The sequence below is a fragment of the Streptomyces kanamyceticus genome (assembly GCF_008704495.1).
GTDB classification, from domain to species: Bacteria; Actinomycetota; Actinomycetes; order Streptomycetales; family Streptomycetaceae; genus Streptomyces; species Streptomyces kanamyceticus.
This window is the reverse complement of the sequence record NZ_CP023699.1, coordinates 1266681-1323406: the sequence shown is the minus strand read 5'-3', so window position 1 is coordinate 1323406 and position 56726 is coordinate 1266681. Positions and strand designations below refer to the sequence as shown.

The following is a 56726-nucleotide window of genomic DNA, read 5'->3' as shown; positions in this document are numbered from 1 at the left end:
CGCGACGGCGAGGACAAGGCGCGTCGCCAGGCCGTGCCCGCGGTACGCCGGGTCGGTGCAGACCGCGCTGATCTCGGTCCAGCCCGGTGGGTGCAGGCGTTCCCCGGCCATCGCGACGAGCGCGCCCCCACGTCGTATGCCCAGGTAGGTGCCGAGCTCGACGGTGCGGGGCAGGAAGGGGCCCGGCTGGGTGCGTTCGACCAGGTCGAGCATCTCGGGCACGTCGGCGGGCCCGAGCCGCACGGCCTCCGGGTCCGGCGCCGCGGCGATCCCGTCGTCCACGAGCTGCACGCCGTCAAGGACGAAGGTCAGCTCCCACCCGTCGGGCGGATCCATCGTCGTCCCCGGCAGCGGCACCTCGGTGCCGGGCCCCGCGAGCGCGGCCAGGTCCGCCCAGTCCGCGTCCCCCGCGTCATCGGGGAACCCGAGCCACGGCGACACGTCGAGCGGATAGCGCACGATCCGTCCGCGCCGCTCGGCCAGGTGCGCGTGCGGCCCGGTGAGGGAGGCGTAGGCGGGGTTGTCGAGGGGGTGCGGGGCGCGGTCCCGCAGCTGAGCCGCGGCCCCCGGCTCACCGAGGACCCGGCTCACGCGGCCACCTCGATCACGATCTTGCCCTGCGCGTGGCCGTCCTCGACGGCGCGCAGTGCCTCGTCCGCGCGGTCGAGGGGGTACGTCGCCGTGACGTGCGGGCGCAGCACGCCCGCCACGGCGAGGAGCGCGACCTGGTCGAGGACCTCGGCGGTGCGGGCCCGGGCGACCGGGGCGCCGCCGAGCTCGGCGACGGTCTCCTTGGCGGCCGCGGTGATCAGCTTCCCGCGGTCGGCGAGCAGCCCCGCGACCTGTGCCAGGTCCGGTCCGCCGACCAGGTCGAGGATCGCGTCTACGCGGTGGTGGGGCGCCGACTCCCGTATGCGTTCGGCCAGTTGGGGCCCACGCGCCACATGGACCGCGCCGAGCGACTCGACGAACTCCTTCTTGCCCGCGCTCGCCGTGCCCACCACGCGCAGCCCGAAGTGCACGGCGATCTGTGTCGCGGCCACCCCGACACCGCCCCCGGCGCCGGTGATCAGGAGCGTCGACCCCGCGGGCAGGTCGAGCTGGCGAAGACCGTCGTACGCGGTGGCCGCCGCGACCGGCAGCGTGGCCGCGTCCGTGAACGAGAGGGTGTCGGGCTTGTGGGCGGCGATGGCGGCGGGGACCAGCGTGTACTGGGCGTAGCCGCCGGTGACCGGGTTGCCGAACACCGGATCGCCGACCGCGAACCCCTCGACGCCGGGACCGACCCGCTCCACGACGCCCGCGACCTCGCTGCCCAGGACCTCGGGGCCGGTCAGCGGGCCCTGGCCGGGCCGCCGCTTGCCCGCGCGCAGCTTCCAGTCGACCGGGTTGACGCCCGCCGCGCGCACCGCGACGAGCAGCTGGCCGGGTCCCGGCTCCGGCTGCGGCAGGTCGAGGAAGGTCTCCACCTCGGGGCCGCCGTGCTCGGTGAATACGTACGCCTTGGGCATCTGGACTCCCCTTACTTCGCTCTCATGTCGATCGTCGAGCGTCGATCGCGCCTCGATCGCGCCTCGATCGGCTTCCGTAGGGGACGACCGCCAAGATCGCCCGACTATTCCCGGGGCGGGGGAGCGTTCACGAGGCCGTAACGAGCAAAAACTGAACGGGTCCAAAAGTTTTCCCGAACCGACTCTTGACCTTGAGCGTTCAACCAATCAACACTCAGGCCCCGTAGACCCGCACTGGCGCGGAGGACGCATTCAGATCTTGGCGTCGCCGACCAGTCCGGCATGCCCAAGAGCCGCGTTCCGGAGGTCGATTCGTCATGCCCGCCACCACTCGCCGTGAACTTCTGAAGCAACTGGGCGGCACCGCGGCCGCCTTCGCCTTCGTCGCCGCCGCGGGCCCGCTCGCCACGGCCGCACCCGCCGCCGCGGCCCCCGCGCAGGCCACCCCCCGCGTCCGCAAGCTGCTCGCCCGCCTCACCCTCGACGAGAAGATCAGCCTGGTGCACGGCGCCGTCGACCCGCGCAGACTGGGCCAGGCCGGTTACCTCCCCGGCGTCTCCCGCCTCGGCATCCCCGAGCTGCGCCTGACCGACGGCCCCGCGGGCGTCAACGTCGCGAAGTCCGCGACCGGGCTCCCGCCCGTCTCCACGCTCGGCGCCGCCTTCAACCCCGAACTCGCCCGCGCGTACGGCGCGGTGATGGGCCGCGAGGGCCGCACCCTCGGCCAGGACGTGCTGCTCGCCCCGCAGATCGAGCTCTCCCGCACCCCGTTCTTCAGCCGCAACAAGGACCAGTCGGGCGAGGACCCGTACCTGAACGCGCTCATCGGCGCCGCGCAGGTCGAGGGCATCCAGGCGCAGGGCATGCTCGCCCAGGCCAAGCACTTCCTCGCCAACAACCAGCGCCTGCACGAGTTCGACCGCGAACAGCCGGAGAATTCCTACGACTTCGTGGTCGACGAGCGCACCCTGCACGAGCTGTACCTGCCCGCCTTCGAAGCCGTCGTCCGCGCGGGCTGCGCCTCGGTGATGTCCGCCTACAACCACCTCAACGGCCCCTGGAACAGCGAGAACCACACCGTTCTCACCGACATCCTGCGCGGCGAGCTCGGCTTCGAGGGGTTCGTCACCTCCGACTGGGGCGCCACCCACTCCACGGCCGCCCTCCAGGCCGGGCTCGACATGCAGATGTGGGACGGCTCCCACTTCGGCGCGCCCCTGAGGAAGGCCGTCGAGGACGGCTCCGTCCCCGAGGCGGCCCTGGACACGGCGGTCTCCCGCATCCTCGGCCAGTACGACGCGTTCGGCATGCTCGACGGCAGCCGCGTGCCCGCCCGCAGGACGATCGACGTCGAGGCGGGCGCCCGCGTCGCCCGCGAGGTCGCCGTCCAGGGCGCCGTGCTGCTCGCCAACGACGGCGGACTCCCGCTCTCCCGCGCGGCCCTGCGCGACCTCGCCCTCATCGGCCCCACCGCGGGCCAGGTCGCCGTCTCGGTCTCCGGCGAGCGCGCGTACGGCTTCGAGGACCGCATGGTCAGCCCCCTGGACGCGCTGCGCCGCACGACGGGCCGGAAGATCGCGTACGAGGTGGGCGTCGACCTCACGGGGACGGCCGTGCCCGCGTCCGCCTTCCCCGAGGGCCTGGTCCGCGAGGGCGGCGGCACCGACAGGACCATCGACTTCACCGGCGACAAGGCCCTGCCCATCGGCGCGGCCGTCGAATGGACCGGCACCTTCGTGCCGCCCACCACGGGGGAGTACGCGCTGAACATCCAGGGCTGGGGCGCCGCCGTCTCGCTGAGCCTGGACGGCGCGGAGCTCGCGACCGCGTCCGGCGTGCGGGACGCCTTCACACGCAAGTGGTCCTCGATCGTGCCCACGACGGACGGCCTCGACAACGGCAGGGCGGCTCCGATGAAGCTCACCGCGGGCCGCTCCTACGCCCTCGTCGTCAAGGCCACCGGATGGGACGAGACCGTCGTCGAACGTGTCCCCGTCCAGGTCCGGTTCGCCTGGGTCACACCGGAGCGGCGGGCCGCGCGCATCGCGGCCGCGGCCGGGATCGCCCGGCGCGTGCACACGCCCGTCGTCTTCGCGTACAACGGCGAGGGCGGCGCGCTCGGCGGCAGCGGCGACCTCACCACGCTCGCCCTGCCCGCCCACCAGGACGAGCTGATCGCGGCCGTCGCGGCAGCCAACCGGCGCACCGTCGTCGTGCTCAACACCGGCGGGCCCGTCACGATGCCGTGGCGCAGGGCCGTCCGCGCGGTCCTGCACGCCGGGTACGTCGGCCAGGAGGGCGGCTGGTCCACCGCCGACCTGCTGCTCGGCCGCGCCAACCCCGGCGGCAAGTCCGTCGTCACCTGGCCGAAGAAGGAGAGCGACCACCCGACGCTCGACCCGGCCCACCCCGAGCGCTACTACGGCGTCGAGGGGACCGTCACGTACAGCGAAGGCGTCTTCACCGGCTACCGGGGCTTCGACAAGGCGGGCACCGCACCGCTCTACCCGTTCGGACACGGCCTGTCCTACACGGAGTTCGGCTACTCGGGGCTCTCCGTGCGGCGCGCGGGCACGGGGTACGAGGTGTCCTTCACGGTGACCAACCGCGGGCACCGCGGCGGTGCGGAAGTGCCGCAGGTGTACGTCGGGCCGCCCCGGCACGCGGACGTGGAGCTGCCCTTGAGGACCCTCGCCGCCTTCGAGCGCGTCGAGCTGGGGCCCGGCCGCTCCCGGCGGGTCACGCTGCGCGTGGGCGAGCGGCAGCTGTCGTACTGGGACACCGGGCGTGGTGGCTGGGTGCGGCCCGAGGGCAGGCGCGCGGTGTACGTCGGGGCTTCGTCGCGGGACATTCGGCTGACCGGCGGCGCGCACTAGCCTCGGGGCGACTCCGCGAGACCCGTACCGTCCACCGTGATGGCGCGGGCAAGGCGGTCCAGATGTGCCCGGTACAGCTCCATGAAGTCCAGGCGGCCCTCGGTGAACGACCACTGGATCTGGAGGCCGTCCGAGACCGCGAGGATCTCGCGGGCCACCAGGACGGGATCGGTGTCCGCCCGCAACTGGCCCGCGGCCAGGGAGCGGCGCAGCGCGTCGGCGATGACACCGGCCACCCGTTCGTACCGCTCGGTGAAGTAGCCGTGCGCCGGATGGCCGGGGTCACCTGCCTCCGCGGAGAGGCGGGTGTAGAGCTGGATCAGGCCCGGCTGGGTGAGGTTGTACGCCGCGAGGGCGAGGATCGCGCGGAACAGCTCCCGCACGTCCTCGCCCCGCACGGCGTCCTGGAGCGGCCCGAACGTGCGGACCGTGCGCTCCTCGCGGGCTTCGAGGACCGCCATCAGCAGGCGGTCCTTGGAGCCGAAGTGGTGCGCGATCACCGGCGCGGACGTGCCCGCGTCGGCGGCGATCCTGGCGAGCGAGGCGTTCAGATAGCCCGCCTGCGCGAAGCGGCCGAGGGCCGCCTCCACGATGGCGGCCCTGCGCGGCTCCGCGGCGGCGTACCGCCGCCCCACCGCTGGGGTCACAGGCCCACCGCCCCGTCGATCCGCTCACGGAGCAGATCGGCGTGGCCGTTGTGGCGGGCGTACTCCTGGATCACGTGGATCAGCACCCAGCGCAGCGACACCGTCCCGCGCCAGGGGTTGTGGCCCTCGACGTCGAAGTGGGGCGCCTCGGCCACGAAGCGTTCGGCGAACTCGACCTCGGCGCGCCAGGCCTCCCAGGCCGCCGCGACGGTCTCGGGGGCGGGGTCGGCCGCCGCCCCGTCGATGTCGTTGTCGGCGTTGTCCGGCGTCGCATAGAGCGGCTGCTCGTCGAGCCCGGCCAGACAGAGCCGGAACCAGCGGCGTTCCATGTCGGTCACGTGCCGCACCAGGCCGAGCAGCGAGAGGGTGGACGGCGCGGCGGACCGCTCGCCCAGCTCCTTGGTGAGGCCCGCGCACTTCAGCTCGAGCGTGGCCCGCTGGATGGCCAACTGGTCGGTGAGCAGAGTGCGTTCGTCCCCGGTGCTCGGTCCCTTGTAGCGGGTGTCCGACGCGTTGTCGGTGAAGAAGGTGATACGTCTCTGGGAAGCGCTCATGCCACCATCTTCGCCCGGGACCTCAGCCGCGTGCGTGCAGGCCCCGGTAGAGCGCGCCGACCAGATGGATGCTGCGCAGGTCCTCGCCGGAGGTGCCGCCGCCCATCCGGTTCATGACGTACGCGTACGCCACCCCGTTCTCCGGGTCGGCGAAGGTGTACGAACCGCCCATGCCGCCGTGCCCGAACGCCCGTGGGTTGGAGCCCGCCTGGCCGTACTGGTTGAGCATGTAGCCGAGCGCCCAGGGCCAGTTCTCGCCGAACGGGGTGAGGCCCCGCAGTACCAGGTCCGGCTCGTCGGGCTCGCTCTGCAGGGTGCGCAGCCGCTCCAGCGTGTCGGCGCGGAGCAGCCGTCCGGCGGCCAACTCGGCGTAGACCGTGGCCAGTCCGCGCGCGGTGGCGTGGGCGTTGACCGAGGGGATCTCCGCCGCGCGGTAGGCCGGGCCGTTCACGTCGCTGATCGGCAGGTAGCGCATGGCCATCGTGACGGCCGCCATCGGGTGGTCGTCGATCCCGCGCACCGGCGGCTCGGGGGCGCCGAACGGCTGGTCCGCCAGGGCCTGTTCCTTCGCGGGCGCGGGAGGGCTCAGCGCGGGTGCCAGGTCCGCGCACCGCCCGTGCTCGCTCTCCGGCGTACCGATGTGGACGTCGGCGCCGAGCGGCCCCGTCACTTCGGCGCGCAGGAACGTGCCGACCGAGACGCCCGTGATCCGCCGCACCACCTCGCCGACCAGGAACCCGAACGTCACCGCGTGGTAGCCCTGCCTGCTGCCCGGCTTCCACCACGGCGCCGTCGCCGCGAGCGCGTCGGTCACCCGCTCCCAGTCGTACAGGGCGCCGGGCGGCAGCGGCTCGCCCGGCGCGATGATCCCGGCGCGGTGGCTGAGCAGCCAGCGCACCGGGATGTCGCTCTTGCCCTCGCGCGCGAACTCGGGCCAGTACCGCGCGACCGGCGCGTCCAGGTCCAACTCGCCCCGGTCCACGAGGAGGTGGGCGCAGAGCGCCGTCATCCCCTTGGTGACGGAGTAGACGTTGACGAGCGTGTCGCGCTGCCACGGGCGGGTGCCCGTCAGGTCCGCGTCACCGGCCCACAGATCGACGGCGAACTCGCCGTCGACGACGGCGGCGACCGACGCCCCGAGGTCGTCCCGCTCGGCGAAGTTCCGCTCGAATTCCTCCCGCACCTCGGCGAACTCGGGGGCGCAGGTGCCATGGACGCGCAGGGTCATGGTTCTCCTCAGGGCGGTCTCGGGGGCGCTGGGAGGTGCCAGGGGCAGCCATTGTCCCGCGTGGTTGCCCCCAGCACCTAGTCCCGTGTCAGCCGCGTCACCCCGTCACAGCCAGCTGTGATAGCGCCGGATGTACCACGTCTTCACGCCCTGCGTCAGCGCGCAGTACGCCAGGAGCGTCCCGATCAGCCACGGGAAGTAGCTCATCGGCAGCGGCTGGAGCGAGAGTGCGGACGCCAGCGGGGAGAACGGCAGCCACAGGCCGAGCAGCATGATCGAGCCCGTCATCACCAGGACCGGCAGGGAGGCCCGCGACTGGACGAACGGGATCTTCTGCGTACGGATCATGTGCACGATCAGCGTCTGTGAGAGGAGGCCCTCGACGAACCAGCCGGAGTGGAACAGGGTCTGCTCGCCGACCGTGTTGGCCGAGAAGACGTACCACATCAGCAGGAACGTCGTGATGTCGAAGATCGAGCTGATCGGACCGATCCGGATCATGAACCGGCCGATGTCCTTCGCGTCCCACTTCCGCGGCTTGCGCAGGTACTCCTTGTCCATCCGGTCCCAGGGGATGGAGAGTTGGCTGATGTCGTAGCAGAGGTTCTGTACGAGCAGCTGGATGGCGAGCATCGGCTGGAAGGGCAGGAAGGCCGAGGCGACCAGGACCGAGAAGACGTTGCCGAAGTTCGACGACGCGGTCATCTTGATGTACTTGATGGTGTTGCCGAACGTCTGACGACCCATCAACATGCCCTGCTCCAGGACCATCAGGTCCTTCTCCAGGAGGATGATGTCCGCGGACTCCTTGGCGATGTCCACGGCCGTGTCCACCGAGACGCCCACATCGGCCTCGCGCAGCGCCGCCGCGTCGTTGATGCCGTCCCCGAGGAACCCGACGGTGTGTCCGTCGGCCTTCAGGGCGCGGACGATCCGCGCCTTCTGGACCGGGTTGACCTTGGCGAACACCGTGGTCGTACGGGCGAGCCGGATCAGCTCGACGTCGTCGACCAGGTCGACGGTGGCACCGGTGATCAGCTCCCCGGCCTCCAGACCGACGTCCGCGCAGACCCGCGCGGCCACCAGTTCGTTGTCGCCGGTGACGACCTTGACGGCGACGCCGTTCTCGGCGAGCGCGCGCAGGGCGTCCGCCGCGTCCTTCTTCGGCGGGTCGAGGAAGGCGAGGAAGCCGACGAGCGTCAGCTCCGACTCGTCCGCCACCGAGTAGGTGTCGCGAGGAGTGGACATGGTGCGGGTCGCCACGGCGAGCACCCGCAGCCCCTCGCGGTTGTGCCGCTCGCTCACGAAGGTCACGTGGGCCCGCAGCTGGTCGGTCAGCTCGACCCGCTCGCCGCGCTCCATCATGTGGCCGCACAGGCCGAGGACTTCCTCGACCGCGCCCTTGGTGACCATGACGTGCTCGGGGCGGCCCACGTCACCGAGGAGGCCGTTGCGGTTCAGGACGACGGACATCCGCCGCCGCGCGAAGTCGAAGGGGATCTCGTCGACCATCGTGTAGCGCGTGTCGACGACAACCTCCTCGGCCTCGTCGACGCGGTCGATGACCGCCTGGTCCATGAGGTTGCGAAGGCCGGTCTGGAAGTGCGAGTTGAGGTAGGCGTACTCCAGGACCTCGGCGTCCTCGTGGCCGTGCACGTCGAGGTAGCGGTCGAGGACGATGCGGTCCTCGGTGAGCGTGCCGGTCTTGTCCGTGCACAGGACGTCCATCGCGCCCAGGTTCTGGATGGCGTTGAGCTGCTTGACGACCACCTTGTGCCGGGACATCGCGACGGCGCCGCGCGCCAGGTTGGCGGAGACCACCATGGGCAGCATCTCGGGGGTCAGGCCGACCGCCACGGAGATCGCGAAGAGCAGCGCCTCGTTCCAGTCGCCCTTGGTGAAGCCGTTGATGGCGAGCACGACCGGGACCATCACCAGCATGAAGCGGATGAGCAGGAAGCTGACGCGCTTCACGCCCAGGTCGAAGCTGGTCTGCGGACGGTCGCCGACCAGGGCGCCCGCCATCGAGCCGAAGTAGGTGTCGGTGCCGGTGGCGACGACCACGCCGGTGGCCGTGCCCGAGGTGACCGAGGTGCCCATCAGGCAGAGGTTGTCGGCCTCGACGGGGTCGGCGGTCGCCCGCTGGCCGTAGTCGTGGCCCCGCGTGTCGGCCTTCGCGGCGGGCAGCGACTCGCCGGACAGCGCGGCCTGGCTGACCATCAGGTCCTTGGCGGTGATCAGCCGCAGATCGGCGGGGACCAGGTCACCGGCCGCGAGCAGGACGATGTCGCCGGGGACGACGTCCTCCATGGGCACCTCTTCGGTGCCCCCCTGCTCGCTCCAGCGGCGCCGCACCGCGCACGTCGTGGTGACCAGTTCCTTGAGCGCCTGGGCCGACCTGGTGGAGCGGAACTCCTGCGAGAACCGCAGCAGGGCGCTGATCAGCACCATCGCGGAGAGGATGAGGACGCCGGGGTCCGCGGGGTCCTGCCAGAACATGACGGCGGCCAGGACGGCGAGGACGCCGATGAAGGGGTTCCAGAAGGACTTGGCGAGCTGCCACGTCCAGTGCGGCGCCTTCTCGTGGGCGACGGCGTTGGCGCCGTGCCGCTCCAGGCGCGCCAGGACCTGGTCCTGGCGCAGTCCGCGGGTGCTCGCGCCGAGCTCGCGCAGCACGTCGCGGGCGGGCCTTGCGCTGAAGTCGGCGAGCCGCGCGCCGACTTCGCGGGTGCGGGTCTCCAGCTCGGCGGCCTTGCGCTCCCGGCGGCCGCCGGGGGTGCGGGGGTTGGGGTTCTCGCCCGGCGGTGCCAGGCGTACCTGGGGAATCAGCTTGTTCATGGCAGACCTCCCTCCGTGCGGGGGCATGACGAAGCAGGCCCGTGCACGAGGACGTGGATGTGTGAATGGGACGTGAAGAAATCCCTGGTCGTACCGGCGGCGAAAGGCGACGGCAGGGCAGGGGGCATCGCCGCGACGACAGCGCGACGGCGGCGCGACAGAAAAGGGAAACAGCGGCGTAATTCGGCCTCGGAAGCGGCGCGGGGCGGCTTCAGGAGAGACGAAAAGCGGCTTCAGGAGAGGCGGAAAGCCGTCTCAGAGAAGGTCACCGCTGACGCAAGGACTTCCTTCGGGACTCATCCCGAACACCTCCTTGCGATCGCGGGACGGATGAAGAACACGCCTCGGAGTGGCGCACGGCCAAGTGAGACATGTGTATTCCCATATGTCAAATGTGGGCCTTAGGTCCCAAATGGCCGGGACTTGTGTCCCGCCCGTCAGAGGTTGGACTTCTCTTCACACGCCCGTCACAGACCCTTCCTTATTGCTTGCTCCCCTTGGCACACTTCACCCCGCTCGCGTCCCCCACACAACGAGGTCCACATACTCATGCCTGAACTCAATCGGCGCCGCTTCATGCAGCTGGCCGGCGGTACCGCGACGTTCGCCATGCTCAACCAGAGGATCGCCCGCGCCGCGTCCCTGCCCGCCCGGCGCGCCACCGGCACCATCAAGGACGTCGAGCACGTCGTGGTGCTCATGCAGGAGAACAGGTCCTTCGACCACTACTTCGGCACGATGAAGGGCGTACGCGGCTTCGGCGACCCGCGCCCGGTGACCCTGCCCAGCGGCAAGCCGGTCTGGAACCAGAGCGGCGGCGGCAAGGAGGTGCTGCCCTTCCACCCGGACGCCGAGGACCTGGGCATGCAGTTCATCGCGGGCCTCGACCACGACTGGGCGGGCGGCCACAGCGCCTTCGCCGGCGGCGCGTACGACAACTGGATCAATGCCAAGTCCGAGCGGACCATGGCGTACCTGAAGCGGGACGACATCCCCTTCCACTACGCGCTCGCCGACGCGTTCACCGTCTGCGACGACTACCACTGCTCGTTCATGGGGGCCACCGACCCCAACCGCTACTACATGCTCAGCGGCCACGTCGGCAACGACGGCAAGGGCGGCGGTCCCGTCCTCGGCAACCAGGAGGCGGGCTACGACTGGACGACGTACGCCGAGCGCCTGGAGCAGGCGGGCGTCTCCTGGAAGGTCTACCAGGACATCGGCGACGGCCTGGACGCGGCGGGCAAGTGGGGCTGGATCGACGACGCCTACCGCGGCAACTACGGCGACAACTCCCTGCTCTACTTCAACAAGTACCGCAACGCCAAGCCCGGCGACCCGCTCTTCGAGAAGGCCCGCACCGGCACCAACGCCAAGGCGGGCGACGGCTACTTCGACCTCCTCAAGGCCGACGTCAAGGCCGACAAGCTCCCGCAGGTCTCCTACATCGCCGCCCCCGAGGCGTTCTGCGAGCACCCCAACTGGCCGGTGAACTACGGCGCCTGGTACATCTCCCAGGTCCTCGACGCGCTCACCTCCAACCCCGAGGTGTGGGCCAAGACAGCGCTGTTCATCACCTACGACGAGAACGACGGCTACTTCGACCACGTCGTCCCGCCGTACGTCCCGAAGGACGCCAACCAGGGCAAGTCCACGGTCGACACCACCCTGGACTACTTCCCGGGCAACATCTCCTACGGCGCCGGGCACTACGGCCTCGGCCAGCGCGTCCCGATGGTCGTCGTCTCGCCGTGGAGCACCGGCGGCTACGTGAACTCCGAGGTCTTCGACCACACGTCGATCATCCGGTTCATGGAGAACCGCTTCGGCGTCAAGGAGCCCAACATCTCGCCGTGGCGCCGCGCGATCTGCGGCGACCTCACCTCCGCCTTCGACTTCAGCGGCAAGGACACCGACCCGGCGGACCTCCCGGACACCGCGGCCTACGAGCCGCCGGACCACGCGCGCCACCCCGACTACTTCCCCAAGCCGCCCGCCAACCCGGCGCTGCCCAAGCAGGAGCGCGGCTCCCGGCCCGCCCGCCCGCTGCCCTACGCCCCGCTCGTGGACGGCGCCGCGGACGCGGCAGCGGGCAAGTTCACGCTCACCTTCAGCGGTGGCGACAAGGCGGGCGTCTGCTTCCACGTCCGCTCGGCCAACCGGACCGACGGGCCCTGGACGTACACCACGGAGGCGGGCAAGACCATCGCCGACACCTGGAACTCGGCGTACTCCAAGGACGCGTACGACCTCTCCGTCTTCGGCCCGAACGGCTTCCTGCGCACCTTCAAGGGACCCGGCAAGAAGGCGGGCCCCGAGGTCATCGCCCGGCACGACAAGAAGTCCGGCAACCTCAAGCTCACCCTGAAGAACGCGGGCACCGCCGACGTGAACCTCACCGTGACCAACGCCTACGGCGGCACGGGCCAGACGTTCAAGGTCAAGGCGGGGGCCTCCGTGGACCACACCGTCGACCTGCGGGCGAGCAAGCGCTGGTACGACGTCACCGTGAAGTCCGACGCGGACGCGGGCTTCCTGCGGCGGCTCGCGGGCCACGTGGAGACCGGCAGCGCGGGCGTCAGCGACCCGGCGATCGCCACGGGCTGACGCTCCGCCGGGGGCTCCGGCGAGGAAGAGAACCCGCGAGGAAATGGAGCGGCGGTCGCGCACCGCCCCGGATAGCATCCGGACGCATGACGAATGCCGCTCCCCGTCCTTCCGGGGCCCCCGACAAGCCCGTCCTCGACGGGCTCGAAGCGAAATGGTCGAGGCGCTGGGACGAGTCGGGCGTATTCGCCTTCGACCGGTCGAGGCACCGGGACGAGATCTTCTCCATCGACACCCCGCCGCCCACCGTCAGCGGTTCGCTGCACGTCGGCCACGTCTTCTCGTACACGCACACCGACACCATCGCCCGCTACCAGCGCATGCGCGGCAGGGAAGTCTTCTATCCCATGGGGTGGGACGACAACGGACTGCCGACCGAGCGCCGTGTCCAGAACCACTTCGGCGTCCGCTGCGACCCCGCCCTGCCGTACGACCCGGACTTCGCCCCGCCCGAGCGGCCGGGCAAGCGGCAGCTGCCCGTCTCCCGGCGGAACTTCATCGAGCTGTGCGAGCGGCTCACCGTCCAGGACGAGCAGGTCTTCGAGGAGCTGTGGCGTGCGCTCGGCCTGTCCGTCGACTGGTCGCACAGCTACCAGACAATCGACGCGGACGCCCGTGCCACCTCGCAGCTCGCGTTCCTGGAGAACCTCGCGCGCGGTGAGGCCTACGTCGCCGAGGCCCCGACGCTGTGGGACGTCACGTTCCGCACGGCGGTCGCCCAGGCGGAGCTGGAGGACAGGGAGCGGCCCGGCGCGTTCCACAGGATCGCCTTCCGCAGCACGGAAGGCCGTACGGTCCTGATCGACACCACCCGCCCCGAGCTCCTGCCCGCCTGCGTCGCGCTGGTCGCGCACCCGGACGACGAGCGCTACCAGGACCTGTTCGGCACGACGGTCCGCACCCCGCTCTTCGACGTCGAGGTCCCCGTGGTCGCCCACCCCCTCGCCGCGCGGGACAAGGGCACCGGCGCCGCGATGATCTGCACGTTCGGCGACACCACCGATGTCACGTGGTGGCGCGAACTGCGGCTCGCCACGCGCCCGGTGATCGGCTGGGACGGCCGCTTCCGCGCCGAGCCGCCGAGCGGCGTCGAGGCACCGGAGGCCGTCGCGGCGTACGCGAAGCTGGCGGGCGCCACCGCGCACACCGCCCGGGAGCGCGTCGTCGAGATGCTCCGCGCGAGCGGCGACCTCCGGGGCGAGCCGCGCGCCGTCACCCACGCGGTGAAGTTCTTCGAGAAGGGCGACAAGCCCCTGGAGATCGTCACCACCCGCCAGTGGTACGTCCGCAACGGCGGCAGGGACAGCGCCCTGCGCGATCAACTCCTCGACCGGGGAGCAGAGTTGACCTGGCATCCGCCGCACATGCGGGTCCGCTACGAGAACTGGGTCGGCGGGCTCAACGGCGACTGGCTGATCAGCCGTCAGCGCTTCTTCGGCGTCCCCATCCCCGTCTGGTACCCGCTGGACGGCGACGCGGAGCCCGACCACGACCACCCGATCGTCCCCGACCTCTCGGCGCTCCCCGTCGACCCGAGCGCGGAGACGCCGCCCGGGTACGAGGCGGCCCAGCGCGGCGAGCCGCACGGCTTCAGCGGCGACCCGGACGTCATGGACACCTGGGCGACGTCGTCGCTCACGCCGCAGATCGCCGGGAAGTGGCTCACCGACCCCGACCTGTTCGCCCGGGTCTTCCCGATGGACCTGCGCCCCCAGTCCCACGAGATCATCCGCACCTGGCTGTTCGCCACGGTCCTGCGCGCCCACACCGGGCACGAGGCGCTGCCCTGGCGGCACGCGTCGATCTCCGGCTGGATCCTGGACCCCGACCGCAAGAAGATGTCGAAGTCCCGGGGCAATGTGGTCACCCCGGGCCACCTCCTCCAGGAGCACGGCTCGGACGCGGTCCGCTACTGGGCGGCGAGCGGCCGCCCCGGCACGGACACGGCCTTCGACACCGGCCAGATGAAGATCGGCCGCCGCCTCGCCATGAAGCTGCTCAACGTCGGCAGGTTCGTCCTGAGCATCGGCGACGTCCCCGAGGGCGCGGCCGCCACCGAGCCGCTCGACCGCGCGCTGCTCGCCGCGCTCGCCTCGACCGTCGAGGAGGCCACCGCGGCCTTCGACGCCTTCGACTACGCCCGCGCGCTGGAACGTACGGAACAGCTCTTCTGGCGCTTCTGCGACGACTACGTCGAACTGGTCAAGGCCCGCGCGTACGGCGACCACGGCGACGCGGCCGCCACCGGCTCGGCACGGGCGGCCCTGCGCACGGCGCTCGACGTCCTGCTGCGCCTGTTCGCGCCCGTCCTGCCGTTCGTCACGGAGGAGGTCTGGTCGTGGTGGCGCGAGGGCTCGGTGCACCGAGCCGCCTGGCCTGACGCGTCCGCGCTGCGGGACCACGCGGGCGACGCGGCGGTCCTGACCACGGCGTCCGAGGTCATCGCGGCGGTCCGCAGGGCCAAGTCGCAGGCGCGGGTGTCGATGCGCGCGGAGGTCGCCAAGGCGACGATCACGGCACCGAGCGCGACGCTCGACCGCTTCGCGGCGGCGCGGGAGGACGTCCGGGCGGCTGGCCGGATCGGATCGGTGGAACTGCGGGAGGCGGAGGGCGGCCTACGGGTCGAGGTGGCGTTCTAGGGGACCTGGGGGTGCCCCGTAAGGGGCGCGGGGAACTGCGCGAACGGCCACGGAGCACCCGCAGGCTGTGCGAAACAGCGAGTGAGTCAGACATCACAACCCCGCAAGGGACTGGCGGATGGCCGATATTCGACGGGTAGGGTGCCCCGAGTGACGACGCATTCGAACACTCCTGCTGGCTGGCACCCGGACCCGCACGGCGTAGCCCAACTCCTGCGCTGGTGGGACGGCGCCCAATGGACGGACCACACGACCCCGGTCCAGCAGCAGGCCCAGCAGGTCCCGCAGGCCCAGCAGGTCCCGCAGCAGGCCCAGTTCCAGGGCCAGTTCGGCCAGCCACAGGCACAGGTCCCCCCGATGGCCGATCCGGCCAAGGTGCAGCGCCAGGTGCAGCACCAGGCCGGTGTCGCACCGGCCGCGCAGGGCGGCGGCACGCTGTTCACGGAGCCGGTCCTAGTGGTGAACCAGAAGGCCAAGCTCATCGAGCTCACCAACGAGTACAGCGTCATGGACCAGTCGGGCAACGTGCTCGGCTCGGTCGTCCAGGTCGGCCAGAGCGTGCTGAAGAAGGTCGCGCGCTTCGTCTCCAGCCTCGACCAGTTCATGACGCACAGGCTCGAGATCCGTGACGCGTACGGCCAGCCGCAGATGATGCTGACCCGGCCCCGCAAGTTCATGAAGTCGCGGGTGATCGTCGAGCGCGCGGACGGTCAGCCGATCGGCGAGATCGTCCAGCAGAACATGATCGGCAAGATCAACTTCGCGATGATGGTGAACGGCCAGCAGGTCGGCGCGATCAAGGCGGAGAACTGGCGCGCCTGGAACTTCTCGATCGTCGACCACGCCGACAACGAGGTCGCCCGGATCACGAAGACCTGGGAAGGTCTCGCCAAGACCATGTTCACCACCGCGGACAACTACGTCCTGCAGATCCACTACCAGCTGCCCGAGCCGCTCCTGAGCCTGGTCGTGGCGACCGCGCTCACCGTGGACACGGCGCTGAAGCAGGACGCTCGCGGCTTCGGGTGACCTTGCCCTTCTTGTACGGCGCCGGTCGCTCCCTTCCGCAGGGGGCGACCGGCGCCGTTTCGTCTCTCCCTCTCACGCGCTCTGCGGGTCGGATGTGGCTGGCCGCGCAGTTCCCCGCGCCCCTTCGGGCGCCACCGCCTCAGGGGCGCGAAAGCCGCAGCGCCGCCGTTTCTGTCGGCTGCCCTGGGATCGACGGCAGATAGTCCGGCACTGGCCCGCCCGCCGCGGTCCGGGGCGAGCGCGTGAGGACGACCACCCCGTACGCCGCGACTCCCGCCCCCGCCACCGCCAGCGCGATGCCGACGAACCCGCCCTGGAGCCGCTCGCCGAGCAGTGTCACGCCGATCATCGAGGCCGCGAGGGGGTTGGCGAGCGTCACCACGGCGAGCGGTGCGCCGAGGCCGCCGCGGTAGGCGGTCTGCGAGAGCAGCAGACCACCGGCGGCGAACGCCGCCACAAGCAGGGCCACGACGATCACCTGCGGGCTGAGCAGCGGTCCCGACCGGTCCGTCACGGCGACCGTCACGGTCTGCGTGAGCGCGGAGGCGACGCCCGAGGCGAAGCCGGACGCGGTCGCGTGCCGCAGTCCGGGGCGGGTGCCGGGGCGGGAGAGGACCCCGATGACCGCCATGGTCGCGGCGGCGACGGTCAGGGCCTCCGGCACGGTCAGGCTGTCGTCGGGCGCGGGGCCCGAAGCGGTCAGGAGCAGCGCGCCGAGGCCGATGAGGGTGAGCCCGGTGCCGCGCCACTCCAGGCGGGTCACCCGACGTCCCGCGAGCCGCGCGCCGAGCGGCACGGCGGCGACGAGGGTGAGCGCGCCCAGCGGCTGGACGAGCGTGAGCGGCCCGTACTTGAGGGCCGCCACGTGCAGCAGCGCCGCGGACGCGTTGAGCCCGACCGAGGACCACCACGCGCCGCTGCCGAGCATCCGCAGCACTCCGCTCTCGCCCTCGGAGACGCGCGAGGCGAGCCGCTCCTGGGCCACCGCGGCCGCGGCGTACGCGGCGGCAGAGACGAGGGAGAGCGCGACGGCGAGCAGGGTGGCGTTCACCGGCCCGCCCCCGAGGCGGCCAGCTCGCGCGCGGCCGCGGAGCGGCGCACGATCAGCGAGCGTCCTGGCTGCGGCAGCCGGATCACCGCGAGCGCGATGCCGAGCAGCGCGCTCACCACGATCGCGTCGAGCCAGTAGTGGTTGGCGGTCCCGACGATCACGAGCAGCGTGAGCAGGGGGTGCAGCAGCCAGAGCCAGCGCCACCGCGACGAGGTCGCCACGATCATGCCGACGGCGAGCATCAGGGCCCAGCCGAAGTGCAGCGACGGCATGGCCGCGAACTGGTTGGCCATGGTGTCGGTCGCGGGTTCGGAGGCGTAGACCGAGGGCCCGTACACCTGCGCGGTGTCGACGAGGTGCGCGGCGTCCAGGAGTCGCGGCGGCGCGAGCGGGAAGCCGAGGTGCAGCACCAGTGCGACGGCGGTGAGCGCGGCGAGCACCCGCCGCGTCCAGACGTAGTGCCGGGGGCGGCGCAGGTACAGCCAGACCAGGAACAGCAGGGTCGCGGGGAAGTGCACCGTCGCGTAGTAGGTGTTCGCGACGTGGATCAGGGTGTCGCTGCTCATGAGCGCGTTCTGCACGGCGCCCTCGCCGGGCAGGTGGAGCGCCCGCTCGGCGTCCCACACGCGGTGCGCGTTGTGGAAGGCCTCGCCCGTATGTCCGTTGGCGAGCTGCCGCCCGAACTTGTAGACGAGGAAGAGTCCTATGACGAGAAGGAGCTCGCGGACGAGGGGCGGTCGGGCAGCTGTGTCCGGCTTCCGGACGGTGGTCGCGTCCGGCTCCCGGACGGATATGTCCGGCTCCCGTTCGGCAGGCTCGGTTCGGGAATCCATCCCCCGGCCCCTTTACGTGATGACAGGTGGTGCGGTGCCGAGTGAGGGATCTCCCCACTCATCGATACGCCAGTGTACCGATACGGAAGCGTACCGGTACACTGGCGTATCGATGAGGCCGATCGGGCCAGTCGCACCGAGGGGAAGAGTCATGACGTCGACGTCGAGCCGCTCGAAGATCACGCCGGAGCGTGAGCAGGAGTTCTACGCGGCCGTCCTCGACCAGCTCCGCGAGTGCGGGTACGAGGCGCTGACGATGGAGGGCGTGGCCGCCCGCACGCGCTGCAGCAAGTCCACGCTCTACCGGCAGTGGAAGACGAAGCCCCAGTTCGTGGCCGCGGCGCTGCGCGCCAGCCGCTGTGTGCGGTTCGCGGAGATCGACACCGGTGATCTCGCGGGGGACCTGCGCGAGGCGGCGCGTGCCGCGGGCGAGCGGTCCGGGCGCGACACCATGCTGGTCCAGGCGCTCAGCCACGCGGTCCTCCAGGACGCGGAGCTCCAGCGGGCGCTGCGCGAGACGCTGATCGAGCCGGAGCTCCAGGCGATGGAGGTGATCATCCGGCGCGGCGTGGAACGCGGGGAGATCGCCGAGGGACACCCGGCAGTGGAATTCGTCACGCTGCAGCTGTTCGGGGTGTTGAGGGCGCGGCCCATCATCGAAGGTGTGTACGCGGACGAGGACTATCTGATCCGCTTCGTCGAGGCCTGTGTGCTGCCCGGCCTCGGACTGACCTGACGCCGACCAGGGGCGTCACATGATCGTGGGCCCGGTTCCGCCGGATGACGGGATCCGGGTCTGCCCGCGCCGCACCGTGGGGACGGGGGCGGCGCGCACCACCAGGCCGGACGGGGTTCCTCCAGAGCGGTGAGGAACCCCGCCCGGCCGATCGGGAGCCGGTCCCGCACCGGCGTCCCGACCGCCGACGGGCGAGTCGGCTACACGTCCTGGCCGGCACCCCCGCCGCCGACGCTGCCCTTCTTGATCCCCTTGGTGATCGTGTCCATCGCCGAGAGCGACGGGGCGTCCTTGTTCACGTCGATGCCCATGCGGACGACGACGAGCTTCGACTTGTCGGCGGGGGAGGGGAAGGCGAGCGACTGGACGTAGCCGTCGTCGCTCTTCTGCGTCACGGCCTTCCAGCGCACGAGGTAGCCCTCCTGGCCCGCCACGGTGACCTTCTTGGAGGCGAGCACCTGGTGCGAGGTGATCTTGCCGTAGGTCTTGCCGCCGTACCCCTGCTTGGCGTTCTTCGCGATGTCCGCCTTCGCGGCCGCCTCGGGCGAGGAGTCGTCGAGCTTGAGGTCCTCGGCCGACTGGGAGTACGCGCTGCCGCGCGTGCACTGCTCCGAGGTGTTCCCGGGGCAGGGGATCGGTTCGGTCTGCACGCCGGCACCCAGCTTCGTGGTCCCGCCCGCCCAGCCGTCGGGTATGGGGATCTTGATGCCGTTGACCGGGTCGGTCGCGAACCCCTTCTCGCCCTCGGGCGAAGGCGCCTGCGGTCCCGGGGATTCGGGCGCCCCCGGATTCCGCGGGGCCTGCGGCGACGGCTTGTCCGCCACGGCGTCGCCGCCGCCGTCCCCGTCGTCGTCGGAGGTCAGGACGTACACGCCGCCGCCGATGCCCGCGAGCACGACGGCCGCCACGCCCGCCGCGATCACGACGCGCAGTCGGCGCCGCGGGGCGGGCGCCTGTCCGGGATGGGCCGGATACACCGGCTGGGTCGGGTACGCGCCACCGTCCGCGGCGCGCACCTGATCCGTCCACACGCTCCCGTCCCACCAGCGCTCGGTGGGAGGTCCGCCGGCCGTCTGGCCGGGATCGGGATACCAGCCTGGGGGAGTCATCTGGGTCATGGGCGCCAGCGTATGAGCCCCGCGTGAAAGCAGGATGAGAGGGGGCCCGAATCGGCCGCGTCAGCCCGGTTCCTGGCCCTGGCCACGCGCTTTCCCGGGGCCCCTGGGGTCAGTGTCCCTGGCCGTTGATGACGAGGCGGGAGGGGGCCGCGTCCAGGGCCACCGCGGGCGGCCAGGCGGCGCGCCGCCCCGGCGTGATCGAACCGAGCACGCTCGGATGCCGGGCCCCCGTGCTCGCCGGGTCGGTGCCGGGCAGCCCGTGCAGGGTCAGGAACCCGAGCACCGCGAAGGCGTACGCCTCCTTGGCCGCCGACGGCAGCCCGAGCTCGTCGGAGGTCCGCACCGGCACCGTGCCCAACTCCGCCCGCAGCGCGGCCATCAGCGCCGGGTTGCGGGTGCCGCCGCCGGAGGCGACGACCTCGGAGGCGGCCACCGAGCGGACCGCGTCGGCGACCGTGCGGGCGGTGAGCCGGGTGAGGGTGGCGACCACGTCCTCGGTGGGCAGTGCCTCGTACTCCTTCAACGCCGTACGCAGATACGGCAGGTGGAAGAGTTCCTTGCCGGTCGTCTTCGGCGCGGGCAGTCCGTAGTACGGCTCGGCGAGGAGCTGACCGAGCAAGCCGTCGTCGACCGTGCCCCGTGCGGCCAGCTCGCCGTCCAGGTCGTACTCCAGACGCCCGCCCGTCGCCTCGTGCACCGCGGCGTCGATGAGGGCGTTGGCGGGGCCCGTGTCGAACGCGGTGCCGTCGGGGGCGGTGATGTTGGCGATGCCGCCGAGGTTCAGGGCGGCGGGGGCGCCGGGGCGGCCGCGCAGCCACATCCGGTCCACCATGCTGACCAGGGGCGCGCCCTGACCGCCCGCCGCGATGTCACGGGGCCGGAAGTCGGCGACCACGGGCAGCCCCGTCGCCTCGGCGATCCACGCGGGCTGCCCGATCTGCAGGGTGCCGTGCACCTGCCCGTCCGCCACCCAGTGGTAGACGGTCTGGCCGTGCGAGGCGACCAGCTCGGCCTGCCCGTCGCACAGTTCACGGTCGGCCTCGACCGCCGCGGCGGCGAAGGCCCGCCCGATGAGGGTGTCCAGGCGGCAGACCTCGGCGAGCGTGGTGTCCGCGGGCGGCAGCGCGGCGGCGAGCCCCGCGCGCAGACCCGCGTCGTACCCCCGGCTGATCAGCCCGAGCGGAGTGAGCGTCAGCCTGTCCCCGTCGAGCGTCAGATCGGCCGCTGCCGCGTCGATCGCGTCGTACGAGGTCCCTGACATGAGCCCGATCACGCGCACGTGGGGCCTCCTTCCGGGTCGGCTCAGCGGAGTCTTTGATCATCGCACCTGACGGGCGGGGGTCAACGCGTCTTGCCCGAAACAGGCACGGGGTGCAGCTGCCCACGAGCCACGGAAACATCCCTCGCGCCGCCGCACGGCGAGGGTCCCGCGGGCCGCGTCACTCCTCCCCGCGCGCGGCGAGCACCCGGCCGCGCCACACCCCGGGATCTCCCCAAGCCCCGCGCAGCGCACGGGCTTTGGTGAGCCACAAGGAGAGGTCGAACTCCGCCGTGTACCCGATCGCGCCGTGCAGCTGGAGCGCGGCGCGCGCCGCCCCGTACGCCGCCTCCGCCGCCGTCACCTTCGCGGCGGCGACATCACCCGGCGCCCTCGTCAACGCGGCGCCGAACACCAGCGGCCTGGCGAACTCCAGGCGCACCAGGACATCGGCGAGCCGGTGCTTGACGGCCTGGAACGTGCCGATCGGCGTGCCGAACTGGGTGCGCTGCTTGACGTACGCGACGGTCCTGTCGAGCAGCGCGAGGCCCACGCCGAGGGACTGGGCGGCGGTGGCGAGCGCGGCCCAGTCCCTCGCGTGCCGCGCGGCGGCGGCCACGGCGGGTCCCGACGCGAGCAGCTCCCCACCGGGCAGCGGCGCGGCGAGTCGCCTGGCCGGGTCCAGGGAACGGCGCACGCGCGCGTGCCCGGGGGCGAGCCGCAGCCCGTCGTCCGCCACGGCGAACAGCAGGTCCGCCGCGTCCGCGTCGAGGGCGTAGGGCCCGCCGTCGGGCAGCGTCAGCGTCGCGCCGCGCCCGCCCGCCGCGAGCGAGGGCAGGAACCGCTTGGCGGGCGCGGTGTCACCCAGCTCGGCGAGGCGGGTCAGGAGCGCGCAGGACGCCACGGTCTCGACGGCGGGACCCGGCACCGCGTGCCGCCCCAACTCCACGAAGGAGACGGCCGTTTCGACGGACAGCGGCCCCACGCCCTCGTACTCCTCGGGCACCGGAAGCGCGAAGACCCCCGCGTCCGCGAGCCGCGCCCACACGGCCCGCCCCGGCGCGTGGTCCCCCGCGCCCCAGGCGCGCGCGGCCGCGACGGTGTCCGCGCCGGTCAGCATCGCGTCGAGCGAGCGCGCGAACTCGCCCTGCTCGTCGTCGAGGAGGAACCTCATCAGCGGCGTCCCTTCGGCAGTCCGAGCAGCCGCTCGGCGATGATGTCGCGCTGGATCTCGTTGGTGCCCGCGTAGATGGGGCCCGCGAGCGCGAAGACGTACCCCTCGGACCAGCAGTGGTCCTGCGCCGCCTCGCCGTCGGTTAGGCCCTCTTCGGTCAACTCGCCTTCGGGGCCGAGCAGATCGAGCGCCGTCTCGTGCAGCGCGATGTCGTACTCCGACCAGAAGACCTTGTTCAGGCTGGACTCGGCGCCGATCGTCTCCCCCGCGGCGAAGCGCGACGCGCTGGCCCAGGTGAACAACTCGTAGGCGCGCGCCCCGATGACGGCGTCGGCGACGCGGTCGCGCAGCGCCGTGTCCGCCGGGTCGCCGACCGCCCGCCAGTTCCGTACGAGACGGTCCGCGGAGGCGAGGAAGCGGCCGGGGGAGCGCAGCATCAGTCCGCGTTCGTTGCCCGTGGTGGACATGGCGATCCGCCAGCCCTGGCCGGGCTCGCCGAGCACGTCGTCGTCCGGTACGAAGACGTCGTCCAGGAAGAGTTCGGCGAAGGCGGGCTTGCCGTCCAGGCGCCCCACGGGACGCACCGTCACCCCTTCCGCGTCCAGCGGGAACATCAGATACGTCAGCCCCCGGTGCGGCTTGTCCCGGTGCTTCTCGTACGGCTCGCTGCGGAACAGGCCGAACGCGCGGTCGGCGAACGCGGCCCGCGACGACCAGGTCTTCTGCCCGCTGAGCAGCCAACCGCCGTCCGTGCGCCGTGCGGTGGAGCGCAGGGACGCCAGGTCGGAACCCGACTCGGGCTCGGACCAGGCCTGCGCCCAGATCACCTCGCCGCTCGCCATGGACGGGAGCACCCGCGCGCGCTGCTCCGCGGTGCCGTAGTCGAAGAGGGTGGGCGCGAGGAGGTTGATGCCGTTCTGCGAGACGCGGCCCGGCGCTCCCGCCGCGTAGTACTCCTCCTCGAACACCAGCCACTTGACGATGTCGACGCCCTGTCCGCCGTACTCCTCGGGCCAGGACACCACCGACCAGCGGTCGGCCGCGAGCTCCCGCTCCCACGCGCGGTGGGCCGCGAAGCCCTCGGCCGTCTCCAGCGACGGCAGCGGCCCGGGCGGCACGTGCGCGGCGAGCCAGTCGCGTGCCCGCCGCCTGAACTCGGCTTCCCCTGCGGTGAATTCGAGGTCCATCCGTGGCCCACCAACCCTTCCCTAACAAGTGTTTGGTAGATTAGCCTGAAGGGTGTACCGCAGTCGAGAGTCCGAGACCGAATCGGGGGGCCGCCCATGGAAGCACCCGGCTACGTGCCCGCGCACGACCTGCTCGCGGGCCGCACCGCCGTGATCACGGCGGCCGCGGGGGCGGGCATCGGCGGTGCCACCGCGCGCCGCTTCCTGGAGGAGGGCGCGCGCGTCGTCATCGGCGACGCCCACGCCCGGCGCACCAAGGAGTCGGTGGCCGCGCTCGCCGACGAGTTCGGCGCCGACCGGATCGACGGGGCGCCCTGCGACGTCACCGACGCGGCGCAGATCGAGACGCTGTTCGACCTGGCGGAGCACCGACACGGGCACCTGGACATCGTGGTGAACAACGCGGGCCTCGGGGGCACCGCGGAGCTCACCGAGATGACCGACGAGCAGTGGGACAAGGTCATCGACGTCACGCTGAACGGCACGTTCCGCTCCACCCGCGCCGCACTGCGCCGCATGCGGGCGGCCGACCGGGGCGGCGTGCTCGTGAACAACGCATCGGTGCTCGGCTGGCGCGCCCAGGCGGGCCAGGCGCACTACGCGGCGGCCAAGGCCGGGGTCATGGCCCTCACCCGCTGCGCCGCCGTCGAGGCGGCCCCGCACGGCATCCGGGTCAACGCGGTGTCGCCGAGCCTCGCCATGCACCCCCATCTCGCCAAGGTCACCTCGCCCGAGCTCCTCGAAGAGCTCACCGCACGCGAGGCGTTCGGGCGGTACGCGGAGCCGTGGGAGATAGCCAACGTCATCGTCTTCCTGGCCAGCGGCTACTCCTCGTACATGACGGGGGAGACGGTCTCGGTCAGCAGCCAGCACGCCTAAGGGTCGGGCCCCGAAGGGGCGCGGGGAACTGCGCGACCAGCCACAAGCGGCCCGCAGCGTCCGACGGCGAATCCAGCGAAGCGCTTGGGCGGAGAATGACCGTGTGTCGAATCCGAAACAGAGCACCAGTGACAAGCAAGGCACCAGCAAGAAGAAGCCCCCGGTGACCCCGTCGCCCGAGCGCCGCCGCGAACTCCTCGGCATCGCAGCCGACGTCTTCGCCGAGCAGGGGTACAACGCGACGACGGTCCGCAAGATCGCCGACGCCGCGGGCATGCTCGCGGGCAGCCTCTACTACCACTTCGACTCCAAGGAGTCGATGCTCGAAGAGATCCTCCGCACCTTCCTCACCGAGCTGTGGGACGGGTACGACAACGTGCTCCGGGCCCACCTCGACCCGCGCGAAACGCTCGAAGCCCTCGTCACCGAGTCCTTCCGGGAGATCGACCGGCACCGCGCCGCCGTCGCGATCTACCAGAAGGAGTCCAAGCACCTGGTCGCGCAGCAGCGCTTCCAGTACCTGTCCGACTCGCAGCAGCGCTTCGAGAAGGCCTGGCTCACCACGCTGGAACGGGGCGTCGCGGAAGGAGTCTTCCGCGGCGACCTGGACATCCGGCTCGCCTACCGCTTCGTGCGCGACACCGTCTGGGTCGCCGCGTCCTGGTACCGCCCCGGCGGAGGCCACAGCCCCGAGGAGATCGCCCGGCAGTACCTGTCGATGGTCCTGGACGGCATCTCCGTACGCACGTAAGCGGCGCGCCGTCGCACGGCGCGCCACGACCGAGGAGTACGCAGTCATGGCCGAGGCCTACATCGTCGAAGCGGTCCGCACGCCCGTCGGCAGGCGCAAGGGGGGACTCAGCCAGGTCCACCCCGCCGACCTGGGCGCGCACGTCCTGACGGCGCTCGTCGAGCGCTCCGGCGTCGACCCCGCCGCCGTCGAGGACGTCGTCTTCGGCTGCCTGGACACCGTCGGGCCGCAGGCCGGGGACATCGCCCGCACCAGCTGGCTGGCGGCCGGGCTCCCCGAGGAGGTGCCCGGCGTGACCATCGACCGGCAGTGCGGATCCTCCCAGCAGGCCGTGCACTTCGCGGCGCAGGGCGTCCTGTCCGGCACCCAGGACCTGGTCGTCGCGGGCGGCACACAGAACATGTCGATGATCCCCATCGCCTTCGCGTCCCGGCAGGCCGCCGAGCCCCTCGGCCTCACCGAAGGCCCCTACGCGGGCAGCGAGGGCTGGCGCGCACGCTATGGGGACCGGCCCGTGAACCAGTTCCACGGCGCCCAGCTCATCGCCGAGAAGTGGGGCATATCCCGTACGGACATGGAGGAGTTCGCACTCCGCTCGCACCGGCGGGCGATCCGCGCCATCGACGAGGGCCGCTTCGAGCGCGAACTCGTCGCCCACGGCGAGGTCACCGTCGACGAGGGCCCGCGCCGCGACACCACCCTGGAGAAGATGGCGGGCCTGGGGCCCGTCCTGGAGGGCGGCACGATCACCGCGGCCTGCTCCTCACAGGTCTCCGACGGCGCCGCCGCGCTGCTCATCGCGAGCGAACGGGCCGTGCGGGAACACGGGTTGACGCCCCGCGCCCGCATCCACCACCTCTCCGTGCGGGGCGAGGACCCCATCCGGATGCTCTCCGCGCCGATCCCCGCCACCGCGTACGCCCTCAAGAAGAGCGGCATGACCCTCGACGACATCGACCTCGTCGAGATCAACGAGGCGTTCGCCCCCGTGGTCCTCGCCTGGCTGAAGGAGACCGGCGCCGACCCGGAGAAGGTCAACGTCAACGGCGGTGCGATCGCCCTCGGCCATCCGCTCGGGGCGACCGGCGTGAAGCTGATGACGACGCTCCTGCACGAACTGGAGCGCACCGGCGGCCGGTTCGGGCTCCAGACGATGTGCGAGGGCGGCGGCCAGGCGAACGTGACGATCATCGAGCGTCTCTGATCTCCGCTCCGCCGGCACGCGGAACCGACGACTCTCACTCCTTGCGGGAGTACCTGCCCGGACCGTGCTCCGCGGCGGCCCCGACCCGGCTAGTCTCGACTTCTGTACGTCGATTGAGCGACCCCGGGATGTAGCGCGATGACGCAGGGACGGCCCGGAGGAGCCGCCTGGGCCCCGCTGTGGGAGCGCGAAGACGAACTCGCCGCGGCGGCGCGGGCCGTCGAGGAGCTCTGCGCGGATGTCACGACGGCCGGCGGTCTGCTCACCTTCAGCGGGGAGGCGGGCATCGGCAAGACCGCCCTGCTCTCCGAAGTGCGCCGCATCGCGGAGGGCAGGGCCACGGTGTGGTCCGCGCGCGGCGGGGAGACGGTCACCTCCGTACCCTTCAATGTCGTACGGCAGTTGCTGCAGCCCGCGCTCGTCTCCCTCACACCGGAGGAGGCCCGCGAATATCTCGGCGACTGGTACGAGATCGCGGGCCCTGCCCTGGGCATAGCCGAGCCCGGCGGGCGCCAGGCCGACCCGCAAGGCGTCTGCGACGGCCTCGTCGAAGCGGTCTCGCGCTTCGCCAGGCTGCACTGGCCGCTGATCCTCGTCATCGACGACGCGCACTGGGCCGACCAGGAGACCCTGCACTGGCTCGCCGCGTTCGCCCAGCGCCTCGACGAACTGCCCGTGCTCGTCGTGGTCGCCCACCGGCCGGGCGAGGCCACCGGCGAGAGCGCCCGCCACCTCGCGTCCGTCGCCGCCGTGGCCCGCTCCTTCACCACGCTGCGCGCCCTCACCCCGGACGCGGCGGCGGGACTCACCCGCGCCACACTCGGCGAGCACGCCGACGCCCCGTTCTGCCGCGAGGTCTGGGCGGTCACCGGCGGCAACCCCTACGAATCCGTCGAACTGCTCGCCAAGGTGCAGGACAGCGAGCTGGAACCGGTGGAGAGCTCCGCCGACGGGCTGCGCGCCCTCAACCGCAGCGCCCGCGGCCGCGGTCTCGTCAACCGCCTCGAAGGACTGGGCACCGACGTCACCCGGTTCGCCTGGGCCGCCGCCATCCTCGGCACCGAGATCTCCCTCGACCTGGCGGCCAGACTCGCCGGACTGTCCCGCGACGCCGCCGAGCGCTGCGCCGAACGCCTGTGCGCCGCGCGCATCCTGCTCCCCGGCGCCGAGGGCCTGGAGTTCGTCCACCCGCTGATCGCCAGTACGGTCTACCGCTCCATCCCCGCCGCCACCCGCACCGCGATGCACGGCCAGGCCGCCTCCGTCGTCACCCACTCGGGACGCGGTGCCGCTGCCGCCTCCCGGCACCTCCTGGAAGTCCACCCGGACGACGACCCCGAACTGGTCGAGCAGCTGCGCCAGGCCGCCTCCGAACACCTCGCGGTCGGCGCGCCCGACGCGGCCCGCCGCTGTCTGGAGAGGGCCCTGCGCGAGCCGCCGCTGCCGGAGATCCACGCGCGCGTGCTCTACGAACTGGGCTGCGCCACCCTGCTCACCTCGCCCGCCACGACCATCTCCCACCTGCGCGAGGCGCTCTCCGTGCGCGGCCTCGACCAGGCGCTGCGCGTCGACGCGGTCTGCCGCCTCTCCCAGGCCCTCGTCCACAACGACCAGCTGGAAGAGGGTCTGCGGGCCATCGCCGAGGAGGCCGCCCGGCTCGAACCGGGGCCCGCGCGGCTGCGTCTGCAAGCCGTCCACTACATGTGGGAGGGCATCCACGCGGGCGAGGAGGACTCCCCTGGACGTTCCCGGCGGCTCGCCGCGCTCGCCGGACCGCTCTCGGGCCGCGACAACCCCGAGCGCGCCCTGCTGATCCTGCGCGCCTTCGACGCGATGACCCGCGGCGAGAACGCCGAACTGGTCGTCGAGCTCTGCGACCGCGCCCTCGTCAACGGGCGGCTCGCACCGGGACTCGGCTGGACCGACACCGAGTGGGGCTTCGAACTCCGCCTGATGCTCGGCGGTTCGTACGCCTTCTCGGACCGGCTCGACCGCGCGGAGAGCCTGTTCACCGAGGCAGTACGGGCGTACGAGACGGCGGGCTGGAGCGGCGGACACCTCGCCCTGTCGCACGCCTTCCTCGGCTATGTGTACCGCAGGCGCGGACGGCTGCACGACGCCGAGAAATCGCTGCGCGAGAGCCTGCGCCTGGCCGACCGGGTCGGTCAGGGCCTGCCCATGCACTGGGAGGCGGCCAGCATGCTCATCGACACGCTGCTCGCCCGTGGCCACGTGGACGAGGCGGGCGCCGTCGCCGACCGGTACGGCTTCGCGCCGCCGTCGGCCTCCACGATCTACGTGCCCGACGCGCCGTCCGTCCGCGGCAGACTGCTGCTCGCGCTCGGGCGCACCAAGGAGGGGCTCAACGAACTGGAGGCGACGGCGAAGGCGTTGACCGCGCGCGGCCAGTACAACACCGTCCTCGCGCCGTGGGCCTACGACCTCGCCCGCGCGCTGGCCCACGAGGACCCCAAGCGCGCGGCGCACCTCGTCGCGGACGCCCGCATGCAGGCCGAGCGCTTCGGCACGGACACGGCGATCGGCGAGGCGCTGAGGTGTGCGGCGTCGCTGGAGACGGGGGCGCGGTCGGTCGCGCTCTACCGGCAGGCGGTGACGTATCTGGAGGCGTCTCCCTGTGCGTACGAGCACGCGGTGGCGCGTGTGGAGTACGGGATCGCCGCGGAGTCGGCGGTGGAGCTCGAGCGGGGGCTCACGTTGGCGCGGACCTGCGGAGCGGATGGTCTTGCCGACCGGGCGCTGGATCGTTTGGGGCTTGTTCGGCGGTGAGTCGCTGTGGTCCGGGGGCCTGCCTCGGGGCTCTGCCCCGGACCCCGGTCCTCAATCGCCGGACGGGCTGATCCTGGTCACCGTCTCCGCTGCCTCCGTCATGATCCTCTCCACCAGCTCCGCGCACGTCGGGAGGTCGTCTATCAGGCCCGCTACCTGGCCGGAGGCCATCACTCCCGCGTCGGGGTGGCCGTCCACCATCGCCGACTTGAGCATCATCGGGGTGTTCGCCGCCAGGAGGATCTGGCTCCAGGTCAGGTCCTTGCCGTGTCTCATCGCCAGGCCGTCGCGGGCCATGCGGGGCCAGCTGAGGCCGGAGAGCTTCCGGAACGCCGCCGCGTGGCGTATCGCGCGGGTGAGGGAGGCGAGGCGGCCGGACTTCTCCAGGGATGCCACCAGGTCCGTGCGGAGCATGCGGTGGGGCAGGCCGTCCACGCGCGTGGTGACCGTGATGTCCTTGACGGAGGCCGCGAGGTAACGGGCCTTGACCGGGTCGGGGACCGTCGAGTCCGAGGTGAGCAGGAAGCGGGTGCCCATGGCGATGCCCGCCGCTCCGTAGGCGAGCGCGGCGACCAGGCCCCGGCCGTCGTAGAAACCGCCCGCGGCGATCACCGGGATGTCCACGGCGTCGACGACCTGGGGGAGCAGGACGGACGTGGCGACCTCGCCGGTGTGGCCGCCGCCCTCGCCGCCCTGGACGACGACCGCGTCGGCGCCCCACGCGGCGACCTTCTCGGCGTGGCGCCGCGCGCCGATCGACGGGATGACGATCACGCCCGCGTCCTTGAGCTCGGCGATCAGCTCCTTGGAGGGGGCGAGCGCGAAGGAGGCGACCCGTACTCCTTCGTCGATGATGACGCGGACGCGGTCGCGCGCGTCGCCCGCGTCGGCCCGCAGGTTGACGCCGAAGGGCGCGTCCGTACGGGACGTGACCTCGCGGACGGCCGAGCGGAGCTGCTCGACCGTCATGGTCGCCGAGGCCAGGATGCCGAGGGCCCCGGCGTCGGCCGTCGCGGAGACCAGGCGCGGGCCCGCCACCCAGCCCATGCCCGTCTGCACGATCGGATGCCGGACGCCGACCAGCCTGGTCAGTGCGGTGTCCAGGGAGGGTGGTCGTGGGGGAGTGGCGGGCTCCCGCGTCATGCGCGCACCTCGCGGTCGCGCAGGCCGCTCGGGTCCACCACGTCGCGGATCAGGCGCAGTTCCTCGCGGGTGGGCTCGCGGGTGGCGGGGACGTCGTCCGGCAGCACCAGCTCGAATCCGGTGGCCTCGCGCACCTGGTCGACGGTGACGCCCGGGTGCAGGGAGACCAGGCGCATCGCGCGGTCGGGTGTCGCGAAGTCGAAGACGCCGAGGTCGGAGACGACGCGGCGCAGGTCGTGGAAGCGGGTCGCGGCGGGTCCCGCCGCGGCCGCGCTGTCGTGGCCGACGCCGCTGATCATGTCGACCTTCGCCACGAACACCCGGGTCGAATGGCGCGGGATCCAGTAACTCACCGGATTGTTGAGCGTGTTGACCGGGGCGCCGCGCACCCCGAGCAGCTGCCTCTTGGGGCGCTCCCAGTCGCCGATGCAGGAGATGTTCTGGTTGCCGAAGCGGTCGATCTGGCTCGCGCCCATCATCACGTGCCGCCTGCCGCCCATCACCATCGTGAGATGCCTGCGGTAGGGCAGCCAGCCCTCCGTGACCGCCGACGCGGCGCCCACGGCGGGCACGTCACCGATCAGCAGCGCCTCGCCGTCGGTGAGCAACAGGTCGGGGGAGAAGGTCAGCTTGGCGAGGCGGGCCGCGACCGCCGGGACCGTGCCCATGGGGGAGGCGAGGATCTCGCCCGCGTCGCGCCAGGCCTCGGCGCAGGCGATCACGCAGTACTCGGCGCGGGTGGCGGTCCGTTCGGTGGTCGACGTCATCGCTGCTCCTTGTGCCAGGTCTGGACGGCCAGGTGGTACGCGCGCTCGTCCCCGGCGAGGAACCGGGTGCGGAAGGCGTCCCAGGCGTCCGGGTCCGCCGCCGCGGTGGCGTACGCCTTCTGGAAGGGCTCGTCGCGGCCGTAGTCGGGCACGCAGGAGGTGAAGTGCGCACCCTTGGGCGTCTCGGCGACGCCCGTCACGGAGTGCCGGGAGATCAGCATGGTCTGCGGCGCCGCGTGCTCGGTGAGGGCCGCGGACTCCACGACGCGCTCGCACGAGACGTACGCCGTGTCGGCCGCCTCGCAGAAGAGGTCGTCGAAGTACGGGTCGGGGCCCAGGTACTGGCCGTTGCCCGAGCGGTCGGCGCGGTTCATGTGGACCAGCGCCGCGTCCATCCGCAGCGCGGGCACGGCGACGAGCTCTTCCCCGTCCTCGTACGGCGAAGTGACCGTGCGCAGCTGGGGGTTGACCCGCAGGACGTCCGAGCCGAGGCCCGCGCGGATCGGCAGGAACGGCAGTCGCTGGGCGCCCGCGGTGAGGCCCTGCATGAACATCGCCTCGTCCAGCTCGACCAGTTCGAAGGCGCCACGCTCGCGTGCCGCGCGGAAGTGCGGCTCCAGGGGGATCGAGTCGAGCGTGGTGAAGGCGGTGATCAGCTTGCGGATCCGGCCTGCCTGGGCGAGCAGGCCGACGTCGGGCCCGCCGTACGAGACGAGGGTCAGGTCGGTGACGTCCGACCGCAGCAGCGCGCGCACCAGTGCCATCGGCTTGCGCCGCGAGCCCCAGCCGCCGATGCCGAGCGTCATCCCGCTGCGCAGCCGCCCCACGATCTCGTCGGGCGTCATCCTCTTGTCGAGCGCGCCGGTCATGCCCTGCCCTCCCTTGGTGTCTCCTGCGTTCCTTGCGTTCCTTGCGTGCCGAAGTCGTCGCGGATGCGGTCGGCCAGGCCGCTGAGGTTCGCCTCGAAGGTGAAGCCCTGCTCGAAGCGGTAGCTGCGGTGCACGTCCACGGGGTCGATGCCGTTGATCGCGGCCTTCGCGAAGCGCAGCAGCGTGCCGTCCTTGCGGGCGATCTCCCGCGCCAACTCCAGCGCTGCCTCGTGCAGTTCGGCGCGGGGGACGACCCGCCACACGGAGCCGTGCGCGTGCAGCTCGGCGGCGGTCGCGGTGCGCGAGGTGTAGTACAGGGCGCGCATCAGGTGCTGCGGCACCAGACGGGCCAGGTGGGTGGCGGCGCCGAGCGCGCCCCGGTCCAGCTCGGGCAGGCCGAACGTGGCGTCCTCGCTCGCCACGATCGCGTCCGCGTTGCCCACCAGGCCGATGCCGCCGCCCAGGCAGAACCCGCCGACGGCCGCGACGACCGGCACCTCGCACTCGTACACCGCCGAAAAGGCCGTGTAGCAACCGCGGTTGGCGCCGATCAGCGCGGCGTGACCGGTGTCGCGCTGCATCTCCTTGATGTCCACGCCCGCGTTGAAGCCGCGGCCCTCCGCGGTCAGTACGACGCAGCGCGTCTCGGGGTCGCGTCCGGCGGTGAGCAGGGCGTCCGCCAGGTCGTACCAGCCCTGTACGGGAAGGGCGTTGACGGGTGGGTAGTCGACGGTGACGACGGCCACGCCCTTGTCGGGGACGGAGGTGGAGACAGGCATCAGAGGATCCGCTACCTTTCAATCACACGCCTTCAACCAAACATTTGTTAGTTGGAAAGGTAGCAGCGATGACTGACACACGACAGGTGGTCGTCGTGACCGGCGGCACCCGGGGCGTCGGTGCCGGAATCGCCCGGAGTTTCCTCGCCGCGGGCGCCCGGGTCGTCGTCTGCGCCCGCAGGCCACCGGAGGAGCCCGTCGAAGTGGCGGGCGAGAGCGCCGAGTTCCGGCCGCTCGACCTGCGCGACGCCGCGGCGGCCCACGGCTTCTTCGCCGAAGTCGCCGCCGACCACGGCCGCGTGGACGCGCTCGTGAACAACGCGGGCGGCACGCCCTTCGGTCTGCTCGCGGAGTCCGCCCCGGCCCGCCAGGCCAAGATCGTCGAACTGAACCTGCTCGCCCCGCTCTACGCCTCGCTCGCCGCGTACGAGGTGATGCGAGGTCAGGAGGCGGGCGGCAGCATCACGATGATCGGCAGCGTCAGCGGGACCAGGCCCTCGCCGGGCAGCGGCGCCTACGGAGCCGCGAAGGCGGGCCTGGAGAACCTGGCGGGCACCATGGCCGTCGAATGGGCTCCCGCCGTGCGCGTGAACACGGTCGTGCTCGGCCTCGCCCGCACCGAGAGCGCCCACCTGCACTACGGCGACGAGGACGGCGTCGAACGCGTGGCGCGCACCGTTCCGCTGGGCCGTCTCGCCGATCCCTCCGACGTCGGCGACGCCTGCGTCTTCCTCGCCTCCGACCGGGCCCGGTACATCAGCGGCGCCGCACTCCGGCTGCACGGCGGCGGCGAGCGCCCCGCCTTCCTGGACGCGGCGTCCGTCAACCACTGAACGTATCCGAGGAGTTCTGCCATGACGTCGACGTCACCTGCCAAGTCCGGGCTCTGCGAGGGCCGCGTCGTGATCGTCACAGGGGCGGGGCGCGGCCTCGGCCGCGCCCACGCGCACGCGTACGCCGCCGAAGGCGCCAAGGTCGTCGTCAACGACCTCGGCGTGGGGCCCGACGGCTCCGGCGGGTCCGGCGGACCCGCGCACGACGTCGTCGAGGAGATCCGCGCGGCGGGCGGCGAGGCCGTCGCGCACGGCGGCGACATCGCGACGTCCGAGGGCGCCGCATCCCTCGTGCGGACCGCCCTGGACACCTACGGCCGCCTCGACACCCTCGTCAACAACGCGGGCTTCCTGCGGGACCGGATGCTGCTCAACCTCGACGAGGACGCCTGGGACGCGGTGATGCGGGTCCACCTCAAGGGACACTTCCTGCCGCTGAAGCACGCGGGCGCGTACTGGCGGGCCGAGGCGAAGGCGGGGCGCGCCGTGCACGCGTGCGTGGTCAACACCAGCTCCGGGGCGGGCCTTCTGGGCAGCGTCGGGCAGGGGAACTACAGCGCGGCCAAGGCGGGCATCCTCGGCCTCACCATGGTCGCCTCCGCCGAACTGGCCTCCTACGGAGTGCGCGTGAACGCCATCGCGCCCGCCGCGCGCACCCGGATGACCGAGCAGACCTTCGCCGACACGATGGCCGCTCCCGAGGACGGCGGCTTCGACGCGATGGCCCCCGAGAACGTCTCGCCGCTCGTCGTCTGGCTGGGCTCCGCGGCGTCCGCCGGGGTCACGGGCCGCGTCTTCGAGGCCGAGGCGGGCCGCATCACCGTCATGGAGGGCTGGCGGCCGGGGCCGACCGCCGACAAGGGCGCCCGGTGGACACCGGCCGACGCGGGCGAGGCGGCGCTGAAGCTGCTCGCCGACGCGCGGACGCCGCAGCCGGTGTACGGGGCGCGCTGAGGACCAGGAGCCGACCGGGTCCACTCCTGGTCCGCTCAGTGCGCGTGCGGCCCGCCCGTGACGCGGGCCGTCCCGCGCGGCACGATCGCGAACACGGCGGCCGCGCTGACCGCGGCGGCGGCCGCGCACACCGTGAAGGCGTCCTCGAAGGCGCCGCTCGAACCGCCCGCGATCCCTGCCGCCGCGACCGTGGAGACCACCGCGACCCCCACCGAACCGCCCACCTCGTGGAAGGTGTTGACCAGGCCCGAGGCGATGCCCGCCTCCTCGTGGGCGATGAACCCCAGCGCGGTCGTGGTGGCCGCGACGAACACCGCGCCGAGGCCGAGCGCGGCGACGGACAGACCGGGCGCGACGGTCACCCACGCGTTCCCTTCCGAGCCGATCCCGGTGAGCGCCCCCGTGCCGAGCCCCGCGAGCGCGAGCCCCACGAACCCGGTCGGACGCGCCCCCGCCCGGCCCACGAAGTGCCCGCCGAGGTGCGCGCCGAGCCCCGTGGCGACGGCCACCGGCAGGAACAGCACCCCGGTGCGCAGCGCGCTGAACCCGCGTACCTCCTGGAGATACACCGACCCCAGGAAGAACAGCGAGATCAGCAGCGCGGTCGCCACCAGCATCAGATACGCGCCCGCCACGACCGGCCTGCGGCGCAGGATCCGCAGGTCGATCAGCGGGCTGCGGTGCGCGCGCTCGACCGCGGCGAACACCCCGTACGCGAGGATCGCGGCCGCGATCGGCAGCAGCGTCCGTACGTCGTTCCAGCCGCTGTCACCCGCCTCCACCAGGCCGTAGATGAGCGCGCCCGTGCCCGCGGTGGCGAGCAGCGCGCCGGGCACGTCCAGGCGCGCGGGGCGCGGCGGCCGTGCGGCGACGAGCAGGGGCAGGGTCACCAGCAGGGCGACGCCGACCGGGACGTTGACGTAGAAGATCCACTCCCAGCCGGGGCCGTCGGTCAGCAGCCCGCCGAGCAGCACCCCGATCGCGGAGCCCGCGCCGCCGATCGCCGCCCAGACGCCGAGCGCGCGGTGCCGTGCGGGCCCCTCGAAGGTCGTCGTGAGGATCGCGAGGGCGGCGGGCGACAGGAGGGCGGCGCCCGCGCCCTGCGCGGTGCGGCCCGCGATGAGCACGGCGGCGTTCGGCGCGAGCCCGGTGAACAGTGAGGCGGCCGTGAACAGCGCGAGCCCCGCGAGCAGCGTGCGGCGCGCCCCGAACACATCGGCGAGGCGGCCGCCGAGCAGCATCAGACCGCCGAAGCAGAGCGCGTACGACGTCACCACCCAGGTCAGCGCGGTGCGGCCGAGGCCCAGGTCGGCGGCCATGCTCGGCAGCGCCACGTTCACGACGGTCACGTCGAGCACGAGCATGAACTGGGCGAGGCAGAGCAGCACGAGGAGCGGCCACGTGCGGTTGCCGCGGGCCGTGCCGGGGTCTTCGTCAGTCGCGTGTGGGCGTGCGTGTGGCTGTGGGTGCGGGTGCGGGTGCGTCATGGCGGGTTCCCCCAGGGTCGGTCGGCTGTCCGGGCGGACCGGTTGTCCGGCCGCCTCACGCTCGTGAACTGTACGGTGCAGTTCATGTGAACTCAACTGTTCAGTTCAGGTCGCTGCTAAAGTGCGGTCCATGAGTGCGAAGTCGGACGGCGCCGAGCGGACCGCCCGGGCCCTGCCCACCGGGGCCCGCGCCGAGCGCAAGCGGGAAGCCATCGTCGCGGCCGCGCGGACGCTGTTCCTGCGCGACGGCTTCGGCGTCGGGATGGACGCCATCGCCGCCGAGGCGGGCGTCTCCAAGGTGACGGTCTACAACCACTTCGGCAGCAAGGAAGCGCTGTTCACAGCGGTGATCGCGGGCGCGCTCGATGAGCCCCTCGCCGCCTCGTCATCGGCGGCCGCGCTCGAAGGGCTCACGCGCGCCGACGACCTGCGCGAGGCCTTCCTCGCCGCCGCCCGCGCCTGGGTCGACGCCGTCCGCACCGACCAGGACATGAACGCCCTGCGGCAGCTCGTGGCCCGCGAGATCCACCGATTCCCCTCGCTCGGCAAGGCGTGGGAACACCACGGCCCCGAGAGCCACCACCCGGCGGTGGCGGGGGCGTTGCGCGAACTCGCCGAGCAGGGGCGCCTGGCCGTCCCCGACACCGAGGCCGCCGTCATCCAGCTCTACTCGCTGCTGGTCTTCCCGCATCTGGTCTTCGGCTCGTACGGGACGGACGTCAGCGACGATCTGACGGAGCGTCTGATCGTCGCCGGTGTCGACATGTTCCTCGGGTACTACGCGGTCTGACCCCCGTCGGTGCCGTCCTCGTCGAAGACCCGACGCGCCACCGCGAACGCCGCGTTGGCCGCGGGTACCCCGCAGTACACGCCCGTCTGCAGCAGCACCGCGCCGATCTCCTCGGGCGTGAGCCCGTTGCGGCGGGCCGCGCGGACGTGCAGGGCCAGCTCGTCCAGGTGTCCGTGCGCGACCAGCGCGGTCATGGTGACCATGCTGCGCTCGCGGCGCGTGAGCGTCGGATCGGTCCAGATCTCGCCCCACGCGTAGCGGGAGATGAAGTCCTGGAAGCGGGCGGTCAGGGGCGTGGTGTCGGCCTGCGCACGGTCCACATGGGCGTCGCCGAGCACCTCGCGCCGCACGGCCGTTCCCCGCGCCGCGGGACCCGCGAAGTGCGTGCGCAGCGCGGCGGTCACGGCGTCGGGGCGCTCCGCGGGTGCCAGGTGCGAGGCACCCGCGAACTCGATGAGCGAGGCCCCCGGCACCCCGTCGGCGATCTCCCGCGCGTGGGCGGGCGGCGTCGCGGGATCCTCGCGTCCCGCGACGACCAGCGTGGGCGCGGTGATCGCGGGCAGCCGCTCCCGGACGTCGAACGCGGCGAGGGCGTCGCAGCACGCGGCGTAGCCCGCCGGGTCGGCCGCGCGGTGGTCGGCGACCAGGGCGGGCACGGTGAACCCGGTAGTGAACCACCGCTCGGGCGCGGACTCAGCCAGCGCGGCCAGGCCGTCGCGGCGCACCAGTTCGGCCCGGTCCCGCCAGGGCCGTTCGCCGCCGAAGTGCGCCGACGAGCAGATCACCGCGAGGCTCGCCACGCGCCGTGGATGCCGGACCGCGAGGTGCAGTCCGACGGCGCCGCCGAGGGAGACGCCCGCGTACGCGAAGCGGTCGATGCCCAGCGCGTCGGCGAGGGCGAGAACGAGCTCCGCGAGGTCGGCGACCGTCGCGCCGGGACCGATCAGATCCGCCGGTGAGCCGCCGTGTCCCGGCAGGTCCCAGCGCACCACCCGGTGGGAGGTGGCGAGTTCGGGCGCCACGGCGTCCCACAGGGCGGTGGAGGTGCCGAGAGAAGGGCCGAGGATCAACGGTGGCGCGGTGCCCGGGCCCTCGATCGTGTGGTGCGGAATCCTGCGGTGGGGTGCACTGCTCAACGTCGCTCCAGGGCACGGTCGGTGAGGGCTCCCGCGGAGCCGGTGTAGCGGGCGGGGTCGGTGAGTTCGTCGAAGTCGAGGGTGGCATCGGGGCCGAGGCCGCGCAGCGCCGGTTCGTCGGCCAGTACCTCGGCGAGCGGACGGCCTTCGGCGCGGGTACGCCGTGCCGCCTCGGTCAGCACCGCCTTCGCGCGGGCCCTGCCGAGCAGCGGAGTCAGCTCGGCCGCGAGGCGCTCGGAGACGATGAGGCCACCGGTCAGGCCCAGATTCTCGCGCATCGCCTCCGGGTGCACGCGCAGCCCCTCCGTGAGCTCCGCGGCGGCGCGTGCCGCGCCGCCGACCAGGCACAACAGCTCCCGAAGCGGCTCCCACTCGGCGTGCCAGGCCCCCGCGGGCCGCTCGTCCTGCGCGACCAGCGACCCAAGGAGCGTCCCCGCGAGCCCCGGCGCGCGCCGCGCGGCCGCGACGACGAGCGTGGCGCGGACGGGATTGGCCTTGTGGGGCATGGCCGACGACCCGCCGCCCGCGCCCTCGGACACCTCGCCGATCTCGGTACGGGACAGGGTGAGCACGTCGGCCCCGGCCTTGCCGAGCGCACCGGCGGCGAAGGCGAGCGCGGCCGCGAGATCGGCGACGGGCGTCCGGAGGGTGTGCCAGGGCAGGGCGGGTTCGCGGAGCGCCAGCTGAGCGGCGTACGCGGTGAGTACTCGCAGTGCCGGGTCGCTGCCGTCACCGCCCTCTCCGTAGACGCCGATCGCGGCCAACGTCCCTGCCGCGCCGCCCAGTTGAACGGGCAGTGAATCGCGTACCGCCCGCAGCCGGTCCCGCGCGTCGAGCGTCAGTGAGCGCCAGCCCGCCGCCTTGAGGCCGAAGGTCGTCGGGACCGCGTGCTGGGTCAGGGTGCGGCCCGGCATCGGGGTGTCCCGGTGGGTCGAGGCGAGGCACGCCGTCGCATGGGCCGTGCGGGCCAGGTCCGCGAGGATCAGGTCCAGGGTCCGCGCGGCGACCAGCATGGCCGCCGTGTCCAGGATGTCCTGGCTGGTCGCGCCCCGGTGGACGTAGGGCGCCGCCGATTCGGGCACCGCCGCCGTCAGGTCCGCGACCAGCGGGATCACCGGATTGCCGCCGTCCCGCGCGCGCAGCGCGATGTCACGGAGGTCGAAGCGGGCCGCGTCGCGGGCCGCGTCCGTGATGGCCGCGGCGGCCTCCGCGGGTGCGACGCCCACCGCCGCCTGGGCGAGGGCCAGCGCGGCCTCGGCGTCCAGGAGCGCCTGGAGGAAAGCCGCGTCGGACGTCGCCGCCTCGGCGGCCGAACCCGCGGTGGCGGGGGAGAGGAGCCCGCTCACCCGAACTCCAGGAACACGGTCTCGTCCGCCCCCTGGAGGCGGATGTCGAAGCGGTAGGTGCGTGCCGTCTCGCTCCGCGCGATCAGTGTCGATCGCCGCTCCGCGTCGAGCGAGCCGAGTAGCGCGTCACCGGGCTCGTCCACCAAGTACGCGCGCGTGTACAGGTGATGGAGCAGCCCGCGCGCGAAGACGGCGACCGAGACGTACGAGACGCCGCCGGGCGGCATCGTCCGCACGGCCCAGTGGCCGTCCGCGTCGGTCGGCACCCGGCCGAACCCGGTGAACGCGACGCCGTCCCTGCCGATCACCCGTCCGGTGACGGGATCGTGCCGCAGCGACCCGGGCGCGCCCGTGCGCGAGCAGTCAGGGGCGGGCTGCCAGGTCTCGATCAGGGCGTCGGGGACGGGCTGCCCGGCTCCGTCGAACACATAGCCGTGCAGGGTGATCGTGTCGGCGTGCCCGGCGGGCGCGACCTCGCCGCCGCCCGGGAAGGGCAGCGCGTAGCCGTAGAAGGGCCCGACGGTCTGCGAGGGCGTGGGGGCGTGGGCGTGCGGCATCAGTGGTGCTCGCCTTCCTCGAAGAGCGTCGCGGACGGGCCGTCGAGGACGATGTCCCAGCGGTAGCCGAGCGACCACTCGGGCACGGACAGGTCGTGGTCGTAGGCGCTGACGAGCCGCTGCCGCGCGGAGTCGTCCGTCACCGACCGCAGCACGGGGTCGTACGGGAAGAGCGGGTCCCCGGGGAAGTACATCTGGGTGACCAGGCGCTGGGTGAACGCGGCGCCGAAGAGCGAGAAGTGGAGGTGGGCGGGGCGCCAGGCGTTGACGTGATTGCGCCACGGGTAGGCGCCCGGCTTGATCGTCGTGAAGGAGTACGCCCCGGTGTCGTCGGTCAGACAGCGGCCGAAGCCCGTGAAGTTCGGGTCGAGGGGCGCCGGGTGCTGGTCCAACTGGTGGGCGTAGCGGCCGGAGGCGTTGGCCTGCCACAGCTCGACCAACTGGCCGCGCACGGGCCGCCCTTCGCGGTCCAGGACCCGGCCGCTCACGGTGATCCGCTCACCGAGCGGCTCGCCCTGGTGCTGGCGGGTGAGGTCGCGGTCCAGGGCCGTGACGTCGGTGACGCCGAAGGCCGGTCCTGTCAGCTCCACCGCCTCGGGGTCGCGGACCGGTATCAGGGGCTGCTTGGGGTGACGGAAGTGGCTGCTGCGGTAGGGCGGGTAGTCGCGCGGCGGGTGGCTGCCGGGGGCCGCGGCCGACTGGGCGGCGGCGACCTCGGCGTCGATCGCGCGCTGGTCGAGCCCGTCGGGCAAGGGCTGCGAAGGGGGCGGGGACTGGGACTGGGACTGTGTGGTCGTCGTCATCGCGTGCGGCTCCGTGTGGCGGGGAGTGCGGGACCTTCGGGGACGTGGACCTTCGCGGCGGTCCTTTCCGTGATCTCCTCGACGGGGACACCGGGCGCCGTCTCGACCAGTTCGAGGCCGTGTCCGGTGACGTCGAGTACGCCGAGGTCGGTGATGATCCGGTCGACACACGCCTTGCCGGTGAGCGGCAGCGCACACTCGTCGAGGATCTTCGGGGCGCCGTCCTTGGTGGTGTGCGCCATGACGACGATGACCGTACGGGCGCCGTGCACGAGGTCCATCGCCCCGCCGATCCCCGTGATCATCTTGCCGGGAACCGCCCAGTTGGCGAGGTCCCCGCGCGCGGAGACCTGCATCGCGCCCAGGACGGCGACGTCGATGTGGCCGCCGCGGATCATCCCGAAGGAGAGCGCGGAGTCGAAGTAGGAGGCGCCGGGCAGGACGGTCACGGTCTCCTTGCCCGCGTTGATCAGATCGGGGTCGACCTCGTCCTCGGTGGGGTAGGGGCCCACGCCGAGGATGCCGTTCTCGGATTCGAGGACCACTTCGACGCCCGGCGGCAGATGGTTGGGGATCAGCGTCGGCAGGCCGATGCCGAGGTTCACGTACTGGCCGTCGCGCAGCTCGCGGGCCGCCCGCGCGGCCATCTCCTCACGGGTCCAGGCCATCAGCTGCTCACCGTCCGCTTCTCGATGCCCTTGTCGGCGGCCTGCTCGGGGGTGAGCGCGAGGACCCGCTGCACGAAGATCCCGGGCAGCTGCACTTCGTCGGGGTCGATCGCGCCCGGCTCCACGAGCTCCTCGACCTCGGCGATCGTCACCCGGCCCGCCATCGCGGCCAGGGGGTTGAAGTTCCGTGCGGACCTGGCGAAGACGAGGTTGCCGTGCCGGTCGCCCTTAGCCGCCCGGACGAGGGCGAAGTCGGTGCGGATGCCGTGCTCCAGGACGTACTCCGTGCCGTCGAACTCGCGTACCTCCTTGGGCGGCGAAGCCACCTGGACCCCGCCCGCGCCGTCGTAGCGCCAGGGCAGTCCGCCGTCGGCGACCTGGGTGCCGACCCCGGCCGGGGTGTAGAAGGCGGGGATGCCCGTGCCGCCCGCCCGCAGCCGCTCGGCGAGGGTGCCCTGGGGGATCATCTCGACCTCCAGCTCGCCGCCCAGGTACTGGCGGGCGAATTCTTTGTTGGCGCCGATGTAGGAGCCGGTCACGCGGGCGATCCGGCCCGCCGAGAGCAGTACCGCGAGTCCGGAGTCCATCGCCCCGCAGTTGTTGGACACCACGTGCAGATCCGTGACGCCCGCCGCGTGCAGCGCCCGTATCAACTCGTTCGGCACCCCGCTCAGGCCGAAGCCGCCGACCGCGAACGACGCGCCGTCCCCGGCGTCGGCCACCGCGTCGGCGGCCGTGGCCACCACCTTGTCCATCCGTGCGGCCCCTCTCCTCGTGCCCCCGTCATCAATTACTCAGGGCACTGACTATTCGGGTGAGACTAGGAGCTGGCGAACTGCATGGCAAGGGCAGGTAACGGAGACGGCCGGGGCCGAGTATCGTTCAGTGCACCGACGAAAGTACGAAGGAGGCCCTCATGGCCGCGGTGGACCTTGCCACCCACCCCGGGCATCTGGCCCGGCGGCTGCAGCAGGCGCACTACCTCCTGTGGAACACGATGGTCTCCGAGGAGATCACCTCGCCCCAGTTCGCCGTGCTCAACGCCCTGGTCGCCGAACCCGGCCTCGACCAGCGGACCGTGGGGGAGCGGGTGGGGCTCGACCGCTCGACGGTCGCCGAGGTCATCAGCAGGCTGATCCGGCGCGGACTGCTCGACAAGGTCCGCGACGCGCGCGACGGACGGCGCTATCTGCTGCGCCTCACCGACGACGGCGTGCGCACGCACCGCAAGCTGACCCTGCGGACGGCGCGGATGAACCAGGTCTTCCTCGCGCCGCTCTCGGCGGACGAGCAGGGCGTGTTCTTCGATCTGATCCAGCGGGTCGCGGACGCGGCGGAGGGGCTGCGCAACCCGGGCGAACCGGCGGCGGCCGCGCGGGGCTGACCGGCCCTCGGCGCGCCGACAGCGACCCCGCGCTCAGGCCTTCGCGTACACCACCCACACCTGCCCCTTGGCGAACGGCAGCGGAGCGCCGTCCGCCGTCGTGAACTCCGTGCCGTCCTCGGCCGTCGGCCGCTTCCAGCGCGCGTCGTAGGCCCGGCCGTCCCGCAGTACCCGCGCCTTGCCCGAGCCCACCGTCTCGGTGAACGGGGAGACGTTGCCCGAGCGGTCGTGGAAGCGGGACTCGCGGACCTTCACGTACTGCACGACGACGGTGGACGCGCTGAGTTCCTTGCCCGCGGACGTACGGGCCCGCTCGCCGTCCATCGCGATGCGCCAACGCCCCTCGTACTCCACCCAGTCGAAGGTGAAGCGGGCCGCGGGGAAGCGGACCGTGCGCCGGGTCTCCGGCGTGCCGCCCGCCGGGCGCGGGCCGAACCGGAACCCGGTGCCGGCCAGGCCGCCCGCGCTCGGCGCGGCCTTCAGTTCGGCGGGACGCAGGAACAGGTTGTGCGGTGCGGCCTTGCCGCCGCCCCGGTAGTAGGCGGCGCCGGGCGCCTTGCCCGGCGGCCGCGCCCGCAGCGGCGCGTCGGCGATCAGCGGAAGCAGCTTCGACTGTGCCCCGGAGAACGCGAGCACCGGATCGTCGAACTGCCGCAGCAGTTCGAGATCCGTCTCGCGTGCGCTGCGCACCGGACCGATCACGTCCGGCACGTGCGAGGCGAAGACCGCCATCAGGCGGCTGAGGCCCGCCTCCACCTGCTCGACGTAGATGACGTCCGCGGTGTCGATGCCGGTCTGCGGACGCGCGGGACCCACGTTGTCGATCTTCACGGCGAGCACGGTTCCGCCGTCGCCCCCGCCCGGCGGCTTGCCGTCCGCCCCGCCGTGCGGCTCGATCGTGCAGCCGGACACCAGGGCGGCGAGCGCGATCGCCACCGCCGCCCCGGCCCGTACCCGCGTGTGCGTCCGCCGTCTCATGCGGAGGTCCTACCCCGTACGCGTCCGTTCGCAGCCCGTCAGCCCAGATCCAGGGCGTTGCGCAGACCGAGCCGGTAGCGGGTGCGGTCGTGGCGCTTGAGCAGCTCGATCGCGGGGACCCGGTGCAGCGGTGTCACCGTGCACGGCTTCTGGTCCGAACCGGCCCGCTGGAGCAGGGCGTTGACCGCCTGGCGGGCCGACGCGTTGGCGCCCTCCATCGTCGCCAGGTCGATGTCGACGGAGACGTAGTCACCGGAGAGGAAGAGGTTGGGGATCTTCGTGGCGGCCGACGGGCGGTTGTGCAGGGTGCCCACGGGGTGGATGAGGAGCTGGTCCTGGTTGGTCGGGTTCGGGGTGCCGAGGCCGTCGACGCCGGGGTCCAGGAACCACGAGTGCAGCTTGCTGTCGCTCAGCACCGTCTTGCCGGTGTCGTTGAGCGCGGCCTTCAGCTGCGCCCACACCTCCTTGGCGACCTCGTCCCTGGTGCACTGCTTGGCCGTCTTGCCGTACAGCATGCCCGGCTTGTCCCACTCGGAGATGTCCACCGAAAGGCACTCGACCGCGACGCCGTCGCCGTAGTCGGCGGGGAAGTCGCGCTCGGGCCAGTGGCCCGCCTGTGCGATGCCGGTCAGCGACCAGGGCGAGTCGATGCAGTTGAAGTGGCCCTTCACCACGGGCGGACGCTCCGTCAGATAGAACTGGATGCCCGTCATCCAATCCGTCTCCAGCTTGTCGCAGCGCGCCAACTGCGGGTCGGCGGCCTTGAGTTCGGGGCCCCACGTCTTGCGCGCGTGCTCCACGGGCATCGCCTGGACGTAGTGGTCGGCGGTGATGTCACGCCGTGCGCCGTCGGGGTCCTCGATCACGGTCTTGGTGATGCGCCCACCGCCGAACGCCAGCTCGCGCACGGTCCAGCCGATCTTGAACTCCACGCCGAGGGACTTGAGATGAGTCACCCACGGATCGATCCACGCCTCGTTCGTCGGCGCGTTCAGGATCCGGTCGGGCGGGCCGTCCGCGCCCTGGCCGAGCGCGTTGAGGACGAAGGCCTCGCCGAGCGTGCCGACCGTACGGGTGCTGGCCACCTCGGCCTTGGTCGCCACGATGTTGCGGGTCACGCCGATCGCGAGGATCCGCTGGTAGTCCTTCGACATCCGCTCGGCGCGCACGAACTCCCACCAGGGCGTCGACTCCCAGTCGTCGTCGCGGCGTTCGTCGCAGCTGGTCAGGAAGACCAGGGCGCGGTTCACGAAGTACGCGACCTCGTGGCCCGGCAGGTTGAAGGCGGTGTCGAGCAGCGCGGTGAGCGCCCGCGCGATGTCGTCGAGCGTGAGCTTCTCCGGCTCGCTGCCGGGCCACGGGATCGGCATCCGGATGTCCTCGCGCCCGGTGCGCGCGAACGACATCTCGCGGGGCGCCGCCAGGTTGTCCCACACGCCGTTCGCGTTCCCGGGGAAGGGGATGCGGCGCATCGTGTCGGGGAGGTTGTGGTAGATCCCCGGGATGAAGCGGAAGCCGTGCTCGCCGGGCAGCGGCTTGCGGGTGCCCTTCGCGCTGTTCGGTACGTCCATGCTGCGAGCCTTGCCGCCAAGGGCCCTGCGCTCGTAGACCGTGACGGCGAAGCCGCGTTCGGCCAGTTCGTGCGCGGCGGTCAGGCCCGCCACGCCGCCGCCGAGCACGGCCACGGACTGCTTCGCCCGCGGCGCCCCGGAAGAGGCCGCCGCGGCGGGCAGTGCCGCCGCCCCCACGCCGAGCACGGCCGCGCCGCCGACCGCCGCGGCCCCCGCGACGAACCCCCGTCGCGTACTTCCCGTGCTTCCCTCGGCACCACTGTGCCCCATGCCCCGTCCCCCTTACCGTCGGTAACTGACGTGTCAGGCGCAGGAGCATACGGGCGTGATCAGGGAGGTGGAAGGTGCGCGGGAGCCGCTTCGCACATTGGCGCGATTGTGTTGCGGGGGTGCTGGTCAGCCCGGCTGGCCCAGCACATCCGTGAGGTCATACCGGACCGGTTCCTCCAGCTGGGCGAAGGTGCAGCTCTCCGGGGTGCGGTCGGGGCGCCAGGTGCGGAAGCGGGCCGTGTGGCGGAAGCGTCGGCCGCCCTCCATGTGGTCGTACGCCACTTCGCAGACCCGTTCCGGGCGAAGCGCCACCCAGGAGAGGTCCTTCTTGCCCGACCAGCGGCTCGGGGCACCGGGCATGCGGGCCGTCTCGTGGGCCGCCTCGTCGGTCCAGGCCGCCCACGGGTGCCCCTGCGCCGACTCCATCCGCAGCGGCTCGAGCTCCTCGACGAGCTCGGCCCGCCGCTTCATGGGGAACGCCGCGCACACGCCGACGTGCTGGAGGGCGCCCCCGTCGTCGTAAAGCCCGAGCAGAAGCGAACCGACGACGGGCCCGCTCTTGTGGAAGCGGTACCCCGCGACCACGCAGTCCGCCGTCCGCGCATGCTTGATCTTGAACATGAGGCGTTCGTTCTGCCGGTAGAGCAGGTCGAGCGGCTTGGCGATCACGCCGTCCAGGCCCGCGCCCTCGAACTGCTCGAACCACTGCCGCGCCACCTCGGGGTCCCTGGTCGCCGGGGCGATGTGGACGGGGGCCGTGACGCCGGACAGGGCCTTCTCCAGTTGGGCGCGGCGCTCGGCCATCGGTGTGTCGAGCAGCGCCTCGTCACCGAGGGCGAGCAGGTCGAAGGCGACGAAGGAGGCCGGGGTCCGCTCGGCGAGCAGGGCGACGCGTGACTGCGCGGGATGGATGCGCTCCGTGAGCGCGTCGAAGTCGAGGCGCCCGTCCCTGGCGATCACGACCTCGCCGTCCAGCACACACCGCTCCGGAAGCCGCTCCCCGAGGGCGGCCACCAGCTCCGGGAAGTAGCGGGTCAGCGGCTTGCCCGTACGGCTGCCGATCTCGATCTCGTCCCCGTCCCGGAAGACGATCGCGCGGAACCCGTCCCACTTGGCCTCGTACTGCATGCCCGGCGGGATCTTCGCCACGGGCTTGGCGAGCATGGGCTTCACGGGAGGCATGACCGGCAGATCCATGATCCGATTCTGCGGCGCATTGCCACGTATCGCCCGATATGCAAGGTGTGTGCGTCCCGCTTAGCGTGGCTCGCATGGGTGCAGCCAAGGGCAAGAGCGAGACCGTGGAGATCGACACGGGCGAGCGGACCGTGCGGCTCTCCAGTCCCGACCGGGTCGTCTTTCCCGAGCGGGGGTTCACCAAGCTCGACGTCGCCGAGTACTTCGTGGCCGTCGGCCCCGGCATTCTCCGCGCGCTCAGGAACCGCCCCACGACCCTGGAGCGCTACCCGGAGGGCGTGACCGGCGAGTCCTTCTACCAGAAGCGCGCCCCGAAGAACCTGCCCGACTGGATCCCGACGGGGACCATCGCCTTCCCCAGCGGGCGCACCGCCGACGAGATCTGCCCGACCGAGGTGGCGGCCGTGATCTGGGCCGCGCAGTACGGGACGCTCACCTTCCATCCCTGGCCGGTGCGGCGCGACGACACCGACCACCCGGACGAACTCCGCATCGACCTCGATCCGCAGCCGGGCACGGACTACGCCGACGCGGTGCGGGCCGCGCACGAACTCCGCGCGGTCCTTGAGGAATTCGGGGGTCTTGTGGGGTGGCCCAAGACCTCCGGCGGGCGGGGCCTGCACGTCTTCGTGCCGATCGCGCCGCGCTGGACCTTCACGCAGGTGCGGCGGGCCGCGATCGCCTGTGGGCGGGAGCTGGAGCGGCGGCTGCCTGACGCGGTGACGACGGCGTGGTGGAAGGAGGAGCGCGGGTCACGGATCTTCGTGGACTACAACCAGACGGCCCGGGACCGGACCATCGCCTCAGCCTATTCGGTACGGGCCCGTCCCCATGCCCCGGTCTCCGCGCCGCTGCGCTGGGACGAGGTCGACGACGCGGTCCCCGAGGACTTCGACATCGCCACCATGCCCGCGCGCTTCGCCGAACTCGGCGACGTCCACGCGGACATGGCGGACCGGGCCCATGCCCTCGACGCCCTCCTCGAACTCGCCGACCGGGACGAGCGGGACCGGGGGCTCGGTGATCTGCCGTATCCGCCGGAGTACCCGAAGATGCCGGGCGAACCGAAGCGGGTGCAGCCGAGCCGGGCCAGACACGAGGACTGACCCCGGCCGAGCCGGACGCGAAGAACGGCCCGGCCGGGGTCGGCGGACCCTCAGTCCGTGAAGTGGGTCAGGATGCCCCCGAGGGATTCCCAGCCCTTGACGCTCGGACCCCACGCCTTGCCGTCCCACCACTTGTGGAACAGCGCGGAGTCGGTGCCCCTGACGAACAGGTCGAGCCGGTTCGGCTCCCAGGAGACCGCCGCCGGGGAACTCGTGCAGATTCCGCCGAGGGATTCCCAGCCCTTGATGCTCGGCCCCCACGCGCTGCCGTCCCACCACTTGTGGTAAAGCGCGGAATCCGTCCCGATGACGAACAGGTCGAGGCGGTCGTTGCCCCACGCGACGGCTGTGGGCGTGCCCTCGCAGATTCCGCCGAGGGATTCCCAGCCCTTGACGCTCGGTCCCCACGCGTTTCCGTCCCACCATTTGTGGTAGAGCGCCGAATCGGTTCCGATGACGAACAGGTCCAGCCTGTTCTGCCCCCAGGAAACGGCCACGGGTTCGCTCAGGCAGGTTCCGCCGAGGGATTCCCAGCCCTTGATGCCCGGTCCCCACGCGTTTCCGTCCCACCACTTGTGGTAGAGCGCGGAATCCGTCCCGATCACAAAGACATCGAGTCGATTGGCGCCCCAGGACACGACTTTCGGCTTGGTCAGGCAGGTTCCGCCGAGGGATTCCCAGCCCTTGACGCTCGGTCCCCACGCGTTCCCGTCCCACCACTTGTGGTACGTCGCCGCGTCGGTACCGGTGACGAAGAGATCGAGCCTGTCAGGACCCCAGGAAACGGCCTCGGGCGGGCTGGTGCAGATTCCGCCGAGGGATTCCCAGTCCTTGACGCCCGGTCCCCACGCGCTGCCGTCCCACCACTTGTGGTAAAGCGCCGAGTCCGTCCCGATGGCGAACACGTCGAGCCGGTCGTGCGCCCACGCGACGGACGTCGGGGGACTGGTGCAGATTCCGCCGAGGGATTCCCAGCCCTTGACGTTCGGGCCCCAGGCCTCGCCGTCCCACCACTTGTGGTAGAGCGCCGAGTCGGTGCCCGTCGTGAAGACGTCGAGGCGGTCGGACTCCCACGACACCACGGGCCCCGAAGCGGAAGAGGGGCCGTACATCGCGTGCACGGCGGCGATGTCGTCCGTGCTCAGACCGGTGCGCTGGCCGATGGTGACGCCCTGCACGGTCGGGATGATGGTGTCCTGCCCGTTGCTGGAGAAGGCGTCCCGGGGATAGTGCATGATCGAGCCGTAGTCGTACGGACCCACGTCGTCGCCGTCGGTGATGTGCTGGTCGAAGTTGTGCTCGAAGCCCTGGGTGATGTTGGCCCAGACGATCGTCACGAACTGGTCCCTGTCCTCACGGCTCTGTTCGTGCCACAGGCCGACCGCGTGCCCGATCTCGTGAATGCAGTTGCCCGTCGTACAGCCGGTGCCGAGCGTGACGCTCTGCGATCCGCCCTGGCGGCCGACGAAAGAGGAACAGCCGCCGCCCGGCACGAAACGCACGAAGTCGGGGAACTGCGCCTGATTGGCGGGCGTGCGCTGCACGAAGCGCATCCGGGTGCGGGACTGCCAGTGCGCGATCGCGTCGGTCACCCGCTGCTGATTCGGCAGGTTTCCGTCGATCTCGAAGGGCACCAGGGCATTGGGCCAGCGGAACTGCTGCCCGGTGATGACGACCGCCGACTCCGGGACTTTACCTTCCGAATCCGCACGCAATTCCGAGGTGCGGCGCTCGATTTGCGCGACCGTACCGAGCACGATGTCGCCCTCGAAGACCGCGAGCCCGTCGATGTCCACGTACTGCACCGGCTTGATCTGGAAACTGGTGCCGTCGATCAGCCCGGTCTTCACGTCCCGCGAGGAGCGAAACTCCCCGTGTCCCTCACCAGAAACTCGCGACTCGGAAGCAGGCATCCCTCTTCTCCCCTCGGGTTCGACTTCACGCCCGGCCACAAAGGGCGCTATTTTGCGGAAAGTAGTGGGGGCACCTGCCGACCAACAAGGGCTGGGCGAGCGTATGCGCAACGTAGAAATCGCTGTCCGTCTCGCGCCGGGCGCGACACCGCCGCGCGGCACCGTGACGCTGCGCGCGCAGGTGGAGGAGATCACCGCCGCGGACGCGCGGGCCCGCGTGGTGTCCCGTACGGCCGAGCGCGGAGTGGACCTCGGCGCGGGCGCGCGCCTCACGCTGGAGGTGCCGCGTCCCGACCCCGCGGCCCGCTACACGGTCCGCGTCCACGCGGACATCGACGGGTCGGGGGCCGTGGCTCCCGAGGACTTCGTCTCGGTGCGGAGCAACCCGGTGCTCACGCACGGCGGTCCGGACGCGGTGACGGTCGAGGTGGCCCCGGCCGGATGACGCGACAGTGCCCCCGTCCCCTGAGGGACGAGGGCACCGGGTGCGCTGGTGCTTACAGCTCCTTGATCCTGATGTCCCGGTAGGACACCACGTCCGTCACGCCGTGCACCTGGAGCCCGACGTAGCCGGACGCGAAGCGCCGTCCGTCCGTGCCGGGGTCGTCGCCGCGCGCGGGCACGAACTCCTGCCCGCCGGTGTTGTCGAACTCGTTGAGCAGCACGCCGTTGCGGTAGATCGAGTAGTGCTGGTCGACCACGCGGATCTCGTAGTCGTTCCACGTGCCCTTCGGGGTGACTCCGGCGCCGGCCAGACCGACCCGGTCGAAGCCGTAGACCGACGCCGTCTTGTACATGTCGCCGTCGGGCCGGTCGTGGACCTGGATCTCATGCCCGTACTTGATGGCGACCCACTCCGGACGTGACTCCTCCGGGTGGTCGTGGACCTGTGGGAAGCGCACGAAGACACCGGAGTTGGTGTTGCCGTTGCCCGGTGCGTCGTCGCGCCACTGGAGCTTCAGGGAGAAGTCGCCGTACTTCCGCTCGGGGAACCACAGCATGCCCATGCCCTGGACCGTGGTGCTGCTGGTGATCGTGCCGTCGGCGTTCAGGCCGAACTTGCCGCCGCCCACCTGCTCCCACTTGTTCAGGGACTCCTGGGTGCCGTCGAAGAGCTTGCGGTAGCCGTCCGTCTGGCCCGGCTTGCCGATGCCCGACTGCTTGGCGGCACGGTTGATCTTGTTGTACTCGCGCTGGTCGATCTCGCCCGTCTTCAGGAGCTTGTCGCTGACGCCCTTGACGTGCTTGAGGAAGAGCGCGTGGGACGTCCACTCCTTCTCGTCCTCGATCAGCTCGTTGATGCGGCAGCGGTTGTTCGTGACGCGGTTCGGGATGCCCGTGTCGACCGTGCCGACGATCACCGTCAACCGCTCGTCGAATTCCGGGCAGTTGGGCGCGGGCACGCCACCGCCCTCGGAGACCGTGAAGGAGACGGTCTTCGCCGCGGCCGTGTTGCCCGCCTTGTCGCTCGCCCGGTACGCCACGGAGTGCCGCCCCACGCGGTCGACGACGACCGGTGCCTCGTAGGCGAGGTAGGGCCCGCCGTCCAGGGAGTACTCGACCTTGGCGACACCCGAACCGGCGTCGGTCGCGGTGACCGTGACCTTCGCCTTGCCGAGGTAGGCGCCGTCGGAGTCCTTGTCGCCCTCGACCTTCGCCGAGGTCTCCGGCGGCGTCTTGTCCTCGACCGGCGGCGTGACCACCGTGAACTCGACGGACTTCTCGGCCGCCTGGTTGCCCGCCTTGTCGGACGCCCGGTAGCGGACCTTGTGGGTGCCCGTCTCGTGGACCATGACCGGCGCGGCGTACGTCGTCCAGGCGCCGTCCCCGATCGCGTACTCGATCTTGTTGACGCCGGAACCCGTGTCGGACGCCGTCACCGTGACGGTCGCCATGCCCAGGTACTGCCCCTGGTCGTTCTTCTCGCCGGACACCGTGGCCGAGGTCTCGGGGGGCGTCTTGTCGTCCGTCGGCGGCGCGACCACCGTGAAGTCCGCGGCCTTCTCCGCCGCGACGTTGCCCGCCTTGTCGGACGCCCGATAACGGATCTTGTGGGTGCCGACCTGGTCGACGACCACGGGCGCGGTGTACGGCTGCCAGGCCCCTTCGGCCCCGACCGCGTACTCGATCTTGTCGACGCCCGATCCGGCGTCCGTCGCCGTCACCGCGACCGTGGCCGAACCGACGTACGCGCCATCGGAGTTGGTGGTGCCCTCCACCTTCGCCGAGGCCTCCGGCGCGGTGGTGTCCTGGCCGCCGCCCTCGGTCACCACGAGGATGCCCTGCATCGTCTCGTGCCCGGGGATCGTGCAGTGGTAGCGGTAGCGGCCCGGGGTGAGGGTGACCTCGGCGGTCTGCTTGCCGCCCTGGGCGTCATAGGGGTTGGCCAGGATGTTCAGCTGGACGTCGTTGTTGTACTCCGGGTCGGAGACGTCGAACGTCAGCGTGTGCGGCATGCCGGTGGTGTTGCCGGTCGCCTCGCTGTTCTCGAAGACGATCGTCGTCTTGCCCGCCACCGCCGTCGTGGGCGCCGACTTGTACTTGGTGATGTCGTTGTCGGCGGTCCAGTTCAGCGTCTGGTCGGCGGCGATCCCGGTGTTGTCGGGGCGTGCCGTCGCCGTGGTCGAGGTCAGGCCGAGCACCATGAGGAGCGCGGCGAACAGAGCCGTCCACAGTCTTCGCTTCGTGGGGGAGCGCATCATCCCGCCTTCCTTGCCAGGTCGTCGGCGGCCGGGGTCGCCGCCCCGCCCTTGTACGTCACGCGCCACAGCGCCGACTTCGCGTCCGAGGTGAAGAAGCCGCGGCCGTAGTCGAGGACGTACAGCGAGCCGTCGGGGGCGAACTTCCAGTCCATGAGGTTCTTGATGCCGTCGTTGCCGATCGGAATGATCTTCCGCAGCGACTCGGCGTGCACAGGAAGGCCGCCGCTGCCGACCGTCTTGGGGTCGGTGAGCACCGCGTGCCGCGGCTGGTCGCCGTCGTAGAAGTCGCCGACGAACCACTTGCCGTCCCAGTAGGAGGGCCACTTGTCGGCGCTCGTGCTCGCCGCGTCGTAGCGGTAGACCGGGCCGTTCATGGTGGCCTGGCCGCCGCCCTTGAGCCACGGAAGCAGCTGCTTCTGCTCCGACGTCTTGTAGCTCGGTACGCCGTTGGCGTCGCGCGGGTAGTCCACGCCGCCGCCCTGCGGCGAGTACCAGATGTTGTTGGGCTCGGCGGGCGGGATGTTCACCAGGCCGTCGTTGTTGGGCGACTCGTTCTTGAGGTTCTTGCAGTCGTACCAGCCGAGCGGCTTCGTCGGGTCCGGCAGATTGCGGTCGCGGTAGGGCTGGTTGTTGCCCATGCAGTACGGCCAGCCGCGGTTGGAGGCGTGCGTGATCGCGGCGAACGTGTCGTACTTCGCGGGGCCCCAGGTCGTCGAAGGCTCACCGGCGTCGGGACCGACCCACCCCGCGTACAAGGTGTCGGTCTTCTTGTCGATCGAGATGCGCGCCGGGTTCCTGACGCCCATCACGTAGATCTCGCCGCGCGTCTTGCCGCCGCCCTCGTCCGGCTCCTTGCCGGTGAAGAGGTTCCCTTCGGGAAGCGTGTACGTCCCGTCCGGCTCGGGGTGGATGCGCAGGATCTTGCCGTTGAGGTTGTTGGTGTTGCCCGCCGTGCGGCGCGCGTCGGCGAAGGAGACGCCCTTGAAGTTCGGCTGCGGGTTGTTGCCCGAGTAACCGTCGCTGAACCGCGAGGAGTTGTTGTCACCGGTCGCGATGTAGAGGTTGCCCTTGGAGTCCCAGGCCATCCCGCCGCCCGCGTGGCAGCAGCTGTGGATCTGCACCGGCCACTTCAGGAGCACCTTCTCGCTGGCCATGTCCAGCTTGTTGGTGGCCTGGTCGAGCGTGAACCGGGATACGTAGCGCTCGCCCATGTGCGTATCGCGGTTGATCTTCGAGTGGGGTGTGTAGTGCAGGTACACCCACCCGTTCTGCTCGAACTTCGGGTCCAACTCGATGCCGAGCAGACCCTCTTCGACCTTGATGAGCTCGTCGCCGCCGCCCTTGTTGCCGAAGACGGAGAGCGCGCCCGCGAGCGTCACCTTCTTGGTCTTCGGGTCGTAGACGTGGATCTCGCCCTTGCCCTTGCCGATGTCCGGGTCGTTCCAGTCGGTGACGACCGGCTGGGAGGAGTCGGCGCCGCCGCGGCCGATGTAGAGCACCCGCCCGTCGGGCGCGGTGACCAGGCCGTGCGGCTCGCCGATCTGGTCGTTCTGGCCCGGCTGGTTGGCCTGGGTCAGGCGCTGCGCCTGGTAGTTGGCGTTGATCGTCGACTTGCAGTCGGCGCGCGCGATGCGCGTGGTCCAGAGCAGGGCGCCGCGCAGGTGACCGCGGAAGTCCGCCTCGTCGTACGAGGAAGCGGTGCCGCCCATGCCGGTGTAGAAGGAGCGTCCGCCGTCGTAGTCGCGGCACCAGGACACCGGGTGGTCCCAGCCGTTCTTGGAGTCGCCGGGCTGGTAGGTCGACTCCCGCACGCGGGCGACCGTGTGCACGTCGCCCGACGGGTTCTTGGTCCAGTTCAGCCACCGGTCGGGGCGCTTCCACTGGAGGGGGAGGCCCTTGGTCGCCGGGTTCTCGCGGTCGCCGACCTCGACGGTGGCGCGCTGGACGTTCGTCGGACTGGAATCGGCGGGCCGGGCGCCGATCAGACCGGTGAACCAGTTCGAGTACGGCTCCGCGCGGGCCGCGTCATGGATGCCGAGGAAACCGCCGCCCGCCTCCATGAACGCTTCGAGCCCCGCCTCCTGCTCGGGGTCGAGGACGTCGCCGCCGCCGGTCAGGAACGTGACGGCGTTGAACTTGCCGAGCTTGGCCTCGTTCGTGAAGACGGCCGGGTCGTCCGTCGCCTCGATCGTGAAGCGCTGCGCGGCGGGTCCCGACCTGCCGATCTTCTCGATGGCCTCGATCCCGGCGTTGACGACGGGGGACTCGTCGCCGCCCGCGGCCGAGCCGTGGAAGACCAGGACCTTGACCTTGGCCCCGCCGGGCGGCGAGGGCAGGGACATCGTTGTCAACGGCGGTTCCGGGTACGGTCGCGCGGACGCGGCCTGCGCCGAGAGCGCCCCGGTGACCAGGGCGCCGGACAGCAGGGCGGCTGCCCAGGCCCGCCGCGAGCGGTTCGGTCTGCGTCGTGCTCTGCTCAACCCTCGTGCAGCGCTCAACCCTCTTACATCCAAGGGTTCTTGATGCGGTGTGAGCCGCATGAGTACACCCACCCCTCGTCGGTCACAGCTCGGTCACAGCAACGGCGCCGATGAAGCTAGACCTCTTTTCGCCAGCCGCCAATAGGTATGACCGCGATAGCACAAACTTTGTCCTGAGTGTGGATAAACGAAGAGTACGCGGATACCGTGTGGCCGTCCCCGGGGCCTCCTGCGCCCCGTCACCCTCCGTACCGCAGTGGGGAGTTCGGCATGGACAGACGGAGTCAGGACCGGCGAGGTTCGGACCGGCGCGGGTTCGACCGGCGGAGCTTCAACCGGCGGATGCTCGTGGGCGGCGCGGCAGCGGCGGCCGGGGTGACATCGTTGTCGGTCGCGGGTGCGCCCGAGGCGAGCACGGCCGAGGCGCCGCCGAGGACCGCGCCCGCGGGCGGTGAGGTCAAACGCGTCAAGATGTACGCGGAGAAGCTCCCCGACGGACAGCTGGGCTACGGCCTGGAGAAGGGCAAGGCGTCCATCCCGGGACCGCTGATCGAGCTGAACGAGGGCGACACGCTGCACATCGAGTTCGAGAACACGACGGACGCCGACGCCAGCTTGCACGTCCACGGCATGGACTACGAGATCTCCAGCGACGGCACCCGGCACACCAAGAGCCATGTCGAGCCGGGCGGCAAGCGCACCTACACCTGGCGCACGCACGCGCCGGGCCGCCGCAAGGACGGCACCTGGCGGCCGGGTACCGCGGGCTACTGGCACTACCACGACCACGTGGTCGGCACGGATCACGGCACCGGCGGCGTCCGCAAGGGGCTCTACGGCCCGCTGATCGTGCGCCGCAAGGGCGACATCCTGCCGGACAAGACGTTCACGATCGTCTTCAACGACATGACGATCAACAACAAGTCCGGCCACGACAGCCCCAACTTCGAGGCCACCGTGGGCGATCGGGTCGAATTCGTGTCGATCACGCACGGCGAGTACTACCACACGTTCCACGTGCACGGTCATCGCTGGGCGGACAACAGGACGGGCCTGCTCACCGGGCCCGACGACCCCAGCCAGGTCCTCGACGACAAGATCACGGGACCGGGCGACTCGTTCGGCTTCCAGGTCATCGCGGGGGAGGGCGTGGGCGCGGGTGCCTGGATGTACCACTGCCATGTGCAGAGCCACTCGGACATGGGGATGGCGGGGCTGTTCCTGGTGAAGAAGGCGGACGGGACGATTCCGGACTATGAGCCGCATCATGCGGGGGCGGCGTCGAAGGGGTCCTCGGGGGCCTCCAAGAGCTCCTCCGAGGCGAAGGAATCCTCGGGAGCGGCGGAGCACGAGCACCACCACGGATAGGCGTGGGCCGACGGGAGAGGGCAGCCCGCCGCCGACGACGTATGGGGGTCCCCCCGCCGGCGGCGTATCCGCTGCCCTCCGGACCGCTCGCGCACTCCTCAGAGATCGTGGCGGAACAGCTCAATGATCACGGCCCATAGGGCGCGAACGCCCAGACCTGCCGCTACTCGTATCGCTATTTCCCGTTTGATCCCTGCCCGCTTGGACGACGGCTTGTCGGCCATATCTCCTCCTTTGTCGGTAAGGGCGTGCCACCTGTGAGGTGGGGCGCCCTTTCCCCCTGATGGGAAGAGATGTGCTCAAGGTACCGGCGGAGCAGGGGAGTTCGGAAGTGCCGCTATGCGTTGCGCGTCACCGCGTGCTGATACCGCGCGTCCACGAGGGTCACGAAGCGGCCGCTTCTGCCGGAGCTCGCAGCGGCCATGAGAGCCGTCCAGAACGAGCGGTTCTCGCGCCAGTACCGCTTGCCGACCTCTCCGCTGAAGAAGACGTCGAGCGTCATGGAGAGTTGTTCGTCGTTGAGGTCCTTGACGATGTAACAGGAGTGCCACCAGGTGACGATCAGTCCGGCGAACATGACCTGCCGGGCCTCCTCCTGGGGAAGCGCCGCGAGCCCGCCGCCCCAGCACATGCGCAGGTCCGAGTCGTGGATGGCCATGCCTATCAACTCCCGGTGATAGGCCCGCACGTTCTCCTCTCTGAAGAGTCTCGTCTGTTG

General features: G+C 71.6%; 47 protein-coding genes (2 of these 47 cut by a window edge). 16 read left to right on the top strand and 31 right to left on the bottom strand.

Annotated features, from left to right (window positions below; all coding sequences use genetic code 11):
* Both CP970_RS04915 and CP970_RS04910 read right to left on the bottom strand, forming a co-directional pair.
* On the bottom strand, window positions 1–591 hold the 5' portion of the coding sequence (locus CP970_RS04915) for a GNAT family N-acetyltransferase (RefSeq protein ID WP_224058226.1). The gene continues 165 nt to the left of window position 1, outside the view; the window shows 591 of its 756 coding nt (coding positions 1–591); it begins with the start codon at window positions 589–591; its stop codon lies off the left edge, out of view.
* Window positions 588–1511, bottom strand: a complete 924-nt coding sequence (locus CP970_RS04910) for an NADP-dependent oxidoreductase (RefSeq protein ID WP_055552224.1) — start codon at window positions 1509–1511, stop codon at window positions 588–590. Before CP970_RS04910 ends, CP970_RS04915 begins: the two co-directional genes overlap by 4 nt.
* 317 nt (window positions 1512–1828) lie before the next feature.
* On the opposite strand from CP970_RS04910, the gene CP970_RS04905 reads away from it, so the two are divergent.
* A complete protein-coding gene (locus CP970_RS04905) occupies window positions 1829–4387 on the top strand; it encodes a beta-glucosidase family protein (RefSeq protein ID WP_055552222.1) in 2559 nt (852 codons plus the stop codon).
* On the opposite strand, the gene CP970_RS04900 is transcribed toward CP970_RS04905, so the two are convergent.
* From CP970_RS04900 to mgtA, 4 genes are all read right to left on the bottom strand, one after another.
* On the bottom strand, window positions 4384–5034 hold the full coding sequence (locus tag CP970_RS04900; RefSeq protein WP_079043806.1) for a TetR/AcrR family transcriptional regulator: 651 nt from the start codon (window positions 5032–5034) through the stop codon (window positions 4384–4386). The two genes, CP970_RS04905 and CP970_RS04900, sit on opposite strands and share 4 nt — an antisense overlap.
* Window positions 5031–5588 carry a DinB family protein gene (locus CP970_RS04895; RefSeq protein WP_055552218.1) on the bottom strand — a complete coding sequence of 186 codons (558 nt, stop codon included), beginning with the start codon at window positions 5586–5588 and terminating at the stop codon, window positions 5031–5033. Before CP970_RS04895 ends, CP970_RS04900 begins: the two co-directional genes overlap by 4 nt.
* 22 nt (window positions 5589–5610) lie before the next feature.
* Window positions 5611–6816: a serine hydrolase domain-containing protein gene (locus CP970_RS04890; protein WP_055552216.1), complete on the bottom strand. Its 1206-nt coding sequence runs from the start codon at window positions 6814–6816 to the stop codon at window positions 5611–5613.
* 105 nt (window positions 6817–6921) lie between these two features.
* Window positions 6922–9654: a magnesium-translocating P-type ATPase gene (gene mgtA, locus CP970_RS04885; protein WP_055552214.1), complete on the bottom strand. Its 2733-nt coding sequence runs from the start codon at window positions 9652–9654 to the stop codon at window positions 6922–6924.
* A 549-nt stretch (window positions 9655–10203) separates the two neighbouring features.
* On the opposite strand from mgtA, the gene CP970_RS04880 reads away from it, so the two are divergent.
* From CP970_RS04880 to CP970_RS04870, 3 genes are all read left to right on the top strand, one after another.
* Complete coding sequence (locus tag CP970_RS04880) at window positions 10204–12261, top strand: phosphocholine-specific phospholipase C (protein WP_150492993.1); 2058 nt, start codon at window positions 10204–10206, stop codon at window positions 12259–12261.
* 86 nt (window positions 12262–12347) lie between these two features.
* On the top strand, window positions 12348–14900 hold the full coding sequence (valS, locus tag CP970_RS04875; protein ID WP_055553154.1) for a valine--tRNA ligase: 2553 nt from the start codon (window positions 12348–12350) through the stop codon (window positions 14898–14900).
* A gap of 150 nt (window positions 14901–15050) precedes the next feature.
* A complete protein-coding gene (locus tag CP970_RS04870; RefSeq protein WP_055553152.1) occupies window positions 15051–15929 on the top strand; it encodes a phospholipid scramblase-related protein in 879 nt (292 codons plus the stop codon).
* A gap of 139 nt (window positions 15930–16068) precedes the next feature.
* Here CP970_RS04870 and CP970_RS04865 read toward each other — a convergent pair whose 3' ends face one another.
* Together CP970_RS04865 and CP970_RS04860 are read right to left on the bottom strand one after the other, a co-directional pair.
* A complete protein-coding gene (locus tag CP970_RS04865; protein WP_191094873.1) occupies window positions 16069–16980 on the bottom strand; it encodes a DMT family transporter in 912 nt (303 codons plus the stop codon).
* Window positions 16977–17813: a phosphatase PAP2 family protein gene (locus CP970_RS04860; protein WP_079044010.1), complete on the bottom strand. Its 837-nt coding sequence runs from the start codon at window positions 17811–17813 to the stop codon at window positions 16977–16979. Before CP970_RS04860 ends, CP970_RS04865 begins: the two co-directional genes overlap by 4 nt.
* A 151-nt stretch (window positions 17814–17964) precedes the next feature.
* Here CP970_RS04860 and CP970_RS04855 point away from each other — a divergent pair, with 151 nt between their 5' ends.
* On the top strand, window positions 17965–18549 hold the full coding sequence (locus CP970_RS04855) for a TetR/AcrR family transcriptional regulator (protein WP_055555655.1): 585 nt from the start codon (window positions 17965–17967) through the stop codon (window positions 18547–18549).
* 200 nt (window positions 18550–18749) lie between these two features.
* On the opposite strand, the gene CP970_RS04850 is transcribed toward CP970_RS04855, so the two are convergent.
* The 4 genes from CP970_RS04850 to CP970_RS04835 all read right to left on the bottom strand — a co-directional run bounded on the left by CP970_RS04850 (window position 18750) and on the right by CP970_RS04835 (window position 23286).
* Window positions 18750–19667 carry a DUF2510 domain-containing protein gene (locus CP970_RS04850; protein ID WP_063806252.1) on the bottom strand — a complete coding sequence of 306 codons (918 nt, stop codon included), beginning with the start codon at window positions 19665–19667 and terminating at the stop codon, window positions 18750–18752.
* A gap of 109 nt (window positions 19668–19776) precedes the next feature.
* On the bottom strand, window positions 19777–20946 hold the full coding sequence (locus CP970_RS04845; protein WP_150492991.1) for an anhydro-N-acetylmuramic acid kinase: 1170 nt from the start codon (window positions 20944–20946) through the stop codon (window positions 19777–19779).
* Window positions 20947–21106: 160 nt separating this feature from the next.
* Window positions 21107–22099 (bottom strand): acyl-CoA dehydrogenase family protein, encoded by a 993-nt coding sequence (locus CP970_RS04840; RefSeq protein ID WP_055553007.1) that lies wholly within the window; start codon window positions 22097–22099, stop codon window positions 21107–21109.
* On the bottom strand, window positions 22099–23286 hold the full coding sequence (locus tag CP970_RS04835; RefSeq protein ID WP_055553006.1) for an acyl-CoA dehydrogenase family protein: 1188 nt from the start codon (window positions 23284–23286) through the stop codon (window positions 22099–22101). Before CP970_RS04835 ends, CP970_RS04840 begins: the two co-directional genes overlap by 1 nt.
* Window positions 23287–23382: 96 nt before the next feature.
* On the opposite strand from CP970_RS04835, the gene CP970_RS04830 reads away from it, so the two are divergent.
* From CP970_RS04830 to CP970_RS04815, 4 genes are all read left to right on the top strand, one after another.
* A complete protein-coding gene (locus CP970_RS04830; protein WP_055553004.1) occupies window positions 23383–24165 on the top strand; it encodes an SDR family oxidoreductase in 783 nt (260 codons plus the stop codon).
* 103 nt (window positions 24166–24268) lie between these two features.
* Window positions 24269–24916 (top strand): TetR/AcrR family transcriptional regulator, encoded by a 648-nt coding sequence (locus CP970_RS04825; RefSeq protein ID WP_055553003.1) that lies wholly within the window; start codon window positions 24269–24271, stop codon window positions 24914–24916.
* A 46-nt stretch (window positions 24917–24962) separates the two neighbouring features.
* The gene (locus tag CP970_RS04820; RefSeq protein ID WP_055553002.1) at window positions 24963–26120 is read left to right on the top strand and encodes an acetyl-CoA C-acetyltransferase; all 1158 of its coding nucleotides are present in this window, start codon (window positions 24963–24965) and stop codon (window positions 26118–26120) included.
* A gap of 138 nt (window positions 26121–26258) precedes the next feature.
* The gene (locus CP970_RS04815; RefSeq protein WP_055553000.1) at window positions 26259–28907 is read left to right on the top strand and encodes an ATP-binding protein; all 2649 of its coding nucleotides are present in this window, start codon (window positions 26259–26261) and stop codon (window positions 28905–28907) included.
* Window positions 28908–28958: 51 nt separating this feature from the next.
* Here CP970_RS04815 and CP970_RS04810 read toward each other — a convergent pair whose 3' ends face one another.
* From CP970_RS04810 to CP970_RS04795, 4 genes are read right to left on the bottom strand one after another with little or no spacing between them, the layout of a single operon-like run.
* On the bottom strand, window positions 28959–30011 hold the full coding sequence (locus tag CP970_RS04810) for an NAD(P)H-dependent flavin oxidoreductase (RefSeq protein WP_055553011.1): 1053 nt from the start codon (window positions 30009–30011) through the stop codon (window positions 28959–28961).
* Window positions 30012–30046: 35 nt separating this feature from the next.
* A complete protein-coding gene (locus tag CP970_RS04805; protein WP_055552999.1) occupies window positions 30047–30817 on the bottom strand; it encodes a CoA-transferase subunit beta in 771 nt (256 codons plus the stop codon).
* The gene (locus tag CP970_RS04800) at window positions 30814–31686 is read right to left on the bottom strand and encodes a CoA transferase subunit A (RefSeq protein ID WP_055552998.1); all 873 of its coding nucleotides are present in this window, start codon (window positions 31684–31686) and stop codon (window positions 30814–30816) included. The genes CP970_RS04805 and CP970_RS04800 overlap by 4 nt, the downstream gene beginning before the upstream one ends.
* Window positions 31683–32465, bottom strand: coding sequence for an enoyl-CoA hydratase family protein (locus CP970_RS04795; protein ID WP_055552997.1), 783 nt, complete (start codon window positions 32463–32465; stop codon window positions 31683–31685). Before CP970_RS04795 ends, CP970_RS04800 begins: the two co-directional genes overlap by 4 nt.
* Before the next feature lie 68 nt (window positions 32466–32533).
* Here CP970_RS04795 and CP970_RS04790 point away from each other — a divergent pair, with 68 nt between their 5' ends.
* Together CP970_RS04790 and CP970_RS04785 are read left to right on the top strand one after the other, a co-directional pair.
* Window positions 32534–33298, top strand: coding sequence for an SDR family oxidoreductase (locus CP970_RS04790; RefSeq protein WP_055552995.1), 765 nt, complete (start codon window positions 32534–32536; stop codon window positions 33296–33298).
* A gap of 21 nt (window positions 33299–33319) precedes the next feature.
* On the top strand, window positions 33320–34252 hold the full coding sequence (locus CP970_RS04785) for an SDR family oxidoreductase (RefSeq protein ID WP_055552994.1): 933 nt from the start codon (window positions 33320–33322) through the stop codon (window positions 34250–34252).
* 35 nt (window positions 34253–34287) lie between these two features.
* Here the strand turns inward: CP970_RS04785 and CP970_RS04780 are convergent, their stop codons facing one another.
* Window positions 34288–35739: a DHA2 family efflux MFS transporter permease subunit gene (locus CP970_RS04780; protein ID WP_055552993.1), complete on the bottom strand. Its 1452-nt coding sequence runs from the start codon at window positions 35737–35739 to the stop codon at window positions 34288–34290.
* 130 nt (window positions 35740–35869) lie between these two features.
* Between CP970_RS04780 and CP970_RS04775 the strand changes: the two genes are divergently transcribed.
* A complete protein-coding gene (locus CP970_RS04775; protein ID WP_055552991.1) occupies window positions 35870–36529 on the top strand; it encodes a TetR/AcrR family transcriptional regulator in 660 nt (219 codons plus the stop codon).
* On the opposite strand, the gene pcaDC is transcribed toward CP970_RS04775, so the two are convergent.
* From pcaDC to CP970_RS04745, 6 genes are read right to left on the bottom strand one after another with little or no spacing between them, the layout of a single operon-like run.
* Window positions 36517–37665, bottom strand: coding sequence for a bifunctional 3-oxoadipate enol-lactonase/4-carboxymuconolactone decarboxylase PcaDC (pcaDC, locus tag CP970_RS04770; RefSeq protein WP_055552990.1), 1149 nt, complete (start codon window positions 37663–37665; stop codon window positions 36517–36519). The genes CP970_RS04775 and pcaDC overlap by 13 nt on opposite strands.
* Window positions 37662–39011 carry a 3-carboxy-cis,cis-muconate cycloisomerase gene (gene pcaB / locus CP970_RS04765; protein ID WP_055552989.1) on the bottom strand — a complete coding sequence of 450 codons (1350 nt, stop codon included), beginning with the start codon at window positions 39009–39011 and terminating at the stop codon, window positions 37662–37664. The genes pcaDC and pcaB overlap by 4 nt, the downstream gene beginning before the upstream one ends.
* Window positions 39008–39568 carry a protocatechuate 3,4-dioxygenase subunit alpha gene (gene pcaG, locus CP970_RS04760; protein WP_055552988.1) on the bottom strand — a complete coding sequence of 187 codons (561 nt, stop codon included), beginning with the start codon at window positions 39566–39568 and terminating at the stop codon, window positions 39008–39010. Before pcaG ends, pcaB begins: the two co-directional genes overlap by 4 nt.
* A complete protein-coding gene (pcaH, locus tag CP970_RS04755; protein WP_079043851.1) occupies window positions 39568–40371 on the bottom strand; it encodes a protocatechuate 3,4-dioxygenase subunit beta in 804 nt (267 codons plus the stop codon). Before pcaH ends, pcaG begins: the two co-directional genes overlap by 1 nt.
* Window positions 40368–41039: a CoA transferase subunit B gene (locus tag CP970_RS04750; RefSeq protein ID WP_055552986.1), complete on the bottom strand. Its 672-nt coding sequence runs from the start codon at window positions 41037–41039 to the stop codon at window positions 40368–40370. The genes pcaH and CP970_RS04750 overlap by 4 nt, the downstream gene beginning before the upstream one ends.
* Window positions 41039–41794: a CoA transferase subunit A gene (locus CP970_RS04745; protein WP_055552985.1), complete on the bottom strand. Its 756-nt coding sequence runs from the start codon at window positions 41792–41794 to the stop codon at window positions 41039–41041. The genes CP970_RS04750 and CP970_RS04745 overlap by 1 nt, the downstream gene beginning before the upstream one ends.
* 161 nt (window positions 41795–41955) lie before the next feature.
* On the opposite strand from CP970_RS04745, the gene CP970_RS04740 reads away from it, so the two are divergent.
* Window positions 41956–42423: a MarR family winged helix-turn-helix transcriptional regulator gene (locus CP970_RS04740; RefSeq protein WP_055552984.1), complete on the top strand. Its 468-nt coding sequence runs from the start codon at window positions 41956–41958 to the stop codon at window positions 42421–42423.
* 33 nt (window positions 42424–42456) lie between these two features.
* On the opposite strand, the gene CP970_RS04735 is transcribed toward CP970_RS04740, so the two are convergent.
* The 3 genes from CP970_RS04735 to CP970_RS04725 form a co-directional block, all read right to left on the bottom strand.
* Window positions 42457–43401 (bottom strand): DUF3048 domain-containing protein, encoded by a 945-nt coding sequence (locus CP970_RS04735; RefSeq protein WP_055552983.1) that lies wholly within the window; start codon window positions 43399–43401, stop codon window positions 42457–42459.
* Window positions 43402–43439: 38 nt separating this feature from the next.
* Window positions 43440–45242 carry a hydroxysqualene dehydroxylase gene (locus tag CP970_RS04730; protein WP_055552982.1) on the bottom strand — a complete coding sequence of 601 codons (1803 nt, stop codon included), beginning with the start codon at window positions 45240–45242 and terminating at the stop codon, window positions 43440–43442.
* 126 nt (window positions 45243–45368) lie between these two features.
* The gene (locus tag CP970_RS04725; RefSeq protein ID WP_055552980.1) at window positions 45369–46439 is read right to left on the bottom strand and encodes an ATP-dependent DNA ligase; all 1071 of its coding nucleotides are present in this window, start codon (window positions 46437–46439) and stop codon (window positions 45369–45371) included.
* Between the two features lie 74 nt (window positions 46440–46513).
* Here CP970_RS04725 and ligD point away from each other — a divergent pair, with 74 nt between their 5' ends.
* Window positions 46514–47545, top strand: a complete 1032-nt coding sequence (gene ligD / locus CP970_RS04720; RefSeq protein WP_055552979.1) for a non-homologous end-joining DNA ligase — start codon at window positions 46514–46516, stop codon at window positions 47543–47545.
* A gap of 50 nt (window positions 47546–47595) precedes the next feature.
* Here the strand turns inward: ligD and legP are convergent, their stop codons facing one another.
* Window positions 47596–49395 carry a Dot/Icm T4SS effector Zinc-dependent metalloprotease LegP gene (legP, locus tag CP970_RS04715; RefSeq protein WP_055552978.1) on the bottom strand — a complete coding sequence of 600 codons (1800 nt, stop codon included), beginning with the start codon at window positions 49393–49395 and terminating at the stop codon, window positions 47596–47598.
* Between the two features lie 166 nt (window positions 49396–49561).
* Here legP and CP970_RS04710 point away from each other — a divergent pair, with 166 nt between their 5' ends.
* Window positions 49562–49903 carry a hypothetical protein gene (locus CP970_RS04710; protein WP_055552976.1) on the top strand — a complete coding sequence of 114 codons (342 nt, stop codon included), beginning with the start codon at window positions 49562–49564 and terminating at the stop codon, window positions 49901–49903.
* Between the two features lie 52 nt (window positions 49904–49955).
* Here CP970_RS04710 and CP970_RS04705 read toward each other — a convergent pair whose 3' ends face one another.
* A complete protein-coding gene (locus CP970_RS04705; protein WP_191095038.1) occupies window positions 49956–52157 on the bottom strand; it encodes an OmpL47-type beta-barrel domain-containing protein in 2202 nt (733 codons plus the stop codon).
* Window positions 52157–54700: a ThuA domain-containing protein gene (locus CP970_RS04700; RefSeq protein ID WP_079043849.1), complete on the bottom strand. Its 2544-nt coding sequence runs from the start codon at window positions 54698–54700 to the stop codon at window positions 52157–52159. The genes CP970_RS04705 and CP970_RS04700 overlap by 1 nt, the downstream gene beginning before the upstream one ends.
* Window positions 54701–54982: 282 nt before the next feature.
* Between CP970_RS04700 and CP970_RS04695 the strand changes: the two genes are divergently transcribed.
* Window positions 54983–56008: a multicopper oxidase domain-containing protein gene (locus CP970_RS04695; RefSeq protein WP_055552974.1), complete on the top strand. Its 1026-nt coding sequence runs from the start codon at window positions 54983–54985 to the stop codon at window positions 56006–56008.
* Window positions 56009–56106: 98 nt separating this feature from the next.
* Here CP970_RS04695 and CP970_RS45485 read toward each other — a convergent pair whose 3' ends face one another.
* Complete coding sequence (locus CP970_RS45485; RefSeq protein ID WP_263406790.1) at window positions 56107–56232, bottom strand: hypothetical protein; 126 nt, start codon at window positions 56230–56232, stop codon at window positions 56107–56109.
* Between the two features lie 113 nt (window positions 56233–56345).
* Window positions 56346–56726 carry the 3' portion of a DUF6082 family protein gene (locus CP970_RS04690; protein ID WP_224059160.1) on the bottom strand. 66 nt of this gene lie beyond the right edge of the window, so the window shows 381 of its 447 coding nt (coding positions 67–447); its start codon lies off the right edge, out of view — the gene reads right to left on this strand; the stop codon is at window positions 56346–56348.

What these genes read in the sequence shown, in the direction of transcription:
- CP970_RS04805 (WP_055552999.1), bottom strand. Translation starts at nt 30,817, where the DNA reads ATGACGTCGACCACCGAACGGACCGCCACCCGCGCCGAGTACTGCGTG.
- CP970_RS04780 (WP_055552993.1), bottom strand. Translation starts at nt 35,739, where the DNA reads ATGACGCACCCGCACCCGCACCCACAGCCACACGCACGCCCACACGCG.
- CP970_RS04840 (WP_055553007.1), bottom strand. Translation starts at nt 22,099, where the DNA reads ATGAGGTTCCTCCTCGACGACGAGCAGGGCGAGTTCGCGCGCTCGCTC.
- CP970_RS04795 (WP_055552997.1), bottom strand. Translation starts at nt 32,465, where the DNA reads ATGCCTGTCTCCACCTCCGTCCCCGACAAGGGCGTGGCCGTCGTCACC.
- CP970_RS04775 (WP_055552991.1), top strand. Translation starts at nt 35,870, where the DNA reads ATGAGTGCGAAGTCGGACGGCGCCGAGCGGACCGCCCGGGCCCTGCCC.
- CP970_RS04750 (WP_055552986.1), bottom strand. Translation starts at nt 41,039, where the DNA reads ATGGCCTGGACCCGTGAGGAGATGGCCGCGCGGGCGGCCCGCGAGCTG.
- CP970_RS04890 (WP_055552216.1), bottom strand. Translation starts at nt 6,816, where the DNA reads ATGACCCTGCGCGTCCATGGCACCTGCGCCCCCGAGTTCGCCGAGGTG.
- CP970_RS04725 (WP_055552980.1), bottom strand. Translation starts at nt 46,439, where the DNA reads ATGGATCTGCCGGTCATGCCTCCCGTGAAGCCCATGCTCGCCAAGCCC.
- CP970_RS04905 (WP_055552222.1), top strand. Translation starts at nt 1,829, where the DNA reads ATGCCCGCCACCACTCGCCGTGAACTTCTGAAGCAACTGGGCGGCACC.
- CP970_RS04820 (WP_055553002.1), top strand. Translation starts at nt 24,963, where the DNA reads ATGGCCGAGGCCTACATCGTCGAAGCGGTCCGCACGCCCGTCGGCAGG.
- CP970_RS04730 (WP_055552982.1), bottom strand. Translation starts at nt 45,242, where the DNA reads ATGGGGCACAGTGGTGCCGAGGGAAGCACGGGAAGTACGCGACGGGGG.
- CP970_RS04740 (WP_055552984.1), top strand. Translation starts at nt 41,956, where the DNA reads ATGGCCGCGGTGGACCTTGCCACCCACCCCGGGCATCTGGCCCGGCGG.
- CP970_RS04785 (WP_055552994.1), top strand. Translation starts at nt 33,320, where the DNA reads ATGACGTCGACGTCACCTGCCAAGTCCGGGCTCTGCGAGGGCCGCGTC.
- CP970_RS04800 (WP_055552998.1), bottom strand. Translation starts at nt 31,686, where the DNA reads ATGACCGGCGCGCTCGACAAGAGGATGACGCCCGACGAGATCGTGGGG.
- CP970_RS45485 (WP_263406790.1), bottom strand. Translation starts at nt 56,232, where the DNA reads ATGGCCGACAAGCCGTCGTCCAAGCGGGCAGGGATCAAACGGGAAATA.
- mgtA (WP_055552214.1), bottom strand. Translation starts at nt 9,654, where the DNA reads ATGAACAAGCTGATTCCCCAGGTACGCCTGGCACCGCCGGGCGAGAAC.
- CP970_RS04880 (WP_150492993.1), top strand. Translation starts at nt 10,204, where the DNA reads ATGCCTGAACTCAATCGGCGCCGCTTCATGCAGCTGGCCGGCGGTACC.
- valS (WP_055553154.1), top strand. Translation starts at nt 12,348, where the DNA reads ATGACGAATGCCGCTCCCCGTCCTTCCGGGGCCCCCGACAAGCCCGTC.
- CP970_RS04855 (WP_055555655.1), top strand. Translation starts at nt 17,965, where the DNA reads ATGACGTCGACGTCGAGCCGCTCGAAGATCACGCCGGAGCGTGAGCAG.
- CP970_RS04860 (WP_079044010.1), bottom strand. Translation starts at nt 17,813, where the DNA reads ATGGATTCCCGAACCGAGCCTGCCGAACGGGAGCCGGACATATCCGTC.
- CP970_RS04705 (WP_191095038.1), bottom strand. Translation starts at nt 52,157, where the DNA reads ATGCGCTCCCCCACGAAGCGAAGACTGTGGACGGCTCTGTTCGCCGCG.
- CP970_RS04830 (WP_055553004.1), top strand. Translation starts at nt 23,383, where the DNA reads ATGGAAGCACCCGGCTACGTGCCCGCGCACGACCTGCTCGCGGGCCGC.
- CP970_RS04695 (WP_055552974.1), top strand. Translation starts at nt 54,983, where the DNA reads ATGCTCGTGGGCGGCGCGGCAGCGGCGGCCGGGGTGACATCGTTGTCG.
- CP970_RS04745 (WP_055552985.1), bottom strand. Translation starts at nt 41,794, where the DNA reads ATGGACAAGGTGGTGGCCACGGCCGCCGACGCGGTGGCCGACGCCGGG.
- CP970_RS04895 (WP_055552218.1), bottom strand. Translation starts at nt 5,588, where the DNA reads ATGAGCGCTTCCCAGAGACGTATCACCTTCTTCACCGACAACGCGTCG.
- CP970_RS04700 (WP_079043849.1), bottom strand. Translation starts at nt 54,700, where the DNA reads ATGCGGCTCACACCGCATCAAGAACCCTTGGATGTAAGAGGGTTGAGC.
- CP970_RS04790 (WP_055552995.1), top strand. Translation starts at nt 32,534, where the DNA reads ATGACTGACACACGACAGGTGGTCGTCGTGACCGGCGGCACCCGGGGC.
- CP970_RS04735 (WP_055552983.1), bottom strand. Translation starts at nt 43,401, where the DNA reads ATGAGACGGCGGACGCACACGCGGGTACGGGCCGGGGCGGCGGTGGCG.
- CP970_RS04910 (WP_055552224.1), bottom strand. Translation starts at nt 1,511, where the DNA reads ATGCCCAAGGCGTACGTATTCACCGAGCACGGCGGCCCCGAGGTGGAG.
- pcaH (WP_079043851.1), bottom strand. Translation starts at nt 40,371, where the DNA reads ATGACGACGACCACACAGTCCCAGTCCCAGTCCCCGCCCCCTTCGCAG.
- CP970_RS04815 (WP_055553000.1), top strand. Translation starts at nt 26,259, where the DNA reads ATGACGCAGGGACGGCCCGGAGGAGCCGCCTGGGCCCCGCTGTGGGAG.
- CP970_RS04850 (WP_063806252.1), bottom strand. Translation starts at nt 19,667, where the DNA reads ATGACCCAGATGACTCCCCCAGGCTGGTATCCCGATCCCGGCCAGACG.
- CP970_RS04710 (WP_055552976.1), top strand. Translation starts at nt 49,562, where the DNA reads ATGCGCAACGTAGAAATCGCTGTCCGTCTCGCGCCGGGCGCGACACCG.
- ligD (WP_055552979.1), top strand. Translation starts at nt 46,514, where the DNA reads ATGGGTGCAGCCAAGGGCAAGAGCGAGACCGTGGAGATCGACACGGGC.
- pcaG (WP_055552988.1), bottom strand. Translation starts at nt 39,568, where the DNA reads ATGCCGCACGCCCACGCCCCCACGCCCTCGCAGACCGTCGGGCCCTTC.
- CP970_RS04835 (WP_055553006.1), bottom strand. Translation starts at nt 23,286, where the DNA reads ATGGACCTCGAATTCACCGCAGGGGAAGCCGAGTTCAGGCGGCGGGCA.